General features: G+C 57.6%; 53 protein-coding genes and 3 tRNA genes (1 of these 56 only partly in view). 25 read left to right on the plus strand and 31 right to left on the minus strand.

Annotated features, from left to right (window positions below; all coding sequences use genetic code 11):
* Positions 1–236: 236 nt before the first annotated feature.
* Both KW403_RS00005 and KW403_RS00010 read right to left on the minus strand, forming a co-directional pair.
* Positions 237–310, minus strand: a tRNA-Gly gene (locus KW403_RS00005).
* Between the two features lie 30 nt (positions 311–340).
* Positions 341–425, minus strand: a tRNA-Tyr gene (locus KW403_RS00010).
* A gap of 185 nt (positions 426–610) precedes the next feature.
* On the opposite strand from KW403_RS00010, the gene KW403_RS00015 reads away from it, so the two are divergent.
* Together KW403_RS00015 and KW403_RS00020 are read left to right on the plus strand one after the other, a co-directional pair.
* On the plus strand, positions 611–1,477 hold the full coding sequence (locus KW403_RS00015) for a TrmH family RNA methyltransferase (RefSeq protein ID WP_223020771.1): 867 nt from the start codon (positions 611–613) through the stop codon (positions 1,475–1,477).
* 93 nt (positions 1,478–1,570) lie between these two features.
* Positions 1,571–1,984, plus strand: a complete 414-nt coding sequence (locus KW403_RS00020) for a DUF4440 domain-containing protein (RefSeq protein ID WP_223020772.1) — start codon at positions 1,571–1,573, stop codon at positions 1,982–1,984.
* Between the two features lie 58 nt (positions 1,985–2,042).
* On the opposite strand, the gene KW403_RS00025 is transcribed toward KW403_RS00020, so the two are convergent.
* Positions 2,043–2,118, minus strand: a tRNA-Thr gene (locus tag KW403_RS00025).
* 160 nt (positions 2,119–2,278) lie between these two features.
* Here KW403_RS00025 and KW403_RS00030 point away from each other — a divergent pair.
* Both KW403_RS00030 and KW403_RS00035 read left to right on the plus strand, forming a co-directional pair.
* A complete protein-coding gene (locus KW403_RS00030) occupies positions 2,279–3,052 on the plus strand; it encodes an NAD kinase (RefSeq protein ID WP_223020773.1) in 774 nt (257 codons plus the stop codon).
* A 164-nt stretch (positions 3,053–3,216) separates the two neighbouring features.
* Entirely contained in the window at positions 3,217–4,620 is a 1,404-nt protein-coding gene (locus KW403_RS00035) for a DEAD/DEAH box helicase (RefSeq protein ID WP_223022362.1), read from the plus strand.
* A gap of 70 nt (positions 4,621–4,690) precedes the next feature.
* Here the strand turns inward: KW403_RS00035 and KW403_RS00040 are convergent, their stop codons facing one another.
* From KW403_RS00040 to KW403_RS00075, 8 genes are all read right to left on the minus strand, one after another.
* The gene (locus KW403_RS00040) at positions 4,691–5,017 is read right to left on the minus strand and encodes a TfoX/Sxy family protein (RefSeq protein ID WP_223020774.1); all 327 of its coding nucleotides are present in this window, start codon (positions 5,015–5,017) and stop codon (positions 4,691–4,693) included.
* 10 nt (positions 5,018–5,027) lie between these two features.
* Entirely contained in the window at positions 5,028–5,408 is a 381-nt protein-coding gene (gene sufA, locus KW403_RS00045) for a Fe-S cluster assembly scaffold SufA (RefSeq protein ID WP_223020775.1), read from the minus strand.
* Positions 5,409–5,501: 93 nt separating this feature from the next.
* Positions 5,502–5,900: an SUF system Fe-S cluster assembly protein gene (locus KW403_RS00050; protein ID WP_223020776.1), complete on the minus strand. Its 399-nt coding sequence runs from the start codon at positions 5,898–5,900 to the stop codon at positions 5,502–5,504.
* A 4-nt stretch (positions 5,901–5,904) separates the two neighbouring features.
* Positions 5,905–7,146, minus strand: coding sequence for a cysteine desulfurase (locus KW403_RS00055; protein WP_223020777.1), 1,242 nt, complete (start codon positions 7,144–7,146; stop codon positions 5,905–5,907).
* Positions 7,147–7,202: 56 nt separating this feature from the next.
* A complete protein-coding gene (gene sufD / locus KW403_RS00060) occupies positions 7,203–8,474 on the minus strand; it encodes a Fe-S cluster assembly protein SufD (RefSeq protein ID WP_223020778.1) in 1,272 nt (423 codons plus the stop codon).
* A gap of 9 nt (positions 8,475–8,483) precedes the next feature.
* The gene (gene sufC / locus KW403_RS00065) at positions 8,484–9,239 is read right to left on the minus strand and encodes a Fe-S cluster assembly ATPase SufC (protein WP_223020779.1); all 756 of its coding nucleotides are present in this window, start codon (positions 9,237–9,239) and stop codon (positions 8,484–8,486) included.
* A 28-nt stretch (positions 9,240–9,267) separates the two neighbouring features.
* Positions 9,268–10,791: a Fe-S cluster assembly protein SufB gene (gene sufB / locus KW403_RS00070; RefSeq protein WP_223020780.1), complete on the minus strand. Its 1,524-nt coding sequence runs from the start codon at positions 10,789–10,791 to the stop codon at positions 9,268–9,270.
* A 182-nt stretch (positions 10,792–10,973) separates the two neighbouring features.
* Positions 10,974–12,137 (minus strand): cysteine desulfurase family protein, encoded by a 1,164-nt coding sequence (locus KW403_RS00075; protein ID WP_223020781.1) that lies wholly within the window; start codon positions 12,135–12,137, stop codon positions 10,974–10,976.
* Positions 12,138–12,398: 261 nt separating this feature from the next.
* On the opposite strand from KW403_RS00075, the gene KW403_RS00080 reads away from it, so the two are divergent.
* Both KW403_RS00080 and tyrS read left to right on the plus strand, forming a co-directional pair.
* Positions 12,399–13,073, plus strand: a complete 675-nt coding sequence (locus KW403_RS00080) for an alpha/beta hydrolase (protein ID WP_223020782.1) — start codon at positions 12,399–12,401, stop codon at positions 13,071–13,073.
* A 64-nt stretch (positions 13,074–13,137) separates the two neighbouring features.
* A complete protein-coding gene (gene tyrS / locus KW403_RS00085) occupies positions 13,138–14,391 on the plus strand; it encodes a tyrosine--tRNA ligase (protein ID WP_223020783.1) in 1,254 nt (417 codons plus the stop codon).
* 57 nt (positions 14,392–14,448) lie between these two features.
* Here the strand turns inward: tyrS and KW403_RS00090 are convergent, their stop codons facing one another.
* Positions 14,449–17,820 (minus strand): YhdP family protein, encoded by a 3,372-nt coding sequence (locus tag KW403_RS00090; protein WP_223020784.1) that lies wholly within the window; start codon positions 17,818–17,820, stop codon positions 14,449–14,451.
* Between the two features lie 94 nt (positions 17,821–17,914).
* Here KW403_RS00090 and KW403_RS00095 point away from each other — a divergent pair, with 94 nt between their 5' ends.
* Positions 17,915–18,397, plus strand: coding sequence for a peroxiredoxin (locus KW403_RS00095; RefSeq protein ID WP_223020785.1), 483 nt, complete (start codon positions 17,915–17,917; stop codon positions 18,395–18,397).
* 176 nt (positions 18,398–18,573) lie between these two features.
* Entirely contained in the window at positions 18,574–19,878 is a 1,305-nt protein-coding gene (locus KW403_RS00100; RefSeq protein WP_223020786.1) for a M23 family metallopeptidase, read from the plus strand.
* Between the two features lie 59 nt (positions 19,879–19,937).
* On the opposite strand, the gene prfB is transcribed toward KW403_RS00100, so the two are convergent.
* The 3 genes from prfB to KW403_RS00115 all read right to left on the minus strand — a co-directional run bounded on the left by prfB (position 19,938) and on the right by KW403_RS00115 (position 25,189).
* Positions 19,938–21,069 (minus strand): peptide chain release factor 2 gene (gene prfB / locus KW403_RS00105; protein WP_223020787.1). Its coding sequence is split into 2 segments (ribosomal slippage): positions 19,938–20,999 and positions 21,001–21,069, totalling 1,131 coding nucleotides; the frame shifts between segments, so codons are not numbered across the junction.
* 115 nt (positions 21,070–21,184) lie between these two features.
* On the minus strand, positions 21,185–23,641 hold the full coding sequence (locus tag KW403_RS00110; protein ID WP_223020788.1) for a penicillin-binding protein 1A: 2,457 nt from the start codon (positions 23,639–23,641) through the stop codon (positions 21,185–21,187).
* A 324-nt stretch (positions 23,642–23,965) separates the two neighbouring features.
* On the minus strand, positions 23,966–25,189 hold the full coding sequence (locus KW403_RS00115; RefSeq protein WP_223020789.1) for an N-acetylmuramoyl-L-alanine amidase: 1,224 nt from the start codon (positions 25,187–25,189) through the stop codon (positions 23,966–23,968).
* A 632-nt stretch (positions 25,190–25,821) separates the two neighbouring features.
* Between KW403_RS00115 and KW403_RS00120 the strand changes: the two genes are divergently transcribed.
* The 7 genes from KW403_RS00120 to aat all read left to right on the plus strand — a co-directional run bounded on the left by KW403_RS00120 (position 25,822) and on the right by aat (position 34,115).
* Positions 25,822–28,563, plus strand: coding sequence for a ribonuclease E/G (locus KW403_RS00120; RefSeq protein WP_223020790.1), 2,742 nt, complete (start codon positions 25,822–25,824; stop codon positions 28,561–28,563).
* A gap of 263 nt (positions 28,564–28,826) precedes the next feature.
* Positions 28,827–30,188, plus strand: a complete 1,362-nt coding sequence (locus KW403_RS00125; RefSeq protein ID WP_223022363.1) for a M48 family metalloprotease — start codon at positions 28,827–28,829, stop codon at positions 30,186–30,188.
* Positions 30,189–30,270: 82 nt separating this feature from the next.
* A complete protein-coding gene (locus KW403_RS00130; RefSeq protein WP_223020791.1) occupies positions 30,271–31,038 on the plus strand; it encodes a DsbA family protein in 768 nt (255 codons plus the stop codon).
* 119 nt (positions 31,039–31,157) lie between these two features.
* Positions 31,158–31,601 carry a type II 3-dehydroquinate dehydratase gene (gene aroQ, locus KW403_RS00135; RefSeq protein WP_223020792.1) on the plus strand — a complete coding sequence of 148 codons (444 nt, stop codon included), beginning with the start codon at positions 31,158–31,160 and terminating at the stop codon, positions 31,599–31,601.
* Between the two features lie 21 nt (positions 31,602–31,622).
* Positions 31,623–32,087 (plus strand): acetyl-CoA carboxylase biotin carboxyl carrier protein, encoded by a 465-nt coding sequence (gene accB, locus KW403_RS00140; RefSeq protein WP_223020793.1) that lies wholly within the window; start codon positions 31,623–31,625, stop codon positions 32,085–32,087.
* 16 nt (positions 32,088–32,103) lie between these two features.
* A complete protein-coding gene (gene accC, locus KW403_RS00145; RefSeq protein ID WP_223020794.1) occupies positions 32,104–33,447 on the plus strand; it encodes an acetyl-CoA carboxylase biotin carboxylase subunit in 1,344 nt (447 codons plus the stop codon).
* Between the two features lie 47 nt (positions 33,448–33,494).
* Positions 33,495–34,115 (plus strand): leucyl/phenylalanyl-tRNA--protein transferase, encoded by a 621-nt coding sequence (aat, locus tag KW403_RS00150; RefSeq protein WP_223020795.1) that lies wholly within the window; start codon positions 33,495–33,497, stop codon positions 34,113–34,115.
* 12 nt (positions 34,116–34,127) lie between these two features.
* Here the strand turns inward: aat and KW403_RS00155 are convergent, their stop codons facing one another.
* The 5 genes from KW403_RS00155 to gatB form a co-directional block, all read right to left on the minus strand.
* Complete coding sequence (locus KW403_RS00155; RefSeq protein ID WP_246637983.1) at positions 34,128–34,508, minus strand: DUF2155 domain-containing protein; 381 nt, start codon at positions 34,506–34,508, stop codon at positions 34,128–34,130.
* Between the two features lie 257 nt (positions 34,509–34,765).
* Positions 34,766–35,164: an NADH:ubiquinone oxidoreductase subunit NDUFA12 gene (locus KW403_RS00160; RefSeq protein WP_223020797.1), complete on the minus strand. Its 399-nt coding sequence runs from the start codon at positions 35,162–35,164 to the stop codon at positions 34,766–34,768.
* 99 nt (positions 35,165–35,263) lie between these two features.
* Positions 35,264–35,749: a GNAT family N-acetyltransferase gene (locus KW403_RS00165; protein ID WP_223020798.1), complete on the minus strand. Its 486-nt coding sequence runs from the start codon at positions 35,747–35,749 to the stop codon at positions 35,264–35,266.
* Entirely contained in the window at positions 35,749–36,243 is a 495-nt protein-coding gene (locus tag KW403_RS00170) for a GNAT family N-acetyltransferase (protein ID WP_246637831.1), read from the minus strand. Before KW403_RS00170 ends, KW403_RS00165 begins: the two co-directional genes overlap by 1 nt.
* A 7-nt stretch (positions 36,244–36,250) precedes the next feature.
* The gene (gene gatB, locus KW403_RS00175) at positions 36,251–37,753 is read right to left on the minus strand and encodes an Asp-tRNA(Asn)/Glu-tRNA(Gln) amidotransferase subunit GatB (protein WP_223020800.1); all 1,503 of its coding nucleotides are present in this window, start codon (positions 37,751–37,753) and stop codon (positions 36,251–36,253) included.
* 288 nt (positions 37,754–38,041) lie between these two features.
* Between gatB and KW403_RS00180 the strand changes: the two genes are divergently transcribed.
* Positions 38,042–38,299 (plus strand): YjhX family toxin, encoded by a 258-nt coding sequence (locus KW403_RS00180; RefSeq protein ID WP_223020801.1) that lies wholly within the window; start codon positions 38,042–38,044, stop codon positions 38,297–38,299.
* A 36-nt stretch (positions 38,300–38,335) separates the two neighbouring features.
* Here KW403_RS00180 and KW403_RS00185 read toward each other — a convergent pair whose 3' ends face one another.
* On the minus strand, positions 38,336–38,767 hold the full coding sequence (locus KW403_RS00185; RefSeq protein ID WP_223020802.1) for a CBS domain-containing protein: 432 nt from the start codon (positions 38,765–38,767) through the stop codon (positions 38,336–38,338).
* 97 nt (positions 38,768–38,864) lie between these two features.
* Positions 38,865–39,614, minus strand: coding sequence for a rhomboid family intramembrane serine protease (locus tag KW403_RS00190; protein ID WP_223020803.1), 750 nt, complete (start codon positions 39,612–39,614; stop codon positions 38,865–38,867).
* Positions 39,615–39,950: 336 nt separating this feature from the next.
* On the opposite strand from KW403_RS00190, the gene KW403_RS00195 reads away from it, so the two are divergent.
* From KW403_RS00195 to KW403_RS00205, 3 genes are all read left to right on the plus strand, one after another.
* Positions 39,951–40,589, plus strand: coding sequence for a PAS domain-containing protein (locus KW403_RS00195; protein WP_223020804.1), 639 nt, complete (start codon positions 39,951–39,953; stop codon positions 40,587–40,589).
* A gap of 92 nt (positions 40,590–40,681) precedes the next feature.
* On the plus strand, positions 40,682–41,299 hold the full coding sequence (locus tag KW403_RS00200; RefSeq protein ID WP_223020805.1) for a PilZ domain-containing protein: 618 nt from the start codon (positions 40,682–40,684) through the stop codon (positions 41,297–41,299).
* 508 nt (positions 41,300–41,807) lie between these two features.
* A complete protein-coding gene (locus KW403_RS00205) occupies positions 41,808–42,422 on the plus strand; it encodes a transglutaminase-like cysteine peptidase (RefSeq protein ID WP_223020806.1) in 615 nt (204 codons plus the stop codon).
* Positions 42,423–42,620: 198 nt separating this feature from the next.
* On the opposite strand, the gene KW403_RS00210 is transcribed toward KW403_RS00205, so the two are convergent.
* Complete coding sequence (locus KW403_RS00210) at positions 42,621–43,148, minus strand: gamma carbonic anhydrase family protein (RefSeq protein WP_223020807.1); 528 nt, start codon at positions 43,146–43,148, stop codon at positions 42,621–42,623.
* Positions 43,149–43,312: 164 nt separating this feature from the next.
* Here KW403_RS00210 and KW403_RS00215 point away from each other — a divergent pair, with 164 nt between their 5' ends.
* Entirely contained in the window at positions 43,313–44,098 is a 786-nt protein-coding gene (locus KW403_RS00215; RefSeq protein WP_223020808.1) for a hypothetical protein, read from the plus strand.
* A 90-nt stretch (positions 44,099–44,188) separates the two neighbouring features.
* Here the strand turns inward: KW403_RS00215 and KW403_RS00220 are convergent, their stop codons facing one another.
* Complete coding sequence (locus KW403_RS00220) at positions 44,189–44,395, minus strand: DUF3126 family protein (RefSeq protein ID WP_007008028.1); 207 nt, start codon at positions 44,393–44,395, stop codon at positions 44,189–44,191.
* Positions 44,396–44,689: 294 nt separating this feature from the next.
* Entirely contained in the window at positions 44,690–45,526 is an 837-nt protein-coding gene (gene cysE / locus KW403_RS00225; RefSeq protein WP_223020809.1) for a serine O-acetyltransferase, read from the minus strand.
* A 210-nt stretch (positions 45,527–45,736) separates the two neighbouring features.
* Between cysE and KW403_RS00230 the strand changes: the two genes are divergently transcribed.
* Entirely contained in the window at positions 45,737–46,537 is an 801-nt protein-coding gene (locus KW403_RS00230) for an enoyl-CoA hydratase/isomerase family protein (protein ID WP_223020810.1), read from the plus strand.
* A gap of 4 nt (positions 46,538–46,541) precedes the next feature.
* Here KW403_RS00230 and KW403_RS00235 read toward each other — a convergent pair whose 3' ends face one another.
* Genes KW403_RS00235 through KW403_RS00250 form a run of 4 tightly spaced genes read right to left on the minus strand, consistent with a single transcriptional unit; the run spans position 46,542 to position 49,322 of the window.
* Entirely contained in the window at positions 46,542–47,411 is an 870-nt protein-coding gene (locus KW403_RS00235) for an alpha/beta fold hydrolase (RefSeq protein WP_223020811.1), read from the minus strand.
* Entirely contained in the window at positions 47,398–48,162 is a 765-nt protein-coding gene (locus tag KW403_RS00240; RefSeq protein ID WP_223020812.1) for an alpha/beta fold hydrolase, read from the minus strand. Before KW403_RS00240 ends, KW403_RS00235 begins: the two co-directional genes overlap by 14 nt.
* A gap of 23 nt (positions 48,163–48,185) precedes the next feature.
* Positions 48,186–48,692: a DUF192 domain-containing protein gene (locus KW403_RS00245; RefSeq protein ID WP_343224041.1), complete on the minus strand. Its 507-nt coding sequence runs from the start codon at positions 48,690–48,692 to the stop codon at positions 48,186–48,188.
* Between the two features lie 33 nt (positions 48,693–48,725).
* Positions 48,726–49,322, minus strand: coding sequence for a cold-shock protein (locus KW403_RS00250; RefSeq protein WP_246637832.1), 597 nt, complete (start codon positions 49,320–49,322; stop codon positions 48,726–48,728).
* A gap of 226 nt (positions 49,323–49,548) precedes the next feature.
* On the opposite strand from KW403_RS00250, the gene gloA reads away from it, so the two are divergent.
* Together gloA and KW403_RS00260 are read left to right on the plus strand one after the other, a co-directional pair.
* Positions 49,549–49,989, plus strand: a complete 441-nt coding sequence (gene gloA / locus KW403_RS00255) for a lactoylglutathione lyase (protein WP_223020813.1) — start codon at positions 49,549–49,551, stop codon at positions 49,987–49,989.
* Positions 49,990–50,099: 110 nt separating this feature from the next.
* Positions 50,100–51,632: an acyl-CoA carboxylase subunit beta gene (locus tag KW403_RS00260; protein WP_223020814.1), complete on the plus strand. Its 1,533-nt coding sequence runs from the start codon at positions 50,100–50,102 to the stop codon at positions 51,630–51,632.
* A 35-nt stretch (positions 51,633–51,667) separates the two neighbouring features.
* Here the strand turns inward: KW403_RS00260 and KW403_RS00265 are convergent, their stop codons facing one another.
* On the minus strand, positions 51,668–51,952 hold the full coding sequence (locus tag KW403_RS00265) for a hypothetical protein (RefSeq protein WP_223022366.1): 285 nt from the start codon (positions 51,950–51,952) through the stop codon (positions 51,668–51,670).
* A 298-nt stretch (positions 51,953–52,250) separates the two neighbouring features.
* On the opposite strand from KW403_RS00265, the gene pncB reads away from it, so the two are divergent.
* Positions 52,251–53,555: a nicotinate phosphoribosyltransferase gene (pncB, locus tag KW403_RS00270; protein ID WP_223020815.1), complete on the plus strand. Its 1,305-nt coding sequence runs from the start codon at positions 52,251–52,253 to the stop codon at positions 53,553–53,555.
* Positions 53,556–53,605: 50 nt separating this feature from the next.
* On the opposite strand, the gene cckA is transcribed toward pncB, so the two are convergent.
* Positions 53,606–56,188, minus strand: a complete 2,583-nt coding sequence (gene cckA, locus KW403_RS00275) for a cell cycle histidine kinase CckA (RefSeq protein ID WP_223020816.1) — start codon at positions 56,186–56,188, stop codon at positions 53,606–53,608.
* A 241-nt stretch (positions 56,189–56,429) separates the two neighbouring features.
* On the opposite strand from cckA, the gene KW403_RS00280 reads away from it, so the two are divergent.
* Positions 56,430–57,177, plus strand: the 5' portion of a protein-coding gene (locus KW403_RS00280) for a flagellar biosynthetic protein FliO (RefSeq protein WP_223020817.1). 92 nt of this gene lie beyond the right edge of the window; 748 of the gene's 840 nt are visible here — the first part of the coding sequence; the start codon lies at positions 56,430–56,432; its stop codon lies beyond the right edge, outside the window.

Below are 57,177 nucleotides of genomic sequence, written 5' to 3' on the forward strand. Positions count from 1 at the left end.
TGCAACTTCCTTTGGCGCCGTGGATGCGTTAGGGTTTTAGATGCGGGGCGATTACCGATAAAGACGAAAAATTACAAGCCCCTTTACCATCTCGAGGGCCAACGCCCGCCTTTTGGCTCTGCAAACGCGGCTTCGCCGGCTCCGCGAACGAACAACACCGCGAAACACACACGCCGTCGCAGCCTCGAAACAGGCAAAGCGAAAACCTTCATGAAAAGGAACGACAGGGAGAAAGCTGGAGCGGGTAGCGGGAATCGAACCCGCATATTCAGCTTGGAAGGCTGCTGCTCTACCATTGAGCTATACCCGCCGGGTTCGTTTCGCTGGCTCTGATCAACGGTGGTGGAGGGGGCTGGATTCGAACCAGCGTACGCATAGCGAACGGATTTACAGTCCGTCTCCTTTAACCACTCGGACACCCCTCCGTTACCGTCGGAGCCTCAGCGATGTGCCGGATCGAAAGAAGAGCAAATCGCCCTACTCCGTTCCGCGATGCGCCTTATGACGAGGCCGAACTTCGGTGTCAACAGCCTGTCGCAAATCTTCGCGGAAAAACTTCAATCCTGCGAATCCGGTTTTCAGAATGCAGCCACAAGACTATAGAGACCTCATGAGCGACGATCAGAATTCCAGAACCCCGAAAGACAGCCATTACGCCCGCCTGCGCCGCGCGCACAGAGAGCGCGCGGCGCAGAAGCGAGGTGGCAAAACGTCTGTCCACTCCGATGCCAATGTCGATGCCAACGCCAATGATGGTATCGTTCGTCTCTACGGGCTCCACACCGTCCGCGCAGCCCTGGACAATCCACAGCGTCGAATCAGGCGTCTCCGCATCACCAGAAACGCTTCCGCGCGCCTCGATTTGAATGATTTGACCGGCCTGTCCTTCCCGGTCGAGACCGTCGAGCCGCGCGAGATTGACCGCCTTGTTGGACCGGACGCAGTCCACCAGGGTGTGCTCTTGGAAGCAGAGCCCCTCAGGCCCAAACCACTCCGCGATCTCGATGGCGCAGCCCTCGTCCTCGTGCTCGATCAGGTGACCGATCCGCACAATGTCGGTGCCATCATGCGTTCTGCTGTTGCTTTCGGTGTCAACGCCCTGGTGACGACTGCGCGCCACAGCCCGTCTGAATCCGGTGTTCTGGCGAAAGCGGCCTCCGGTGCGCTCGAACATATCGACCATCTGACGGTACGCAATCTCGCCGAGGCGCTCGAGGAGCTTTCACAGGCCGGATTTCAAACGATCGGTCTCGATTCTGAAGGTGCTGAACGCCTGGAAAACACCTTTGAGGCGGATCGGATCGCTCTGGTTCTGGGCGCTGAAGGAAAAGGGCTTCGCCAAAAAACCCGTGAAACTGTCTCCGCCCTCGCCCGGCTCGATATGCCCGGCGCAATAAAGTCGCTCAATGTATCGAACGCGGCCGCAGTCTCTCTCTACGCTGCCTGCCGGCACCTGAATACCAATTCAGCTGCATGAAAACCTGGCAGCGGTGCGGGATTTCCGTATCGCTTCGTTGCCGTTACAATGCCAGTGTCGATAGAAGACGATCGCATGCAATTGGAGTTTCCAATGAGGCTGCACCGCATATTGCTGGTCATTGCCGCCATAGCCTTGACCGTGTCCCAATCCCTGGCTCAGCAGGACAAGGTACTCGCACAGTGGTTTGACGCCCTGCGCACAGCCGACCGGCAGACACTCTCGGAACTGTTGTCCGATGATGCGCGGATCATTCTCAACGACATCGGGATCGAACAGACAAAGGAAGAATTTCTCGACTCGATGGACACGTGGAAGGAAACCACGGGCAGCGGCACCGACATCCGATATCGCGTGGACAATAAAAGCGACAACGAAACAATCGTGACGGTCTGCTATGATTTCCCGAACAATTCCGTTCTCACCCAGGAACGCTTTCTGATCGGGGAAGCAGGGATCGAAGAAAGCAATCAGTCCCAGATTGCCGAAAGCTGCGCCGATTTCTAAGCAACCGCCGCTTTCGGCGTCGCGTTCGGTGGACCGAAAGTCCTGTATTGGGAGAAGATGGTGCCCCCGGACGGACTCGAACCGCCGACCCCCTGATTACAAATCAGGTGCTCTACCAACTGAGCTACAAGGGCATCCGGCGCTCCGTTAGCATAAACTGCGCGAGAGTAAAATCAAAACTGGCAACAGCCGTGGACGATGCCCACATGAATACGCGTCCGTTTGCCTTTGCAGGCAAACTTCCACGTGTTAACCGATAGCAGCCCTCCGCTAATCCAAGGCAGTCTGATCGCCATGCCCCAACAACCAATGGCCCTCGCCTTCGTTTCCGCCGACACCGAAAATGCCCAGGAAGCGGCGCAACGGTTGTCAGCCCTGTATGGTCAGGAACGACCTGAGAATGCCGACGTCATTGTGGCGCTCGGCGGTGATGGCTTCATGCTGCAGACGCTCCGAGAAACGATGGGCGCAGGAAAGCGCATCTACGGAATGAATCGGGGCTCGATCGGTTTTCTGATGAACGAATACCGTGAGGACGGCTTGCGCGACCGTGTCGCCGCAGCAATCCCTGAAACCGTGCGCCCACTTCAGATGGAAGCGATCGACGCGGATGGCAACCGGGTCAGGGCAGTTGCCGTCAACGAAGTCTCGCTCCTGCGTCAATCCTACCAGGCAGCCAAGATACGGATTGCGATTGATGACAAGGTCCGCCTCGAAGAGTTGATCTGTGACGGCGTCATGGTGGCCACACCCGCCGGCTCCACGGCCTATAACTTGTCCGCGCATGGGCCAATTCTTCCGCTCGACGCGCCGCTTCTCGCACTCACGCCGGTCAGTCCGTTTCGTCCACGCCGCTGGCGCGGCGCCCTGCTCTCCAATCAGGCGACGGTGCGGTTTGATATTCTCGAGCCCGAAAAGCGGCCGGTGAATGCGGTCGCTGACCACACCGAAATCAAATCCGTCGTGTCGGTTGTGGTTCGCGAATCACACGAGGAAACCGTCACCGTCCTCTTCGACGAGAGCCACTCCTGGAACGAACGCATCCTTTCGGAGCAGTTTCGTTACTGAACAATAGCTGACTTTACGGTAAGTGATCTGTTGACATCGAACGCGTCAAGCCGTACCCCGTCGAGGGATTCGGGTCTCCACGACCTCACAAGGCGGTATTGCGCCGCAAACACAAAGACAGCCGAAACGTGCCAGCAGAAGAACAAGACACCGCTCAGGAAGCGTTGACATTTTCCGATCTGGGCCTGTCCCAAAAGGTCCTCTCCGCCGTGGCCGATGCGGGCTACACGCAGCCCACCCCGATCCAGGCAGGCGCCATACCGCATGCTCTGAACGGCAAGGACGTGCTGGGCATCGCCCAGACAGGGACGGGGAAAACCGCCTCTTTCGTCCTGCCCATGCTGACGCGCCTGGAGCGTGGTCGCGCCAGGGCGCGCATGCCGCGCACTCTCATCCTGGAGCCGACGCGCGAACTCGCAGCGCAGGTTGAGGAGAATTTTGTCAAATACGGCAAAAACCACCGTATCAACATCGCGTTGCTGATTGGCGGTGTGTCGTTTGACGAGCAGGAAAAGAAGCTCGAGCGCGGCGCCGATGTGTTGATTGCAACACCAGGGCGACTGCTTGATCATTTCGAGCGCGGAAAACTTCTCCTCACCGGTGTTGAAATTCTCGTGATCGACGAGGCGGACCGCATGCTCGACATGGGTTTCATCCCGGACATTGAGCGTATCTGCAAACTCATTCCGTTCACGCGGCAGACCTTGTTCTTCTCGGCCACCATGCCTCCGGAGATCACCAAGCTCACCGAGCAGTTTCTGCAGGGGCCCGTCCGCGTCGAGGTCTCCCGTCCGGCAACAACGTCAACGAACATCACCCAGCGCTTTGTCAAAAGCGGCGCCAAGCCCTGGGAGAAGCGCGAGCGTCTGCGTTCACTGATCGACGCTCAAGGCGACACGCTGAAAAACGCCATCATATTCTGCAATCGCAAGAGCGAAGTGGCGACACTGTTCCGCTCTCTCGTCCGTCACGAATATGACGCAGGTGCGCTTCACGGCGACATGGATCAACGCGCGCGCATGACGATGCTGGAGAATTTCCGCAAGGGCAATCTGAAGCTGCTTGTCGCGTCTGACGTTGCCGCCCGCGGGCTCGACATTCCCGATGTCAGCCACGTGTTCAATTTCGATATTCCCACCCACGCGGATGACTATGTGCACCGGATCGGCCGCACCGGTCGGGCAGGCCGCAAGGGTGCTGCGTTCACGCTGATCACCAAGGCCGATCGCAAATACATGGATTCGATCGAAAAGCTGATAGGCCAGGATGTTGAATGGCTGGATGGCGACCTGTCCACGCTTCAAGCAGATGAAGGCGCCGATGACGACAACAAGCGTGGGCGCGGAACAAGGCGCGGAGGCAAAACCTCTGCGGCGGCTGAAGAGAAAAGCCCTTCCGGCAAGAAGCCGCGCAAGAACGACATCAGATCCGAAAATGCCGAGCGCAAGGCGAAACAGGACAAGCCGGAGCAGCCCAAAGAGCCGCGCCGCCATCAACGTGAAGACGACACCACGGTCGGTTTCGGAGAGGACGTGCCCGCTTTCATGAAGATTGCCGTAAAGACCTGACGCAACACGGGTCTATTAAATCGTCCAAGCCGCTGCGGGTGTATTCTGGCAGCGGCTTTTTAGCGGATATCTAGCTTTTCCTGCTTCGCAAGCCTGCCCCAAAAGCACGGCGAGCCCACAGCGTCATTTCATCAGGATCATCCATCGCGCTCTCGGGGATGGACCAGTAAGGCATAGCTACAGGTCCTCGCCCCTTGTGCCCTTGATAGACCCATTGGCGGCAACCGGCCTCGATAAAATTAGCAACGCTTTCTGCATCTGCCTTCAGAAGAAGGTCGCCGTTGACCTCCAGAGCAAAGATGGCGCCATCGTGATAGATGCCCTTCCCGCCGAACATGCGCCGAATGGTTACAGGTCCCAGCCCTGAAAAGAGATCGCGTATGGCGTCGTCGTCCACGGCCAGCCTGTCAGGCAGTACCGCGCGCTTCGGCGAGCGCCTTGAGATCTGCTGGCTTCAGCTCAATGGATTCGCCGCAACCACAAGCCGACGTCTGGTTGGGATTGTTGAAGGTAAAGCCGGTCCGCAGCTTGGTGACTTCGAAATCGAGCTGGGTGCCAAGAAGAAAGAGAGCCGCTTCAGGCGCGACATAGACATGCGCGCCATCATGCTCCACATGATCGTCCTTCGGGTCGGCTTCGGTCACAAGATCGACCGTATACTCCATGCCGGCACAGCCACCCTTCTTGATGCCCACGCGCACACCCATGGCGCCATGGCGGGCGCCGACGATCTCACGCACACGGTTTGCGGCCGCGTCGGTCATGGTCATCACTTGAAATCGGCTCATTGAATTCTCCGTTCACGGCGAGTGAAAGGCTCGCGGAATGGTTCTCTCATCAGAATGGGCAAGAAACGCCCCTGTTGCAAGGGGGCCTGCCGATCAGTACCAGCCAACGGCGAATTGGGCTTCTTCGGACATGCGGTCCGGTGTCCATGGAGGATCGAAAACCATCGTGACTTCAACGTCGCTGACGCCTTCGACGGTGCTGACGGCATTCTGAACCCAGCCGGGCATCTCTCCGGCCACGGGACAGCCCGGTGCGGTCAGGGTCATGTCGATCTTGACCGAGCGATCATCCTCGATATCGACCTTGTAGATCAGCCCCAGCTCGTAGATGTCGGCGGGAATTTCCGGATCATAGACCGTCTTGAGCGCACTGACGATGTCGTCGGTCAGGCGGACAAGCTCTTCCTGCGGAATGGAAGACGTCTTGGCTTCCATTTCCTGATGAGCCGTGCGCTCATCCTTCTGTTCCGTGTCCTGCGGTGTATCAGTCATCTTGTCACCCGAAAAAACGCCGCGCTTTCTCAAGCGCTTCAGCGAGGGCGTCGACCTCCTCGCGCGTATTATACATACCGAACGATGCACGGCATGTGGAGGTCACGCCGAAATGTTTCAAGAGCGGCTGCGCGCAATGTGTCCCGGCTCTCACGGCAACACCCGAACGATCGATCACCATGGAAACATCATGCGCATGAACGCCCTCGATCTCGAAAGAGACGATGGCACCCTTGTCGGGAGCATTGCCGAAAATGCGCAGCGTATCGATCTTGCCAAGTTGCTCATGCGCATATCGAACCAGATCGGTTTCATAAGCCGCAATCGCCTCGCGACCAATGCCTTCGATATAGTCCAGCGCCGCACCAAGCCCTATCGCCTGCACAATCGGCGGTGTCCCCGCCTCGAAACGGTGCGGTGGCTCGTTGTAGGTGACGTCGTCGAGCGTCACGTCCTCAATCATCTCGCCGCCGCCCTGGAAGGGCCGCATGGCCGCAAGGCGTTCTTTCTTGCCATAAAGCACGCCAATGCCAGATGGACCGTATAGCTTGTGCCCGGTGCAGACATAAAAATCGCAATCAAGCGCCTGCACGTCGACCGGCAAATGCACAGCGCCCTGACTGCCATCGACGAGAACCGGGATACCGCGTTCGTGGGCGATGCGAATGATCTCCTTCAGCGGCGTGATGGTGCCAAGCACATTCGACATGTGCGTGATGGCAACGAGCCGGGTGCGGTCTGTCAGCGTCTTTTCGAACGCCTCGACGGTAAGCACCCCTTCCTCGTCAACCGGAATCCATGCGAGCTTCGCCCCATGGCGCTCACGGAGGAAGTGCCATGGTACGATGTTGGAGTGATGCTCCATGATCGACAGCGCGATTTCATCGCCCTCGCCGATATTCGGCATCGCATGGCCATAAGCGACCGTGTTGATCGCCTCAGTGGCCGATTTGGTGAAAATGATCTGTTCCGTGCTCTCCGCATTCAGAAAACGTCGAACCGTTTCACGCGCCTTTTCATAGGCATCCGTGGCGGCGTTCGAGAGAAAGTGCAAGCCGCGATGAACATTGGCGTATTCATTGCTGTAGGCATGCGTGATTGCATCGATCACCGCCTGCGGCTTCTGCGCCGACGCGCCATTGTCGAGATAGACAAGCGGCTTGCCATAAACCTCGCGCGCAAGGATCGGAAAATCCCGGCGAACGGCTTCAACGTCATATCGCATGGTGTCGACCTTTTGGTCCATGTCCAGCTCCGCGTGCCCGCCCCTCATCGAGAAAGGCGGGCGTGAGTGGTTTAGGATTAGCCATGCGCGGCGAACCAGTCGACCAGCCTGGCCTCCAGCGCCTCAATCACGATCTCGTCTTCAAGTTCCTCGATGACCTCGGCCACGAAGGCCTTGACCAGAAGACCGCGCGCCGTCTTTTCGTCGATGCCGCGCGCCATCAGGTAGAAGAGATGATCTTCCTCGATATCGGTCACCGTCGCGCCATGGCCGCAGGCTACATCGTCTGCAAAGATCTCGAGTTCAGGCTTCGACGAGAAGCCACCCTCATCCGAGAGCAACAGCGTGTTGCAGGCCATCTTGGCGTCGGTCTTCTGGGCGATCTTCGCAACGCGGATCTGACCCTGGAACACGCCGTTGGCCTTGCCGGTTACAACGTTGCGGAAGGTCTCCGTGGATACCGTGTCAGGTGCCAGATGGTCGAGCACCATGGTCACGTCGCAATGGGCCTCGCCGCCAAGCAGGTTCACACCGCGAAGCTTGAACTCGGAGCCCTCACCGCGTGCGACAACCTTGACTTCCTGTCGAACCAACTTGCCTCCGCTGTTGAGGATGAAGAGCGTGAGGCTCGAATCCTTACCCAACGAAGCTGTAAACTGGCCGAGATAGGTTGCATCGTCCGGCTGTTCCTGAAGCAATATCCAGAAAACATCCGCGCCATCACCGACGTCCAGATGAGTCACGGATGTCGCTAGCGCATCGCCGACACCGGTCTGGCGCTCAATGATGGTCGCCTTTGAACCTGCTGCCGCATTCACTACGAACCGGCCATGAACCTGACCGCCGGCATGAATGTTCTGCAATTCCACCGGGCGCTCGATCTCGGTTCCTTCAGCGATCTCAAGCCAATAACCATCAGAGACAAAAGCCGCATTGATCGCACCCACCGCATCGAAACGGTCAGACGCTGTCAGCCAATTGGCAGAAAGCGCGCCTTCCTGCAGCTTCTCGGCAAGGGTGGCGATGGTTGCGCCCTCGGGCGCCGCCGGGCGCTCATGGGAGGTGCCGTTAAGCACCGGCAAGACCAAAGCATTCTCAATCAGCGGAGCCACCGCTTCGGCGTCGTTGACAGGCTTGAATTCAGGCACGCTGGAAAGAAGGCGGCGCAGATCCGTATAATGCCAGGCTTCGATGCGACGCGTCGGCAGCCCCTTTTTAAGAAGTTCCAGCGCTTCATCGCGGCGAACGGTAACCTCGGCATCACCCGGCAGGTCGGAGAACCGGCTGGAATAGCCATCGACCAGAGCCGTTTCGGCCTCCGTCAACGTGTTTTGAGCATGGAGATTCATCGCATCACCTCAAGCGGCTGCGTCAATGACGCCAGCATAACCGTTCTTCTCCAGCTCAAGCGCTAGATTCTTGTCGCCGGACTTGATGACCTGGCCGCGGTAGAGAACGTGGACCGTGTCCGGAACGATATAGTCGAGAAGACGCTGATAGTGCGTGATCACCAAAACGGCGCGATCCGGTGAACGCAGGGCGTTCACGCCATCCGCAACGATCTTCAGCGCATCGATGTCGAGGCCGGAATCCGTCTCGTCCAGCACGCAGAGTTTGGGCTCGAGAAGCTTCATCTGCAGGATTTCGGCCCGCTTCTTCTCACCGCCGGAAAAGCCGACATTGAGCGGACGCTTGAGCATGTCCATGCTCATCTGCAGTTCTTCAGCGGCGCTGCGAACCCGCTTCAGCATTTCCGGGATTTTCAGCTCTTCTTCGCCCCGCGCCTTGCGCTGCGCGTTAATGGCGGTCTTCAGGAACTCCATCGTCGCAACGCCCGGGATCTCGAGCGGGTACTGAAAGGCGAGGAAGATGCCGGCGGCGGCACGCTCAGCCGGATCCATCTCCAGAATGGACTCGCCATTGTAGAGGATCTCGCCCTCGGTCACCTCATAGTCGTCACGACCGGCAAGGATGTAGGACAGGGTGGACTTACCGGAGCCGTTCGGCCCCATGATCGCAGCCACTTCGCCGGCCTTGACGGTCAGGTTCAGGCCGCGAATGATCTCGGTGCCATCCTCGGCGATGCGGGCGTGCAGGTTTTTGATCTCAAGCATGATTTTTTTCCAAACAAATGCGCCGGCCTCAGCCGACCGAACCTTCAAGCGAAATACCGATGAGCTTCTGAGCCTCGACGGCAAACTCCATTGGCAGTTCTTGGATGACGTCCTTGACGAAGCCATTTACGATGAGAGCGATGGCTTCTTCCTCGGGAATGCCACGCTGCATCACGTAGAACAGCTGATCCTCGGAAATCTTCGAGGTGGTCGCCTCGTGCTCGAACTGCGCGGTGGCATTCTTGGCTTCGATATAAGGCACGGTGTGTGCGCCGCAATCATTGCCAATGAGAAGGCTGTCACATTGGGTGAAATTGCGGGCGTTGGCTGCCTTGCGATGCGCGGACACCTGTCCGCGGTAGGTGTTCTGCGAGTGGCCGGCGGAGATGCCCTTGGAGATGATACGGCTCGACGTGTTCTTGCCCAGGTGCAGCATCTTGGTTCCAGAATCGATCTGCTGATGGCCGTTGGAAACGGCAATCGAGTAAAACTCACCACGGCTATTGTCGCCACGCAGGATGCAAGACGGATATTTCCACGTGATCGCAGAACCGGTCTCGACCTGGGTCCAGGAGATCTTGGAGTTTTTGCCCCGGCAATCGCCGCGCTTGGTGACGAAGTTGTAGATGCCGCCCTTGCCCTCGGAATCACCCGGATACCAGTTCTGGACCGTGGAGTACTTGATCTCCGCATCGTCCAGCGCGATCAGCTCGACCACGGCGGCGTGCAGCTGGTTCTCGTCGCGTTGCGGTGCCGTGCAGCCCTCCAGATAGGACACGTAAGCGCCCTCTTCCGCGATGATCAGCGTGCGCTCAAACTGCCCTGTATTCTTCTCGTTGATACGGAAATAGGTGGACAATTCCATGGGGCAGCGCACGCCCTTCGGCACGTAGACGAAGGAGCCGTCGGTAAACACAGCCGAGTTCAGCGCAGCGTAATAATTGTCCGATACCGGCACAACGGAACCGAGATATTTTTGCACCAGTTCTGGGTGCTCACGGATGGCTTCGGAGATAGAGCAGAAAATAACACCGGCCTTGGCGAGCTCTTCCTTGAAAGTTGTGACCACCGAGACGGAATCAAACACCGCATCGACCGCAACACGCCCGGAGCTGTAGACATTGTCGCTGGGGTTCTCTTCCAGCTCACTCGGCTCGCCCTGCTTGCGAACACCCGCAAGAATTTCCTGCTCCCTCAAGGGGATACCAAGTTTCTCGTAGGTTCTGAGCAATTCCGGATCGACCTCGTCGAGCGACTTCGGACCGGTCTGGTTCTTCGGCGCTGCATAGTAATGCAGGTCCTGAAAATCGATCTTGGGATAACTGACGCGCGCCCAGCTCGGCTCTTCCATAGCCTGCCAGCGCTTGTAGGCGTTTAATCGCCACTGCGTCATCCACTCCGGCTCTTCCTTCTTGGCTGAAATGAAACGGATGATGTCTTCATTCAGACCCTTTGGCGCCAGATCGCTTTCGATAAGCGTCTCAAAACCATATTTGTACTGGTCCACATCGATCATGCGGACCTGATCAATCGTTTCCTGCACGGCAGGCATATGCGTTCTCCATCCATGCCGGGGTCAAGGCCCGGCCGTCTTCAAATTGAGCACACCGTGATCACCTTTCGGCAGACCTCATGTAGTGCGTCGGAGCAAAGGTTTCATCCGGTCACATATTAAATATGTGTCTTTTTCTCCATTTTAATTCGCTTCACCCTCGATTTTATCTTTTCGCCGCTTCACGCAGCTTGCGCGGAGCTCTTCCTCCGCGTTGCGAGTTTGGACAACACACTCTCGAACAGGGCCAGATCCTCTTCACTGGTCGTATGTCCAATGGAGACCCGCAGGGCACTGGCCTCATCCCCCAGCCCCATGGCTTCGAGGACATGGCTCGGTCCCACCCTCCCGGATGAGCAGGCAGACCCGGCAGAAAGCGCCACACCGCCCAGGTCAAAGGCAATCTGCGCGGTCTCAGCTTTCATACCAGGAATGGAGAAGAAGCTTGTATTTGCAACGCGATGCACTTCCCGGCCGTGAATGACGGCATCCGGAACATGTTGCAGAACAGCGCTCTCAAAGCGGCCCCGCATCCTGGCTATGAGATCGACACGGTCCAGATTTTCAAGAGCTTCTGTAGCGGCAGCGCCAAAGCCGGCAAGCGCGGCGAGATTCTCCGTGCCCGCCCGATGCCCTTTTTCTTGACCGCCGCCGTCGATCAACGCCCGCGGCATCATCAGGTTGGCATTTCCGACCACGGCTCCCGCCCCCTTGGGACCGCCAATCTTGTGCGACGACAATATAAAGTAATCAGCGTAACCGGCTGAAATATCCAACGGAATACGGCCTGCGGCCTGAACGGTATCGAAGATCGTGGTGGCGCCATGCGCCTTGGCCAGACATCCGATTTCGTCGATTGGCTGAATGACGCCCGTTTCATTGTTCACCGCGTGCACGGCAACCAAAGGAAGACCTGCATTCTGATCGTGCTCTGCCAACAGCGCCTTCAGCGCATCAAGGTCTATCAACCCATTAGATTGGACCGGTATAATATTGATTTGATTGTGGGAAAACCGGCCACCTTTCAAAACGCAGGGATGATCGGCCGCGCTGACATAGAGTTTGGAAAACCTCAGTGGCGCGCGCCCCATTGTCCAGTGGGGTGTGAGAAGCATCGCTGCCGCCTCGGTCGCGCCAGAGGTAAAGACAACATCCTCCCCACGGCCTCCCACAAGACGCGACACGTGCTTGCGAGCCTGTTCAAGAACGCGCCTGGCTTCCCGGCCCTCCGTGTGAACGGACGACGGATTTCCTGGCATCGAAAGGGCGTCAAGCATCGCCTCCCTTGCCTTTTCGACAAGCGGTGCACTGGCATTGAAATCAAGATATGCCCGAGTCGCCGACATTGACCTTCCGCTTTTCTCCGCGAATCCGCTGTCTGCCTCACGTCATCAAGGCCAAACTTGGCCACCTTGACGTAATTTCCTTGAATTTTCAGGGCGAGCCGTCCTATTTACCCGGCTTGCCGATATGATGGTTGCTCGCGCACCATCAATTTTGAACAATTCTAAACTAGCTTCTATGGAGGCGTCGGCGTCGCGTCAAGGGTCAAGGGGCATCGATCCCCGTGGAACCTGTAATGCTGCGACGCCCAATGTGGAGTACTCATGCCTGAGGTCATTTTTGCCGGGCCTGCCGGACGTCTGGAAGGACGATATCAGCCTTCAAAGGAAAAGAACGCTCCGATCGCGCTCATCCTGCATCCGCATCCGCACTTCGGCGGCACGATGAACAACAAGATCGTCTACGATCTTTTCTACATGTTCCAAAGCCGGGGTTTCACCACACTGCGTTTCAACTTCCGCGGCATCGGCCGCAGCCAGGGTGCGTTTGATCACGGCACCGGGGAACTCTCCGATGCAGCCGCTGCGCTCGACTGGGTTCAGTCGCTGCATCCCGATTCCAAAAACTGCTGGATCGCGGGTTACTCCTTCGGCGCCTGGATCGGCATGCAGCTTCTGATGCGCCGGCCAGAGATCGAAGGGTTCATGTCCATCTCGCCGCAGCCGAACCTGTATGATTTCTCGTTCCTCGCCCCGTGTCCGTCCTCGGGTCTGATCATTCACGGCGATGCCGACAAGGTTGCGCCGCCCGCCGACGTTCAGGGCCTCGTTGACAAACTGCAGTCTCAGAAGGGTATCACGATTACCCAAAAGACCATGCCCGGCGTGAACCATTTCTACTCCGACCATGTCGATGAACTGATCGGTGAATGTTCGGATTACCTTGATCGCCGTCTGCGCGGTGAGCTTTCCGAACCGCGCCCCAAACGCCTGAAATAAACCGTTCTGCGGATGCCGCATTCTGTGTCGCAGCGTCCGCAAATATCAAAGAGCCTGAAAGACCATGACCGCCTTCAAATCCGACTTTCTGCGCACGCTCAGCGAACGCGGGTTCATTCACCAGACGTCCGACGACGCTGGTCTTGATGAACTCTTCCGGAGTGAGACGGTAACGGCCTATATCGGCTTCGATCCCACGGCACCAAGCCTCCATGCAGGCGGGCTCATTCAGATCATGATGCTGCACTGGCTGCAGCAGACAGGCCATCGCCCGATCACTCTGATGGGCGGCGGCACCGGGATGATCGGCGACCCGTCCTTCAAGGACGAAGCGCGCAAGCTGATGACGCCGGAAACAATCGCTAAGAACATCGCCGGGATCAAAAAGGTGTTTTCCAACTACCTCACTTTCGGCGAAGGACCGCAGGACGCGCTGATGGTCAACAACGCCGACTGGCTTCTGGGCATCAACTATGTCGAGTTCCTGCGCGACGTGGGCCGCCATTTCTCTGTCAATCGAATGCTCTCATTCGATTCCGTGAAACTGCGCCTAGACCGCGAGCAGTCCCTCTCCTTCCTGGAATTCAATTACATGATCCTCCAGGCCTATGACTATGTGGAGTTGAACAAACGGCTTGGCTGCCGCCTGCAGATGGGTGGTTCGGACCAGTGGGGCAACATCGTCAACGGCATCGATCTGGGGCACCGTATGGGCACGCCGCAGCTCTACGCCCTGACCTCCCCCCTGCTCACAACATCATCGGGTGCGAAGATGGGCAAGAGCGCCGAGGGAGCGATCTGGCTTAACCCCGATATGCTCGGCGCCTACGACTTCTGGCAATACTGGCGCAACACAGAGGATGCGGATGTCGAGCGCTTCCTGAAACTTTACACCACCATGCCGTTGGACGAGATTGCGCGGCTCGGCGCGCTGCAGGGTGCCGAGCTCAACGAAGCCAAGAAGATCCTGGCCACCGAAGTGACTGCCATGCTTCATGGCCGCGATGCTGCTGAGGAAGCGGCAGAGACGGCGCGCAAAACATTCGAGGAAGGGTCACTGGCGCAAACGCTTCCTACAATAGAAGTCGAACGCTCCGCTCTTGAGGATGGTATTGGTGTGCTTTCGCTCTTTGTGACAGCAGGATTGGCCGCATCCAACGGCGAAGCGCGCAGGCATGTGAAGGGGGGAGCCGTTCGTCTGAACGACCAGCCCGTCAACGATGACCGACAAGCTGTAACCCTCGAGAATCTTACTGAGGAAGGCGTGGTGAAACTCTCCCTCGGGAAGAAAAAGCACGTGCTCCTGCGCCCGGTTTGAACCGCTGGCATTCAACGCCAAGACATATTAGGTGCGCCCCGTCCGGGCGCCCTTTTTTTATCGAAACTCGAAAATCTGCCGGAAAATCCCTGGGGCGATGGCCGAAATGGGATTCACTTCCATCTGAGGCTCAGCGAGCTTGCCATAAAGCCGGTAGGTGATTCCGATCAGCCCGCGGTCGCGCCCGTTTCCAAGGATCTCACCGAACACCGGGATTTCACCGAAAATGCGGTTCAGACCATAAAGCGGCATGAAGGTCCCGGTGATCGCGATATTGTCATTCGCGTCAAAGAGGGTTCCCTGAAATGTCGTGCCGATCAGTGGCCCGCGCAGGACACCGTCTCTCAGGTCCAGCCGACCGGGACCCTTCAGAACCTTGGCATAGCCGCGTTCGAAGCCAATTCTGTTGGCATCTACCTCGCCATTGTTCTCGGTTGCGGACACGAGTGAACGCAGACGCGGCTCGTCGACAATGAAAAAATTTTCAGCCGATACGCGACCGCTCAATACACCGCCCTTGCCCTCATCCAAAGATAAGGCCAGCTGTCCACCTTCCATGTTCTCGTAGAAATCGACGAAGCGCATCACCGCTCCGGCGTCCGATGAATTGGCGACGATACCGCCGGGGCTGCGTGTCAGGGTCACTTTACCGCCGGACCTTGTCGTTGCGGAGATGTCGAGGCGGCCGGCGCTTTCCGCAGCAGACGCATAGTTTAGGGCAACGTCCCGCAAAACAGTACCGCCAAAACCCGTTACCCGAGCGAGTTTCGCGTCGAGCGCAACTCCCGCGCTGCCGCCCGCCCCACTTCCGTCGTCGGCATCGCTCTGTCCGGTTGCCAGATAGTGCTTGATCAGCGCACGCCCATCCAATGACGCACCGCGGACGGATACCTTGTAGCTTCGGCCCGACCGATCGACGGAGACGGAAAAATCGTCCCCCCGGTTCAATCTTGCCTTGTCGAACCGAGCACTGGCGAGCTCGCCGCCGGCGATCGTGAGCCGCCCTTGCGCCGAGAACGTTTCGCCGGCCAGTTTGAAGTCGGTCAGCTCCATCGACGAGGGTGTCTCGTCGAGAATGAAAGACGCCTGCGCCGGAATCCCGGTCCCCTTGCTCCAATTGATCCATGGTAGCGTCAGGCGTGCCTTATCGAGCTTCACGGTGAGCGCCTTGCGCCCATCCGTCAGCTCGGAATAATCCACCGTTATCGGACCGGAAAGAATGCTGTCCAGTCCGGGAACCACCTTGTTACGTAGCTTGTCATCAAGCGTGAGCTCGATCTTGCGTGACCGCTTCAGTTCAGACTCACCGAAAGGCTCGACCAGTTCCAGACGTGCCGGCACGCCATTCAACATCGCGGAAGCGGAAATGTCCGCCCTGCCCGGCTCAACAATCAGCACGCCGTTGGCATCTGCGACCATCTGCCCGTCAAAGGATTTGGAGATCGATAGATTTTTGTATTCGAGCGTCGCCTGCCAACCGAGATCTTCGCGCGGTATCCCATCGCTCAAAGGGATATCGGCAGTCACATGACCGGTCACATCACCCGTCACGTCTTGAGGCGAAATGTCGATCTTGTCGGACACGTCGATAGGTTCATATGAAGCCAGTTCGACAATGGCCGGAGCTTTGCCTGCCACGTCTATCTCAAGTTTGCCGATGCGTGGCTTTACATGGGCATTGCGCACCGTGAGCGATCCCTTGCTGGCGGCCACTTTCCGCCCACTCGGCATAAAGACCGTGCCGGTATCGATCGCAATGTCGATATCTGCCCCTTGAAACGCAATGCGACCCACCGCGTCTCGCACAGGCGGTATCCGACCAGCTATGTCGAACCGCGCGTCTGCAACCTCGAAGGCCCCGCTGACTTCTTCGTTATTCAGCGGTTTGCCATTGCCGAAACGCCCCGGCGGCACGCGCAGACGAAGATTGCCTTCGACAACCCGACCACCAAAGAGGTTGCCCAGAACCCATTCCCGCGCGCCCGAGGCGGCGAACCATGGCCAGAACTGCTTCACCTCATGGGTCGGCATGCCTTCGGTATAGACGGCAAGCGAAAGCCCTGGCGTCTTGCCCGCCTGAAGGGTAACAGCGGCGCTCGCGGTGATCACGCCGGATGTCGTTGCGATGCGTATCGTATCTCCAACAATACGCCCTTTTCCGGTGTCGATACGTCCCGATACACCAGCAACGAAGGGGACGGCAGCCTCAGGTGAATCGATCGGCGCGATAGACGATTTTCCGCTGGCAAGGTCAAAGCGATAAACCGCGGTCCCGGCGCCGGAGTTCTCGACCGGAACGATCCGCCCCGTGAAATTGAACGCAGACCGTCCGACAACCATGTTTGCCTGATTGATGATGACCGTACCCTCATCGTCCCCGACCTCGGCGCGGATGCGGCCTGTCGCGCTCAACACTCCATCATCTCCAAGGTCAAAGGGAGCGTTTTCCAGCTCCAATTCGAGTTTCAGCCGGCCATCCCCGATTTTGCCTTCGCCGCCGCTCAGAGTCAGGCGAACCGCCTCCAAAAGACCGGTGGGACGCTCGTGATGACCGGACACGGAACGCGCGGTTTCCAACAGTGAGGGCTTCGGCGCCGAAATTTCGACATCCAGTGACTGGATCGGTCCATTGCGCACAGGCCGCAAGGCGGTTCCAGTAATCTCGAAACCACGGTCTTCAAGGGAAACATTGCTCTTGAAGTCGAGCTTTCCTGACGGCGCCATCGACGCATTAATATCGATGGCCATGCTACGCTTGGAGGCGTCATCGAGGATGACCTCCACATCGCGCAGGCGCAGATGCCGCGTTCCCATGCGTTCGGTAAGCGCATAAACACGTCGGAGACCGTGAAAAACATCCTTCTCGACAAGACTGGGATCGACCGGTTTTTTCCATCTCGCGACGGCGGCCACCTCCTCGGAACGCGATGAGAGCTCCGCTAGCTGGACGCGCGCACCGGAGATTTCCGCGCTCCCAACCTTTATCTGCCCTCTGAGCAGCGGCAGCAGCCTGAAGCCGAACCGAAGTGTGTCGGCATCGAACAGCGTTTCACCGGTTTCAACCTTGGTTAGATGCACGTCCTGTATCTCAAGGGCTATCAGACTGCGGTCGCTCGGGACCAGCCTCAAAGAACCCATGGTTGTCGCGACATTATACCCCGTAAGCGAAGTGAGCGCTCTTTGCGCGGCTGATCGCAACCGTTCCTGGCCAAAGGACCCCATTCCGACGAACTGGAGTGCAAGACCAAGGGCAACGAGGAGTGTGATCGCAACGGCAAACCCGGTTATGCCGCGCTTCAACCACCGCCAGAAGACAGAACGCCGCAGCACCCGGCGCGCCCTGTCATGGGTAGAGGGGTAAGTTTCCAGAGCCGCAATCTCGCCGCGCTTGAACCTGACCTTTCTGTGTGAAGCACCTTGCTGATCCAAAACCGTTCCCGTCGACACTCGCAGCCATGGACGAATCCATCGACATGATTATATCTCTCCCTTTCATCGCCTATCCACAAACAGGGGAAAGAAAATGACAGGACCCGTCAAAGGAAGCGAAGCGCCGGATTTTGCGTTGCCCGCAGATGGGGGCAGCGAAATCAAATTGTCGGACTTCCGCGGGAAAAATGTCGTTCTCTTCTTCTACCCTAAAAACGACACCAGCGGCTGCACTGCGGAAGCCATCGACTTTACGGCACTCAAGCCCGAATTCGACGCCGTGGACACGATCCTTCTCGGAATGTCTCCAGACAGCCCGAAAAGCCACGACAAGTTCAAGAACAAACATGCACTTACGGTGTCTCTTGTTTCCGACCAAGAGAAGGAGACCCTTCAATCCTATGGGGTATGGGTCGAGAAAAGCATGTATGGGCGCAAATATATGGGGGTCGAGCGCTCCACCTACCTGATCGACCGGGAGGGCCGCATTGCAGAAACATGGCGCAAAGTGAAAGTGCCAGGTCATGCGCAGTCTGTTCTCGACGCTGTCAGAGCGCTTGAAGTGGATGCCCGCTAGGCCCGTTTAGCGGGCCAATTCACTGCAATGACCCCAACCTGTATTCTCACAGCAATCAATTCCCACAAGCTGTTGCGCCCTGTTGAGGGGCGCGGCCGCTACACGAAAAGCTTTGTTAACCCTAATCAAGTGTAATCGACATCGAACAAGGTCCCTGAATACAAGTTCGATTCTCGATGCGCCCACAGCAATCTGCGGTTTTTGGTAAACGTAAGGAACCCCACACGATCATCATCGCGCGGGGTGACAGGATCCGGCATTTCACGGTGCGGCCGTGGATCGCAGCTCTGGTCGGCTCTGCGGTTGGAGCGCTTGCTATAGGCTATCTTCTTGCCACCTCGTATCTGGTATTTCGTGACGATTTGATCGGTGCCACAGTTGCACGCCAGGCGCGGCTTCAACAGGCCTATGAAGATCGGATTTCCGCCCTGCGTGCGCAGCTTGATCGCGTGACAAGTCGGCAGCTTCTTGATCAGCAATTTATGCAGGAGAGGGTTGGTGAGCTGCTTGAACGGCAGGATCAGCTAACCAAGCGTCAGAGCCGGCTCGATCCGGTGCTCAACCGCGCAGGGGCGGAACTGCTCCCCGAGAACCCGCCCGTGCCCGAGCCAAGACCGAAAATCAAGGCCGAGAGCAAGCCCCTGCTTGATCCAACGACCACCGGCAGCATTGCAGTTGCTTCCTTCGCTCCTTCTCAGACAGGTTCGGTCCCCTGGCCACTCCGATCACGTTCCTCGCAGAAGCGTGAGCAATTGTCCGCCGCCGACAAAGCTGACTACCTTTTTGTGAAACTTAATCGCGCGCTGGAGACCATCGAAACAGATCAAATTGACAGTGTCAGAATGCTTGCTGACGGTGCCTATCAGACTGCCGATGCGATCGCCGGCACACTGGAGGATGTCGGCTTGACAATTGCCAGCGACCACCGGGAACAGAATGTCGGCGGCCCACTCCTGGCATCCACCTCCGCGTTGGTTTTTGAAGACCAGGTGCGTGAACTGGATGAAGCACTGTCCCATCTGAACCAAGTCAAGGCCAAAGCAAGGCGACTGCCTTTGGCGAGCCCGGCGCCCGGGGCCCAGATCTCAAGCCGATTCGGCGCACGCAAGGATCCCTTTCTCGGACGCCTTGCCCACCATTCAGGTATCGATTTCCGGGCAAAGCGTGGAGCCTCTATTCATGCAACCGGCGCAGGTACAGTGGTCAAGGCAGGCTGGAACGGTGGCTACGGGCGGATGGTGGAGGTCGATCACGGAAACGGTCTCACGACCCGGTATGCGCATATGAGCAAGATTCTCGTAAAGACCGGCGACAAGGTGGATGTGGGAACCAAGGTCGGAAAGGTCGGTTCCAGTGGCCGTTCGACAGGACCGCATCTCCATTATGAAGTGCGCAGATCCGGCACAGCCCTGAATCCCGCCCGCTTCATCACGGCAGGGCGCAAGATCGCCAAATATCTCAAAAACGAATCCGGAAAATAAAAATGGGCGAACGCCAAGCGTCCGCCCATATGAGAAAATGAGATAAGGCGATTTACCGCCTATGTCAGGTCCTCTACCTCCGCGCCGTCACTGCCGTGAACACGCTGTGACAGGGCAGCTTCCATAAATGTGTCCAGCTTGCCGTCGAGAACATCCTGAGGGCTGGTGCTTTCAACGCCGGTACGCAGGTCTTTCACCAATTGATAAGGCTGGAGAACATAGGAGCGGATCTGATGCCCCCAGCCGATATCCGTCTTGGACGCCTCCGTCACACTCGCTGCATCTTCACGCTTTTTGAGCTCTTCTTCGTAGAGGCGCGCGCGCAACATATCCCATGCGGTAGCGCGATTTTTGTGCTGTGAGCGTTCTTTTTGACACTGCACCACGATACCACTGGGAATATGCGTTATGCGGACAGCCGAATCGGTCGTGTTCACGTGCTGACCGCCTGCCCCCGACGCCCGGTATGTGTCGATGCGAACTTCAGACTCCGGAATATCGATCTCGATCGTGTCATCAATAACCGGATAAACCCAGGCACTGGCAAAAGATGTGTGGCGCCGTGCATTGCTGTCATAGGGGGAAATACGAACCAGGCGGTGTACGCCAGACTCCGTCTTCAGCCACCCATAGGCGTTCCGCCCCTTGATCAACAGCGTCGCCGACTTGATACCTGCCTCTTCACCGTCGTGGACTTCCATCACGTCGACTTTCATCCCGCGGCGCTCTGCCCAACGCGAATACATCCGTAGAAGCATCTGCGCCCAGTCCTGGCTCTCGGTCCCGCCAGCACCGGCATGGATTTCCAGATAGGTGTCGTTTCCGTCAGCCTCTCCGGAAAGCAGGGACTCCACCTGTCGGGCGGCAATCTCTTCATTCAGACCTTTGAGAGCAGCTTCGGCTTCCGAGATCACGGAAGCATCGCCCTCTTCCTCACCGAGTTCGATGAGACCGACATTGTCCTCCAGGGCCTGCGACAGGTTGCGGACACCGGTTATGTTTTCTTCGAGCATCTGACGCTCGCGCATCAGCTTCTGGGCCTCTTGTGGATCATTCCACAGATCGGCTTCTTCAGCGCGAGAATTGAGATAATCGAGCCTTTTTACCGCCGCATCCCAGTCAAAGATGCCTCCTCAGCAGGCTTATGGCCTGCTTGATTTCGTCGACAAGATTTTCGGTTTCTGCGCGCATTGCAGATCAACACCTCGGTTTTGTTGGATTTTTCAGAAACGGAACTCTGAGTCGCGTCGGACCATATGGAGCGCGCCCGCTTCTGTAAAGCGGACACGCCCCTCCGGCAACAATATCAGTAGAGGCCGCCAGCGCCCGAGTTTACGGCACGATTGGCCTGCGGAGAAATGACACGGGGGCCCCCTGCTCCCTCCAGATCTTCCATACCAATGACCCAGTAGCTGTCGGCAGGCCCTGTCCCGGGCTTGAAGGCTTCCATGATCACACCGGGCTGTCCCGCCTGGGCGCGCATTCCCGTCTTGCGATCAATGGGAATGATGTTCATGCCTTCCGGCACCTGAAAATCAACAGGACGCATATCCTTCAATGCATTTGTCATGAAGTCCTTGAAGATCGGCGCGGCGAGGCCACCGCCGGTGGAGCCACGCCCCATCGGACGCGGGGTGTCGTAGCCCATGAACACTCCAACGACGAGATCGGGTGTGTAGCCCACGAACCATGCGTCTTTCTCGTCGTTTGTCGTTCCTGTCTTGCCGGCAATCGGCCGCCCCAGCTCGGAGACGGTTACCGCCGTGCCACGCGAGACAACGCCCTGCATCATCGAGGTGATCTGGTAAGCGGTCATGGGGTCGAGGACCTGATCACGATCATTGATGATCTCTGGCTCCTCCTGCCCTTTCCACTCGCTTGCGACACATCCCGCGCATTCACGGCGATCGTGCTTATAGACCGTTTTTCCGTAGCGGTCCTGAATGCGGTCGATCAACGACGGAACGATTTGCTTTCCGCCATTTGCCATCACAGCATAAGCCGACACCATGCGCATGACCGTCGTCTCCCCTGAACCAAGGGACATGGCCAGCACCGGAAGCATCTTGTCGTAGATACCGAAATGCTCAGCATAGTCGGCCACCAGTTGCATGCCCATGTCCTTGGCCAGGCGCACAGTCATCAGATTGCGCGAGCGTTCGATGCCAGCACGCAATGTCGAGGGACCGGCTGATTTCCCGCCGTAATTCTTCGGCTCCCAAACCTCATTACCAACCTGGATCGAGATCGGCGCATCAAGCACGACCGAAGCCGGCGTGTAGCCATTGTCGAGTGCGGCCGCGTAAACGATGGGTTTGAAGGCAGAGCCCGGCTGACGATAGGCCTGTGTCGCCCGATTGAACTGGGAATCAGCATAGGAAAAGCCACCGACCATTGCCAAGACGCGTCCCGTATGGGGATCCATGGCAACCAGAGCGCCTTCAATCTCCGGCACCTGACGCAACTGCCAGGCCCGCTCCGTATCCTTTTTCTTTTCGACCAGAATCACATCGCCGGGCTTCAGAACGTCCGATTGCTTGTTGGCCTTGAGACGTTCGCCATTGACGACGTGCCGCATGGCCCATTTCATGTCCTCGAGCGCGATGGTACCTGTTTCACGTTCTTCCGAGAGCGCACCGGAAACCGTACGCTCCGGCTTGATGCCTATGGAAATCTTGTCATCTTCGGTTCCCAGAACGACAGCAAGCTTCCATTCGGGCACATCGCTCAACGCGTCTATCTCGCCGAGCGGCACGCCCCAATCTCCTGAAGCGTCGATCTGCGTGACCGGCCCGCGGTAACCGCGCAGCGTATCGTAGCGAATGAGACCGTTCTGCAGCGCCTTGCGGGCATAAAGCTGCAGTTTCGGATCGAGCGTCGTGCGGACGGACAGTCCGCCTTCATACAGCGCGTCTTCGCCATAGCGCGAAATGATGTCGCGACGAACCTCTTCCGTGAAGTACTCGCCTGCGAAAAGATATGTTCCGCGACGCCGGGGAGAGACATTCAAGCCAGTCGCCTTGGCTTTCTCGCCTTCCTCCGCAGTCGCATAACCATTCTCAACCATTTGATCGATCACCCAATTGCGGCGTTCGACTGCACGCTCCGTATACCGGAAAGGGTGATAATTGGATGGGCCCTTTGGCAGGGCGGCCAGATAGGCAGCTTCGGCCAGTGTCAGTTCATTGACAGACTTGTCGAAATAGGTCAGCGCCGCTCCGGCGATGCCGTAGGAGCCAAGGCCGAAAAAAATCTCGTTCAGGTAGAGCTCAAGAATACGATCCTTGGAATAGGCCTGTTCGATGCGGAAGGAGAGCACCATCTCCTTGATCTTGCGCTGCATGGTCTGGTCGGACGTCAGCAGAAAGTTCTTTGCTACCTGCTGCGTAATGGTCGATGCGCCGACGGGGCGGCGACCCGAACCGAAATTCTGGAGATTGGTGATCACCGCGCGCGCGAGGCCTGTCACATCCACACCAGGATGCTTGTAGAAATTCTTGTCTTCGGCAGAGAGGAAGGCGGCCTTGACCCGGTCAGGCACGGCCTGAATGGGAAGGTAAAGTCTACGTTCCCGTGCGAACTCCGCCATGAGCGCGCCGTCAGCAGCATGTACACGGGTGGTCACCGGTGGTTCATACTTCGCAAGAACCTCATAGTCAGGGAGATCTTTTGTAAGATCGCCGACGTATAGCGCGATGCCCGCTGCCACCAGCAACGCCAGCACGATGCCAACGCCAAAGAAATACCCGATGAGACGTACCATGCCCGCTCCAATTCATACTCTGGCGTCGCCGTTTGCTGTAAAAGCCACTAACCGCCAGAGCCGTCTTTCAAATTCCAGCCGCATCACGAAGGCTAACGACGAAATCGAATCTCGCCATTGCCGAACAGTCGCCCTTTTTCGCCGCCAGCGATTCTATAATACCACTTTTTGTCATGATCTTCCGCCCGGAGCACCGGTGTTTCCGGAAAATCTTATGTGGGCTCTTACTGCCTCAGCGTTGTGGGCAAAATACGGCGACACGACCGACGGAAACTCCGGCTGCATTAATCATCGCAAGCGTTGCAGACTTGCAACGTCCTTGCGTCATCCGCCCGCCCCGCCATTGGCCTTCGCAAAATATCCGACAGCTTCCACGATGGCGTCCATCGTCTCGGCGCGCCACTTTGGGTCCCGTAGCTGCGCTTCGTCTTCCGGGTTCGACAGGTAGCCTAGTTCCAGAAGCACCGAAGGGATATCAGGGGCACGAAGGACCCTGAAACCCGCATAGCGATGCGGATTCTTCACCAATTGAACCGTATCCGACAATCTGCCGATGAGGGTGCGCGCAAAACGGATGGAAAACGCATGCGTTTCGCGCCGGATAAGATCAACGAGAATGTCCTCGACTTCATCCTGCTCCTCTTCGGGCACTTTGCCGGCGATCTCATCCGATAGGTTTTCGCGTGCGGCTGTCGCCGCTGCCTCGGCATCCGATGCCTTGTCTGAGACCGTATACACAGTTGCACCGCGCACGCTGCGGATCGCGATCGCGTCGGCATGCACCGAGACAAATAGATCCGCGCCCTTTTCGCGGGCAATCCGAACCCGCTCGTCGAGACGCAGGAAACGATCATCTTCCCGTGTCAGAACGACCCGATAGCGGCCGGTTTCCTCCAGCTTCCCAGCCAGTTCAAGCGCAAACAGCAACGTGATCTGCTTTTCGATCGTGCCGTTGATGCCACGTGCGCCGCCATCCGCACCGCCATGTCCCGGATCAAGCGCAACGGTAAAGCGATCCTGGATCCCGGTCGCCCCTCCCCCCGGCCCCTCAGCCTTTGGTTTGAGCATGGCAGCACGAAGCGCCGCGTCGAAATCATCAGCCGAGCTGGCGCGGATCTCTATGATCAGGCGAAACCCGTCCGAGGTTTCATTTTTCATCACCTCGGCTTTTTCCACGGAGAACGGACCCACGGCGCGGAAAAGCAGACGCGCGCGCGCCGCGTCCACAGCGCCGTACTGGACAGCCGCAACCAGACCACGCGGGCGCAGTTCCAGAGGATCGAATGAAAACTCCGTCAGCGGGAGGTCGATGACCAGGCGGTTGGGATCCCGCAATAGAAACCATTGGAATTCGGGCTTCTCGTCAAAATGTATGACGATGCGCGTGTACTGAGCGTCGCCAGCCATCTTGTAGTCATGCGCCTTAAGCGCAGGCTCTCCGCCAAAAGCACCGTTGAAAGCAAGAGTGATCGCTGCAAAAAAAGCCCAAATGAATAGCGTTGGTCTGTGCAAAACCACCTCGTTGCGATGCGTTGTGCGAATCTTCATCGAATCAACATCCATTCCCTATGAGAAAAATGGCGTTTTTCTTTCGAATCGTTGGAAAACACGTGTTTTTTATGCGCTCTCCGCAACCGTGGGGCAATTGAAGACTAGATTGCCCCTCAGCCACCGGCGTAGCCCGCCAATGGAAATCAGGGTTGCCAATACAACTGTCAAATCATAAAAGCATCTATGAATCATCGCGATAAGCGTCCTTGGTTTGAGTCCCTGCTGACAAACGGCGATGAGCATTGGGGCAAACCTTTTCCGCCGCCGCAAACCTGAACGCGCGGTGATTCAGAAGGAATTTTTCAGGGCCTTCTCCAGATATGAGAGCTCTGACGTAGGAAACGGCCGGACCTTAAGAAACGTCCGTGCCGGCTCGCTATGAGCAAAAGCTGGCCCGTAAAACCGGGCTTTGGTTGAAACGGTTCTGCCGGGCGATGGAATGGCTTCAGGCGCGATTGGAAATAGATCCGGATTAAAGCGCACCGCGAAATCGGTGCTCCGGCCCAATTTCGCGCGGCCTTCAACGCCGACGAACCTCAAATTATCCGGCACAGATTGTCACACTGGCTTGCGGCGACACACGTGGAGCCCGGCCCGACAATCGCACCCTGCCGGGGAGACAAGAATTTATGCCGAACAAAATGCTTATAGATGCCTCCCATCCGGAGGAAACAAGGGTTGTCGTCCTTCGCGGTAATCGCATCGAAGAATTCGATTTCGAATCTCAGGATAAGAAACAGCTTCGCGGAAACATCTATCTGGCGCGTGTAACACGTGTCGAACCTTCACTTCAGGCTGCCTTCGTCGAATATGGTGGAAACAGGCACGGCTTTCTCGCCTTCAGCGAAATTCATCCCGATTACTATCAAATCCCCGTAGCGGACCGCCAAGCGCTCATTGAAGCCGAGGCAGCAGAAGCCAAGGCGGATGAAGACGAGGACGAAGGCGAACCGCGTCAGTCCCAGAAAGGCGGGCGGAAACGTCGCCGCGCCAACACGCGCAAGAAATCTGCGAAGCAGGACGACGCTGTAGCCGACGAAGAGAAGATCGATGCGTCTGGAGAAGACGACGCGAGCGAGGATGAAGGTGACGACAAGCCCACAACGATGGCTGCGGAGGCGACGGGAGACGTTGTTTCCGAGGAACCGCGCGCCAAACGCTCCCGCCGCGGTCGCTCCAAAGACGATGGCGACCTCGATGAAGGCAATGGCGACGACGAGGAAGAGAACGTTGACACCGTAGGCGCTGATGATGCTCTGGAAGAAGCGCAACCATCGCGTCGTGCCGCTCGTAAAAACTACAAGATCCAGGAAGTCATCAAACGCCGCCAGATATTGCTTGTTCAGGTGGTCAAGGAAGAACGCGGCAATAAGGGCGCGGCGCTCACCACCTACCTGTCGCTTGCCGGCCGTTATTCTGTCCTGATGCCGAACACTGCGCGTGGTGGCGGCATCTCGCGAAAGATCACCAACGTTCAAGACCGCAAACGCCTCAAGGATGTCGTGAAACAGCTTGATGTCCCCCAGGGCATGGGCGTCATCCTTCGCACGGCCGGCGCCAACCGGACAAAAGCTGAAGTCAAGCGCGATTACGATTATCTCATGCGTTTGTGGGAGAAGGTGCGCACCCTTACGCTCGAATCAACGGCCCCTGCCCTGGTTTATGAGGAAGGCAGTCTGATCAAGCGCTCTGTGCGCGATCTTTACAACAAGGACATCGGCGAAGTTCTGGTGGCTGGCGAGGAAGGTTATCGCGAAGCCAAGGATTTCATGCGGATGCTCATGCCGAGCCACGCAAAGGTTGTGCAACCTTATCGTGAGGTCACGCCGATTTTCGCAGGCAATGGCATCGAAGCGCAGCTGGATCGGATGCTGCAGCCCCAGGTGACACTGAAGTCAGGCGGCTACATTATCATCAACCAGACGGAAGCGCTGGTCGCGATCGATGTCAATTCCGGTCGTTCCACAAAGGAACACTCCATCGAGGACACCGCCCTCCAGACCAATCTGGAAGCCGCGGAAGAGGTAGCGCGACAGCTGCGCCTGCGGGATATGGCGGGGCTGATTGTCATCGACTTCATCGACATGGAGGAAAACCGGAACAACCGTGCGGTCGAGAAACGTCTCAAGGATTGCCTGAAAAACGATCGCGCACGCATCCAAGTGGGCCGGATCTCGCATTTCGGGCTTCTGGAAATGTCCCGTCAGCGCATTCGTGCAAGCGTTCTTGAGAGCACGATGCAGCCCTGCCCCCATTGCGGCGGCACGGGGCATATCCGCTCGGATTCTTCTGTGGCATTGTTCGTGGTTCGCTCCATAGAGGAATATCTTCTCAAGGATGCCCGCAACAATATCGCTGTAAGGACACCCACGCCGACAGCGCTCTATCTCCTCAATCATAAACGCGCCAACCTCGTGGAGATGGAGAACCGCTTTGGTGTGAGCATCACAGTGGAAGCGGATGATGAAGTCGGGGCGCAGCATTTTGCGATCACAAAACAGCAACCGGCAGACAAGTCCGGCATGGAGCAGCCCGTTCCGACTGCTGCCATAGAGGTTGCGGAACCGGAAGAAGCCGCCGCTCCATCGCATGAAGCCACCAATGGCGAGGATGGGGAACCCCGCAAACGTCGGCGCAAGCGCAAACGGCGCGGTGGCCGCAATCGCAACAACAATGGCGAGGCTGCGACCGAGCAGACCCAGAACGACAGCACCGAACACGCTACGGTTGATGAAAATGCCTCCCACGGGAATGCAGGTGACGAAACTGCTGCGGCCGAAGAGGTGAGCGAGACCGTAACCGCCGACGGCGTCGAAGGTGAACGCAAAAAGCGTCATCGCGGCAAACGTGGCGGGCGCAAGAACCGCAGGGAGAGCCAGCCGCAGGATGTGGCTGAGGACGCCGAAAATGTCGCTTCTGAAACGGTGCAGGCCGACACTTCGGACCACACCGAAGCAGCATCGGCAGAGGAGGCTCAAAAAGAGACACCCGCCGACTCCCAGCAGGAAGCTGCAACAGCTGAGAAGCCGGCCAAGAAACCGCGCCGCCGTGCACGCAAGACGTCTTCTCCTGCAGCCGAAGGCAACACACCCGACGATACGAGCAATGGCGCAACACCCACCGCAGAGGAAAAGGCTTCCGAGGAAGTCTCCACCGACACCGCTGCTTCTGAAACGGATGTGACCCCGGCTCCGAAAAAACGTCGGACCTCGACGCGCCGAACGTCCACGAAAGCCAAAGCAGAAAACAACGAAACCCCAACCAAGGATAGTGTCGCGGCGGAAGCCGAACCCGTGGTGTCGTCGTCTGAGACTTCGGAATCTGATCGGCCGCGCAAAACCGGCTGGTGGCAACGCAAGAGTTTCTTCTAGGCCGCGGACCTGGAAGAGCCATCGCCCGACGGCCAACTTATGATCAAGGACTAAAGAAAACCGGAATCCGCTTACAGCTTTCGGTGATGCATCGTAAAAAGCCGGCGCCCTGCGCCGGCTTTTTACGTTTGACCGGCTTCTTACGTTTGAAACGTAGCGACGCCATGGATCACAACTCCATGATCACATGCGGTTCTGCCTTCCCATTGCCCTCATGCTCGTCTACCACTTCGGCGATGCTTGAGAGAAAACCCATGGTTTACATGACTGTCACTCGAACGATTGCATTCCTCCTTGCTGCCGCTTATCTGACCGTGGTCTGGGCTCCTGCCGCACTTGCGCAGTCCCGGGTGACCGTTGTCCGCGACGCGGAAATCGAAGCCCTGGTTTCCGAATACGCCCGTCCTATTCTTAAAGCGGCGGGGCTTTCGAGGTCCGGTATCGATATCGTCCTCGTCAACAACCGCAGTTTCAATGCGTTCGTCGATGGGCGCCGCATCTTCATTCATACTGGAGCTTTGACGGACGCGGAGACCCCCAACGAGGTCATCGGCGTGATAGCCCACGAGGCCGGCCATATCGCGGGCGGCCATCAGGAGCGTTTGCGCCAACAGTTGAAACGGGCCCAGACCATGGCGATCGTTTCGGCTCTGATCGGCATCGGAGCGGGCGTAGCCGGCGCGGCCTCCGACTCGCGCGGACTGGCCTCCGCCGGCGTCGGCATGGCGGCTGGAGGCGCCGAGATGGCGCGCCGCAGCCTGCTCGGTTATCAGCGATCTGAAGAAGTCACCGCGGACAGGACCGCGATTGAGTATCTGAATCGCACCGGGCAATCGGCCAAGGGTATGCTCAAGACATTCGAACGTTTGGCCGGTGGCATGGCTCTCGCCGGTGTCAATGTCGACCCTTACCAGATCAGCCATCCAATGCCGCGCGAACGCATTGCCAATCTGGAGGAACTTGCACGCAAGAGCAGCCACTTCGAGCGTAAGGATCCCCCGGAGCTGCAACTGCGTCATGACATGATGCGCGCCAAGATCGCTGCCTATATGGAGGGCGGTCAGGCCGTGCAACGTCTCTTCCGCAGCGATCCCCACGGTATCCCTGCGCGCTATGGCGATGCGATCTCCACATATCTCACCGGCAACCCGCGTACCGCTTTGCAAAAGGTCGATGCGCTGATTTCCCAGATGCCCCGCAACCCGTATCTCCAGGAATTGCGCGGAGATGTTCTCATAAAGGCCAACCGGCCCGAAGAAGCAGCTAACGCCTATGCGCGGGCGCTGTCACTTGCTCCTGGAACTCCGGGCCTGCTGCAGGTGGGCTATGGGCAGGCCCTTCTTGCCACTGGCAAGCCGGATCTGGTCAGAAAGGCCGCTTCGGAGCTGCAGACGGGTCTTTCGCGCGAACCGGAATATGCCAATGGCTATCGCTTCCTCGCTCAGGCTTACGGACAAATCGGGGAAATCGCCGCTGCCGAACTGGCAACGGCGGAAGGCTATTTCCATCTCGGCCAATATCAGGACGCAAAAATCTTTGCGACCAGAGCGCAAAAGCGGATGAAACGCGGCACGCCCGGCTGGCTGCGTGCCCAGGATATCATTCAATACAAGAAACCGGGTTAGAATGAACCTTTGCGGCCTCATTCACACCCATGAGTGATGCATTATTGCACCCGCTCACCAAACAGATGAATCGGAACGAGACATGATCTTCACGAGAAAAACATCGATGCTGGCAGCCACGGCAGCTGTGCTCGCGCCCCTCGCATTGTTCAACTCCATTGCGCAGGCCGAGACTGCAGCGCCTCTTGGCAAACCGGAAGTGGAGCAGATTGTCCGGGACTACCTGCTCAACAATCCCGAAATCCTGCTGGAGGTGCAGGATGCACTCGAGGCAAAGCAGCGTGAAGAGCAAAAAATAGCCCAGCAAGCGGTCATGGAAGAGAAAAAGGACGAGCTTTTCAACAGTCCCTATGATGGTGTGGTCGGCAATCCGGACGCAGCCATCACGGTCGTTGAATTCTTCGATTACAATTGCGGCTATTGCAAACGCGCCATGGCCGACATGCAGGCCCTGGTCGACGAAAACGACGACGTTCGCTTCGTTTTGAAGGAATTCCCCATCCTCTCCGCCCAATCGCGCGAAGCTCATGTGGTGTCGATGGCTGTGCATGCCATTGCGCCAGAAAAATACGCGGAATTTCATCAGCAGCTTTTGGGTGCTGAAACACGAGCCGATGGCGATATGGCCATGAAGATCGCCGTCCAGACGGGGATCGAGGAGGCGACGCTGCGCAAGGAAATGGAAAATCCCGCAATTCAGAAAATCTTTGCCGAAACTTATGAACTGGCGAATCAGCTTGCAGTCACCGGAACGCCCGCTTATGTCATCGGCGGCGAGGTGGTGTTCGGTGCCCTTGGCAAGGATGTTCTTGCCGAGAAGATCGACCAGGCACGCTCGCAAAGCAATTGATCGGCGCGTTGAGCGCTCTGTGGACAGACAAAGAAGCCCCTTGCCATCTTTGCGGCACGGTCTAAGCCCTCTATAGAGGAGCATACGGAGCGTGTTGCAAAGGGCCAGGGGACAATTTCATGGCGAAAACAGTCTTCATATTGAACGGGCCCAATCTAAATGCGCTCGGCAAACGTGAACCTGGCATTTATGGTGGCGATACCTTGGCAGGGATCGAGGCATCTTGCCGGAACAAGGCCTCGACCCTTGGAATGCAGGTCGAGTTTCGCCAGTCCAACCACGAAGGCGACCTCGTTGACTGGATTCATGAAGCAGATGAGAGCGCAATTGGGATCATCATCAATCCCGGTGCCTATGGGCACACATCCATTGCTCTTCATGATGCAATCCGCGCCATCAGCCCGCTTCCGGTGATCGAGGTGCATATCTCCAACATTCATGCGCGCGAGGCCTTTCGCCACGTTTCCATGATTGCCCCGGCAGCAAAAGGCATGATTTGCGGTTTGGGCACAATCGGTTATGTACTCGCGCTGGATGCGTTGGCCGCAAGCCAGCCCGATTGAGAACAAGGCAGGAATAAGAATATGTCGACAAAAAAGACGGGGGTCGATCAGCAACTCATTCGCGAGCTTGCGACGATCTTGAACGACACAAATCTGACTGAAATCGAGATCGAGCAGGACGATCTGCGGATTCGCGTGGCCAAACAGGCCGCTGCGGCGGTGCAGACTTATGCAGCGCCAGCCCCTGCTCCTGCTCCTGCTGCACCGGTGGCTTCACCCAAGGAAGAACCCTCCGCAAACCCGGCCGATTCCAAGAATGCCGTGCCCTCCCCGATGGTCGGCACGGCCTATGCGGCGCCTGCGCCAGGGGCAAGCCCCTTCGTCCAGGTCGGTCAATCCGTGAAGGAAGGCCAGACGCTTCTTATCATCGAAGCTATGAAAACCATGAACCAGATCCCTGCTCCCCGCTCCGGCACCGTGACGGCGATCCTCTTCGAGGATGCCCAGCCGGTCGAGTTCGGCGAGCCGCTGGTTGTGATCGAGTAGTCCGGGGCAGGCGCGCATGTTTCATAAAATCCTCATCGCCAATCGCGGCGAAATCGCCCTGCGCGTTCTGCGCGCCGCCAAGGAGCTCGGCATCCAGACCGTCGCCGTCCATTCCACGGCCGACGCGGATGCGATGCATGTGCGCCTTGCCGACGAGAGCGTATGCATCGGGCCACCGCCTTCGCGTGACAGCTATCTGAACATTCATCAAATTCTGGCAGCGTGCGAGATCACTGGCGCTGATGCTGTCCATCCAGGCTATGGCTTTCTCTCCGAGAACGCCAAGTTCTCCGAGATTCTGGCAGCGCACAACCTCACCTTTATCGGGCCGTCCGCGGAACACATCCGCATTATGGGCGACAAGATCACCGCCAAGAAAACGGTAAAGGCGCTCGGCATCCCAGTCGTACCCGGCTCCGATGGCGCCGTGACGGATGACGTAGAAGCCAAGCGGATTGCCGCTGACATCGGGTACCCGGTGCTGATCAAGGCCTCTGCCGGCGGCGGCGGCCGCGGCATGAAGGTCGCGCGCACCGAGGCCGATCTTGCCGAAGCGCTTTCCACCGCGCGCTCGGAAGCCGGCGCAGCTTTCGGCGACGACGCGGTTTATATTGAGAAATACCTCGAAAAGCCTCGGCACATCGAAGTGCAGGTGATGGGCGATGGTGCTGGCAAGGCCATCCATCTGGGCGAACGCGACTGCTCACTCCAGCGCCGTCATCAAAAAGTCTGGGAAGAGGCCAATTCGCCCGCGCTCAATGTGGAACAGCGCAACCGCATCGGCGAGGTCGTCTCAAAGGCGATTGCCGATCTCGGCTATTCGGGTGCTGGGACAATCGAATTCCTCTACGAGAACGGTGAGTTTTACTTCATCGAGATGAACACCCGTCTGCAGGTGGAGCATCCGGTGACCGAGGCCATCACCGGTATCGATCTCGTGCACGAGCAGATTCGCGTCGCCTCTGGCGGCGGTCTATCCTGCACTCAGGATGAAGTTCGCTTCGAGGGCCACGCCATCGAATGCCGCATCAATGCCGAAGACCCGCGCACCTTCACGCCCTCACCCGGCACCATTTCGCACTTCCACACGCCGGGCGGTCTGGGAATTCGCGTGGATTCAGGCGTTTATTCGGGTTACCGCATTCCACCTTACTACGACAGTCTGATCGGCAAGCTGATCGTGCACGGGCGCAATCGCGTTGAGTGCATGATGCGTCTGCGCCGAGCGCTGGACGAATTTGTGGTGGATGGCATCAAGACCACACTGCCGCTGTTCCAGGATCTGGTCGGCAATCCTGACATCGCCAATGGCGACTACGACATCCACTGGCTGGAGAATTACCTGGCAAAGACGAGCTGAAGCTTGTCGCTCGCTGCGATTCTCCGGCAACCCGCCGGTTGGACACGATGGCTCGACCTTTCGCACCAGGATTTCAGATTCCTCCGGATCTTCTTCTCCGCGCCTACGCCACCGGGGTCTTCCCGATGGCCGAAAGCGCGGATGATCCGGAGGTTTTCTGGGTGCGGCCAGAGACCCGTGGCATCATCCCACTGGATGCATTTCACGTTCCCAAAAGTCTCGCAAAGCGCTTGCGCCGCCATCCTTTTCGCATTGCGTTCGACACGGACTTTGACGGCGTCATTGAAGGCTGCGCGGAAGCCCGGCGTGACAGCGATGAAACGTGGATCAATGCTCCGATCCGCGAAGCTTACGGCCTGTTGTTCGAAAACGGGCATTGCCACACCGTGGAAGCATGGACGGATGAGGGGTTGGTCGGCGGCCTTTACGGCGTAACGCTGGGGCGCGCATTCTTTGGCGAGAGCATGTTCTCGCGCTGCACCGACGCGTCAAAGATATGCCTAGCTCATCTTGTGGAGCGCCTGCGCGCGCAGGGCTTCATGCTCCTCGACACGCAATTCACCACACCGCATCTGAAACAGTTTGGTGCGATTGATGTGCCCAGAGCCCGCTACGAGCAGCTCTTGCAGGAGGCCCTGCAGAGTGGTGAAGCCCGGTTCAATCCGTAACGGAAGGCCAAATTAGTTGGTTTCTGGCGGAGGGACGTCAGTGTCTTCCTTGCAGCCCTTGAGCCAGACGTCATAGACCGCATGCTCGACAGCGTTCAGTCCAGGGCTCTCGGCAAGCATCCAGCCTGTGAAGATGCGTCGAATCTCCCGGTCCAGGGTGATTTCATCCACTTCCACAAACGCGTCCGTGCGTGGCTCTTCGGTTTCCTCGGAAGTGTAACAAACCCGTGGTGTGACCTGCAGGGCGCCGAACTGAACCGTCTCGTCCATGTAAACGTCAAAAGAGATGATTCGCCCGGTGATCTTGTCGATGCCGGTAAATTCGGCAACCGGATGCTTGATCCGGGCGGCCTGAACTGGCGCAGTCGCCAACATCGCCAGACCCAATGCCATAAGCAGCCCGAAACCGGCGTTCTTCTTCTGGCCTGACTTCATATGGCTCTACACCCGTCTTGTTCGCTTGTAAGCTCTCGCGACCGGGCGGAATCGCCCAGTACCCTGTAAAGCTTACGACTAGAGCATCGAACCGAAAAGTAGAATCCGGTCCTCGGATCGTTCCGATGCTCCATCAATGGTTTAGATCTTCCTTGTACGTCCGGATGGACGCAAGGCAATCTAGTGCGCAATTGTGGCGAGATCAGCGACCAGCTTCAGCCGCCCGGCGTCCATGCATCATAATCGCCAGTCACGCGCGGGCGATCCGCCGCAGTGGCGATCGAGCCTTTCGGACGGTAGGCCGCGGGAGACCCGGTCAGATTGGGTAGATGCGGTTTTTGCCATTCGCGCGGCGTGTAATTCTCATCGACCGGCGCGACATCAACACGATGGTGCAGCCAGCCGTGCCAGCCGGGAGGAACGAGCGAAGCATCGGAAATGCCATTATAGATCACCCAGCGACGCGTGCGCCCCTCGGAATCCTTCCCGCCTTCATAATACGTATTGCCGAACTCATCTTCACCGACACGCGTGCCCTTGCGCCACGTGTGGAAGCGCGTGCCCAGCGTCTGGCCGTTCCACCAGGTAAAAAACTGAAGCAGAAACTTCTTCATGGTGTCCTCAAGTCGCTCGCTGTCGTCACGGATGGCTCGTGGTAGGCGTTATGGCGTCCGCTGCGCTGGAAGGCAAGACCTCCAGTCCATGCTTCAGAGTCATTTCAGCTTCATCTTGAAGCCGACATGGCTTTTGGCAAAGCCGAGCCGCTCGTAAAAGCCATGGGCGCGTTCGCGCACCGCATTGGACATAAGCTGTACCAGCCGCGTATCGGCCGTCTTCGCAGCTTCAATGGCGTGGTTGATCATCAACGCACCTATTCCTCGACCGCGCATGTCTTTCCGCGTCTGCACGGCCTCGATCTGAAAGCTCGTGCCACCGCGTCCCGGAATGCCCGGAATGAGCGTTGTCTGAAAAGTCCCAACCACAGCCCCGTCGAGTTCGGCCACGTAGAGCGTGTCATTCGGGCTATCGCTAATGCGCTCGAATGCCGCGAGATAGGCCTCTGCAGCATCGGGGTCGGTTGTGTCACCGTGACCACCCACTGCATCCGCAGCAAAGAGTGCAACGATGGCCTCCACATCACGCCTTTCGGCGATACGAATCAACAGCCCTTCGGTACCCGCATCGATGCCTGTCACCATCAAAGCCCCCGGCGATAGATGAGCGCCGGCAACTCGAAGCCTGCGCCGCCGCAATCACTGCTTCGCTCAGCCGTCTCAAACCCCAGACGCGCATAAAAGGCTCTTGCCTTGCTGTTCGCCTCTTCAACCTCGAGCGTGATTTCACGCGCTTCCGGGAAGCATTGAGCAATCTCGGTGAAAAGCGCCATTCCGATGCCTTTCCCCTGGCACTCAGGATGCACATAGAGTTGATAGAGACGGATTTCCTTGCCGTCATTCCCGGCCACTGCAAACGCCATCCCACCGATCCGCCGGCCACTGTCTGCCACAACGAATTCCGAGTGAGGGCGTTTCAGACGCGCGCTTAGTGCATCGAGAGAGTGCCAGCTGTCGGTGATCTCCACGACACGCTCGCGCCCATAGATGGGATCATAGGTGTCATGCCACGTCTCCACGAGAAGCGCACGCACGGCTGGCAAGTCGCGCTCCCCTGCCGTTCGCACGAAAAAATCCATGCCGCTATCAGGCATCGATCCCGAGCTTCTCCTTGACGAGTGCATTGACGGCCTGCGGATTGGCCTTGCCGCCCGTGGCCTTCATCACCTGCCCGACGAACCAGCCGGCAAGCGTCGGCTTGGCCTTGGCCTGTTCGACCTTGTCGGGATTAGCGGCGATGACATCATCCACGGCCTTTTCGATCGCGCCGGTATCAGTCACCTGTTTCATGCCACGTTCTTCAACGATGACACGCGGATCGCCGCCCTCAGTGAAAACGATCTCAAACAGGTCCTTGGCAATCTTGCCGGAAATCGTGCCGTCCTTGATCAGGTCGATGATGGCGCCAAGCTGGTCGGGTGTAACGCGTGTGTCCTCGATCCCCTGCCCGGCCTTGTTCAACGCACCCAGAAGATCATTGATGACCCAGTTGGCTGCAGCCTTGCCGTCGCGGCCTTCGGCAACCTTCTCAAAAAAGTCCGCCGTGGCCTTTTCTGCAATGAGCACGGATGCGTCATATTCCGAAAGGCCAAATGTCTCGATGAATCGTGCCTTCTTTTCATCGGGAAGTTCCGTGAGATCGGCAGCCAGCGCATCCACGTAAGCCTGATCGAACTCCAAGGGTACCAGATCCGGATCAGGGAAATAGCGATAGTCATGCGCCTCTTCCTTGGAACGCATGGAACGGGTCTCGCCCTTGGCGGGATCGAATAGACGCGTCTCCTGATCAATGGTGCCGCCATCTTCAAGAATGGCGATCTGGCGCCGTGCCTCCGATTCGATGGCCTGCCCCACGAAACGCACCGAATTCACGTTCTTGATCTCACAACGCGTGCCAAACTCGCCCCCCGGACGTCGTACGGAGACATTCACGTCGGCACGCATGGAACCTTCGTCCATGTTCCCGTCACAGGTGCCCAGATAGCGCAGGATGGTGCGCAACTTGGTCAGGAATGCTTTGGCCTCGTCCGCTGAGCGTATGTCGGGCTTGGAGACAATTTCCATGAGCGCAACACCGGAGCGGTTGAGGTCCACATAGGACATGGTTGGATGCTGGTCATGCATCGACTTGCCGGCGTCCTGTTCCAGATGGAGACGCTCAATACCGACCTCTATTTCCTCGAACGAGCCATCCTTGGCCGGGCCGACGGAAACCGTTACCTTCCCCTCGCCGACGATTGGCTGCTTGAACTGTGAGATCTGGTAGCCCTGAGGCAGGTCCGGGTAAAAATAGTTCTTGCGGTCGAATACCGAACGCAGGTTGATCTGCGCCTTGAGACCCAAGCCGGTGCGGACTGCCTGCTTCACGCACACTTCGTTGATCACCGGAAGCATGCCGGGCATGGCCGCATCAACGAGGGAAACATTGGCATTGGGTTCAGCGCCGAAAGCGGTGGACGCGCCGGAGAAGAGCTTTGCTTCAGAGGTAACCTGCGCATGGATTTCCATGCCGACGATGATTTCCCAGTCGCCAGTGGCTCCGGAGATAAATCGCTTGGGGTCGGGCGTGCGCGTATCGATGATTGTCATGGGTTCACGGTGCCGTGCGGTCGGATGGTTCTATGTTGGATGCGCATTCGCTAGACCAAACACTCCCGCGTGGCAAGCCAACCGCTTTATTCCTGCCAAAGTTTGCAGTATGAAAGCCGTGAACCAACGGAGTTTTTATGTCCATCAGCCTTGAGGCCCGGTGAGGCCCCGAACCTGAACAAACACAGGATCGGGGCGAGAAAACCTTGAAACCCCGTGTCATCGCGAGATGGCGCGACGTTGTTTTGTGGCCAGTTGGCCACTGGTTTTTTCCCAGGACTTCAAGAGATGGACATTTCCCGCGCAGAACAGCGCATCCTGCATATATTGGCGCAGGGCGGTCGCATAGATATTGAAAAAGATGACCGCGGCCAGATAATTGAACTGAACTGCATCACCCGCGATGGCTGGTACTTCCCCGGCCTCGACGTGGGCATATTCAGAAAAATCAAACGCAAACGGGCAATTCAGTCGCGCAATGGCGGCCCCTACCGCATCACAAGGCGTGGACTGAAGCTGGTTCGCTCACAAGGCGACAATCGCTAAACTGGACGAGGCTGCCGAAAGGCAGCCTCTCTTTCTTCAGGCTGTGGCGATATAGCTGCGGATGTCCTCGGCCTCACGCTCCACATCCTCAATCCGCTTTTTGACCACGTCTCCAATAGAAATGATGCCGGCAATCTTGCCGTTTTCCTCGACTGGCAGGTGCCGGAAACGTCCCGCAGTCATGATCTGCATGACCTCGTTGATGGTGTTCTGTTCATGACAGCGCTGCACCTTCGATGTCATGACTTTTGAGATTGGTTGTTCAAGCGCGCCGGCACCGTCCCTGCCAATGACACGCACAATGTCGCGCTCCGACAATATGCCGGCAATCCGATCATCGGCCTCGGTCACCACAACCGCACCGATGCGGCGATCCGACAGAAGCTTTGCTGCGTCCGCGAGCTTCATGTCCGGGGCGATCGTGACGACATTGCGCCCTTTGGCATCCAGAATGGCCTTCACCGTCATGGCAATCTCCTTCTCCTCGCAACAAGCCAATGTTGCGCCGAGCAAGACCGCTTGGCAAGTGTCGCTATACCGTACAGAGCTCGGCAAGCTGAACGATCTAGTGCCTGGCGATGTGACCTGGTTCGAATGCCCGTATGCCGAAAAACCCCAACAGAAAGCCGCCTATATGGGCCTCCCATGCGATCTGCGGCCCATTGACCGCGGTCCCGCTGAATAGGCCGGTCACGAGATTGGCGGCCATCCAAACACCCAGAAAAACCAGCACCATTCGCGACCTCAAAACCACCGATACTGGCAGAACCGGGCCGGTGAATGCGGGTTTCTGCGCCCGGCGATCAACCCGAAAGGTAAACCGGGCAGCAGCTCCCATCATCGCCGAAATCGATCCGGAAGCTCCGACGAGCGGTACCATCGATGAAGGGTAAAGAGCAAAGTGAAACGCCACCGCGGCCAAAGCCCCCGCTACCCAGAAACACAGAAACCTGAGTGTGCCGATTCGATTGGCAAGTGGGGAGCCGAACGCGGCAAGCCAGACCATGTTCACCAGCAGATGTCCCCAACTCCCATGCAGGAACGAATAGGTAACTGGACTCGTCAGGGCATAGACATCCAGGGCTACGGGCCCCGTGTAGCGGAAGGGAAGGAATGCGAAGTGGAGCATCAGCCAAATCTGCTGATCGAAGTTAAGCCACAACGCTTCCATCGTGTAGATGGCGATGCACAGAAGGCCGAGGCCAGTTACCACGGGCGCCAGATTGAACACCGGTTCGCGTCCGCCATCACTTTGATGCGGCATGGTGTCGTTTCGCGCAGAAAGCTCCGCGCGGTGATCTTCTTCTTTATCCATGATTTTGCCTAACAGACCTGTCTGAAGGAAAAAAGCCGTTCAGGTCAAACAACCTGAACGGCTTTGCCGAGCCCCCCTGCCGGTTCTTATTCTATTCAGATTCCGGTCCTGCCCGTATTTCCCCGTGATGATTCGTCCTTGCTGTCTCCGAAACCCTGCCAGCTTCGGCGAGAGCCTACAAATGAAACTCTTTTTTAACCTTAACAAAACCGTGAGGTGCACAACCCCGACCGCTTTGGCACGCAACCTGCAACCCATCCACATGTCGCTATTGAAAATGCCCGCACCTGTCCGCCTATGAGACAGGCCCGGGCCGAAAGTAAGGAGCCAAGAGGCATGAGACATGATGGTTCGGTAACGTTGTTCCAATATTGGAACAGGTTGCGAGGCAATCGTCCGGCCCCCAGGCGCACGGAAGTTGAACCTGCAGAGATCAAAACCCTGCTGGCTGACACGTTCATTCTTGAAAAGGATGCGCGGGGTGAAGCTGTCTTCCGCCTCGCCGGCACCAGATTGTGTGCCACATTTGGAAAAGAGCTGAAGGGTCTGTCCTTCGCGTCTTTGTGGACCGGCCGGGACCAGACGGTCGTGGGCAAACTCGCCCGCAGTGTCTTCGACATGAAATCCGTCGTCATTCTCACTTTCGACGGGAAAAACAAGGCCGGCGACAGGGCTTCCTTCGAGCTATTGATGCTGCCTTTGGAAGGCGGAATGGAAAGCCCTCGTGCCATGGGGTCCCTTTTGGCCTGCGAAAAACCCTTTTGGCTGGGCGCGGAGGTCCTCATTGACTGCGAAGTGACGTCCCTGCGGCTCATCGACGCCGATCGCGAGCCGGTGCTTCTTAAAAACCGGCCTGCGGTTGAGGTCCCCCCGCTGGTCCCCGAAAAACGCTCCATTACGGACAGCCTGATCGAACCTGGACAGGGAAGACGCTTCCGCCATCTGGTGGTTTTCGACGGGGGTCGCAACGCGTAGTTGCCTCTTACCGCTTGTTAACCGCTTGGGCGTAACATTGCGCTGCTAATTTAGGGCAGCAAGAACCGCCAGAGCGAAGAGCGCATACCACCATGTCAGCGGCGATAAACCGGTCCAATCTGGACGATGAGCGACGCAGTTTTCAGCGCGTGAAAGTGTCGATCTACGGCCGTTTTATGCTGGAGGACCGTAGCGAGCACGCCTGCCGGGTGACCGATATGTCGCCCGGTGACGTCTGCCTTATCGCCCAACGGTCCGGACGTCAGGGCGAGCGCGTCATTGCCTATCTCGATCATGTCGGTCGCATTGAAGGCGAGATCATCCGCGTCAACGGCGACGGGTTCGCCATGACGGTGGTCGCTTCAGAACGCAAACGCGACAAGCTTGCAGCCCAGCTCACATGGCTGGCCAACAAGCACGAGTTGGATCTGCCCGAAGATCGCCGCCACGAGCGCATCGCGCCGCGCAACCCGATCAGCGTCCTGCGTCTGCCGGACGGTCGCGAATACCGTTGCCGGATTATCGACCTTTCGCTCTCCGGCGCGGCCGTTGAGAGCGAAGTTCGCCCCGAGCGCGGAACGCAGGTTCATATTGGCACAATGCGTGGCCAGGTGGTCCGTCATTTCGACGACGGCGTCGCGATCGAATTCGCCAGCATACAAGACCGTCAGGCTCTGGAAGCAGAATTCTCCTTCCCAGCAGACGCCTGATCTTGCGCCGCACCGAAGCGTGCGTTCGCATCTTCGCGCTTCCCGGCGATGATGTCTGAAATCTCGCGTGCAAATGGTATCCCATAAACTTCTCGCAGAGCGAAGTGAGAGCGGTGAAGGCCTCATCTGATCGGAGAAGGTGCGTATCCGACACGGGTTCTGTGCCCACTCCCCGCATCCTGATGAGGCATTGGCGCAAAAGTCATGCGCTCTCACAGCGCGCCGCTCCGAAGATGACCGGAGCCTACTGCGCCATCCGATATCTGCCTACGCCGTAGATGACGCTCGTTCCCAGGGCACCAAACGCTTTCACCGCCTCGCACGTCTCAGCGCAACACGGCAGTCGTTGAACTGATTAAAATTTTAAACAAATTTTCTTCAAATAAAAATCAAAATCTATTCTTATTAGATCCAAATACAAATCGAATTTAGCGCGATTTATACTGTGCAATTTTGCTTGGAATAAATTCCCCTCTGTCATTGTCACCTCAAACGGGGAGACAAGACAATGGGGCTTTCAAAAGGCGCACGGCTCATCGCCGCAGCAGCAATAGCGATCGGAGCGCTTGGCACGAGCGCGTTCGCTGCACCCAGCTTCATGAAAGTTGGCGGACTGACCAGTCAACCGATCGGGCATTATGAATTGTGCCAACGCGAGACGGAGGAGTGCCGCCAGACCACGGCACGTCCGCGTCCGGTGAAACTCACGCGCAAGCTCTGGCAGGCCATGATCGACGTCAACAATGCGGTCAACTCAACGGTCATGCCGCGTACGGACATGGAAATGTGGGGCATAGAAGAATACTGGTCCTATCCGCAAGCTAATGGCGATTGCGAAGATTACGTGCTGGAGAAACGCCGGCGCCTCATCCAGGCCGGTGTTCCAGCCGGCAATCTCCTGATTACGGTTGTGCGTCAGCCCAATGGCGATGGTCATGCGGTGCTCACGGTCGTCACCAGCATGGGGGACTATATTCTGGACAATCTGGAAGCACGTGTTTCCGTCTGGACCGATACGGATTACACTTACCTGAAACGGCAGTCAGCGTCTCATTCCGGCAAATGGGTGACCATCAATGATGGACGATCCATAGCTGTCGGCAGCGTCGCTTCGAGCCGCTGATACATCTTATAATCGTGGGCGCCATGGACGGAACGCGCCCATGACAGGCTGACATCCAACGGACTCTCCTGCATTTGTGACCTCCACGCAGGCGGGTCCGTCTTGGGACACCCGGTCGAGTCCCCACCTCCCCGTCCCCAACGACCGGGTTCAGGAGCCGGCCCACCCCATGGGTCGGCTCCGCCTTTTCTCCTCAGGTCAGGCGGGATTCAGATCTTTCAAGAAGCGCTTTGCATTTTCAACATAATGAGTCGATGACCATTGAAGGCCGCGTATGGCCTCATCATCGAGTTCTCTCACCACTTTCGAAGGCGCCCCCACCACAAGCGAATTGTCCGGGATTTTCTTGTTTTCAGTCACCAGAGCCCCGGCGCCCACCAGACAATTTTTGCCGATTTCCGCTCCGTTCAGGACGATTGCGCCCATCCCGATCAGGCTGTTCTCGCCAATCCTGCAACCGTGCAGTATCGCCCTGTGTCCAATGGTACAGCCACGTCCGATGATGAGCGGAAAACCCATATCCGTATGCAGCACCGAATGCTCCTGGATGTTGGTGTTCTCCCCGATCTCGATGGGCTCGTTGTCACCACGCAGCACCGCACCAAACCATATGCCGGCGTTGCGGCCAAGGCGCACGCGGCCGATGACCGATGCATCCGGTGCGATCCAGTTGGTTTCCCTGTCCTCGAAAATCGGGCTTTCGCCCGCCAATGCGTAAATCGGCATAGTTCACTCCAGTTCAATGAACGAGCACTGTGCAACATCCAACTGCAAATCAGAATACGGTGAGCGGATAAATCCCGTCCTGCAACCCTGAGGGCATCCCGCAAGCTACCGTTACAATCTCTTTACCATGTCCAGCCAAGGCTCCATTGTTGTTCAGAGGTTTGATGCTGATTCTTCCCCGTACGGAAGACACTTTCGAGGGCACGATACTGGCGACCGGCGAAACCACAGGAGATCCCCGCGCGGGGACGGATTCACGCAGGAACCGTTTTGCGTTCCGCGTTTTTCAACTCTGCCTGCTTGTTCTCGCGCTCTCAGTCGGCCTCCTCGCCTTCGGTCACTGGTATGGGGCTTCCCTGTCCGATGCGGGACACACCACGTCGGATCGGCTTCGAGAAATCGTCATCCGAAACAACGTGCTGACAGTTCCCGAAAACGCGATACGCTTCAAAAGCGCGCGCATGGACGGCGTAACCTTGCGTCTTGACCTTTATCTGTCCTGGCCCGAACTCGAAGGTTATACATCCGAACGACGAGACGACTTCAACCATGTCGACGGCACCCGCGTAATCATATTCCTCACTTTCGAGGAGCAGGTCATGTCTCGAGATATGAGCAGTCGATTGGAGCCAGTTTATCGGCAGATCATCGAAGCCCGCTCTGTTGCGGGGCCAAACAATGTCCGCTTCCACCGTTTCAAGAAGGAGTCGGGTTTTGCGGGAGAAGTCCTGGCGATCGCTGAGGCTGAAGATGCCGCTCAGCCCTTCGTGGCCCGATGCTTGACGGGGACCGCCGCAAAAGAGGCTTTGGCACCCTGCGAACGTGATATCGCTATAGGAAACAGTCTTAGCTTGACCTATCGCTTCCCAGCCTCGTTGCTCGGCGAATGGCAGGTTCTGGATCAGGCTGTAAGGCGGAAGGCGTCTCGCCTTCTCAACACGCCCGGCTAAAACCGGAAACTCCCCCTTGATCTCTCGGGCAAGAAAAAGGCCCGCACGCCGGAGCGTACAGACCTGCGTGTTTGAAATCGTGGCCGGATATCACAGATCGATATCAAGAATGGCCATCGAGAAGTTGTAGGAGAGTTCTCCCTCGTCCTCGTCCTTGAAGATGATTCCGAGGAACTCGTCTCCAAGGTAGAGCTCGCAGGAATCGTCCTTGCGCGGACGTGCCTTCACGCTCAAAGCGGGATTGTTGAAGGTGCGTTTGAAATACGCTTCCAGCTTTCTGATTTCCTCGGGATTCAAGAGACATCTCCAGTACAGTGGCGGCGCAGCTAAGAACATCCAGCGAGACGCTCTGATGCGCGGCTTCAAATTTCGTGCAGTGACGCCATCTAACCCGCTGGGCGGGCCGGCGGCAATGCTGCGGTCGCGCGCTTCTGGCATGAGCCCGCCGCCACTGTAAACCCTTAAACCGGAATTTCACCCGGAAACCCCTTGCGGATCAAAGGCGTCCTCCTCAGGAGGAGAGGCAAGCCTCAATCTCCCTCGGCGCTTTATTCAAGATAAAAAAGCTCTCCGGGAGCTTTAGAAAGTCGTTCAGGCCCCACCATGAACGATCTGATCCATGGAGCGGGAAGGTTCGCTGCAGCCGGATTCGCCGACCACTTTGGCAGGGACGCCTGCAACCGTCTTTGCGGAGGGCACCGCATTCAAAACCACGGATCCAGCCGCCACCCGAGCACAATGACCGACTTCGATATTGCCGAGAATTTTCGCGCCGGCACCAATGAGCACGCCACGGCGAATTTTCGGATGCCGGTCACCGGTTTCCTTGCCGGTGCCGCCGAGTGTTACGCCATGCAGAAGAGAAACATCGTCCTCGACCACAGCCGTCTCGCCGATCACGATCCCCGTCGCATGGTCAATGAAAATCCCCTTGCCCATGCGCGCAGCCGGATTGATGTCGGTCTGAAAAGCGGCGGAGGAGCGGCTTTGCAGGTATAGAGCGAAATCACGACGCCCTTCGTGCCACAGCCAATGTGCCAGGCGGTGAGTCTGGATGGCGTGAAAGCCCTTGAAGTACAAAACCGGCATCAGAAACCGGTCGCAGGCCGGATCCCGGTCGTAATACGCCTGAATGTCAACACGCATAGCCGTTCGCCATTCAGGCTGCGCACTCAACATGGCATGGAAGGTTTGACGGATCAGGTCTGCGCCCATATCCGGATGATCGAGCCGCTCTGCCACCCGGTGTATGACAGCGTTCTCAAGGTCATCGTGATTGAGAATCGTCGCATAGAGAAACGCTGCGAGCAGCGGATCGTTGGCAACGGCAGCCTCCGCCTCCTCGCGCACCGCATACCAGATCGGATCAACGGGTTGCGGTGTGCTTTTCCCGGAACTGCGTTGGCGAATGGCGTTGTGTGCGTTCATTGGATTTCTCCACCCGGGGCAACCGACGTCTCTCCCAATCTGTGAAGGACGCTCAATTTCATCATTTCCCACATCAGTGCGGTTTTCACCTGGCAACACTGCCAGAAAACTCACAAAAGACATAAGCTTGCCTTGCACGCCAACATACGTCAGAAGCCGGGGTAGTTGAACCGCAAAAATCCGTGAGCATAGATACAGGAAAATTGATGCATGAGTGTGCTAGCGCATTCCAGTGAGCCGGCCCTGCGTGTTTCCTGCGCAGATGGTGTGGCCACCATCCTCCTCTCCCGACCTGAGAAGATGAATGCGGTTTCTCAGGCAATGTGGCACGATTTGATCAAGGCTATCGAGGAGCTTGAAGCTGAGGCAACGGTACGCGCCGTCATATTTCGGGGCGCTGGCGATAATTTCTGTGCAGGCGCGGACATCGCAGAGTTCGATACCGTACGTCGGAACGCGGAAACGGCGCGAGTCTATGAAGGTTTGAATGCGAAAGCATTCGCCACCATCCGCAACACGCGCCTGCCCACCATCGCGGCGATTTCCGGTGTATGTTTTGGAGGAGGCTTCGGTCTGGCAGCCGCTTGCGACCTGCGCATTTCAACACCCGATGCGCTCTTTGCCGTTCCCGCAGCACGCCTCGGCCTCGCCTATCCGGTCGAGGCCATGGGAGACATTGTTGCAACGACCGGTGCACAGATGGCGCGCTACCTCACATTCACCGGTGCGCGGATCAATGCGGCCAGGGCAAAAGATTGCGGATTTCTGCTTGAAATCGTTCCGACCGACGTCCTCATCAGCAGAGCTGATGACATTGCAGCGATGCTCGCCGACAACGCCCCCTTATCCATTCATGCATCCAAGGCATCGATTGCAGCGGCCCTGACTTGCCGCCCAGAAGAAATGGCACATGCCCAGGAATTGGGTGACATCACCTTCGAAAGCGCGGATTATGCGGAGGGTCGTGCGGCATTTCGCGAACGCCGTCCTGCACGTTTTGAGGGACGTTGAGCGCTCAGGCGGCCTTGTCACGGCCCAGAAACTTCAAAATTTCCGCCGCGAACACGTCATTTCGGTCGCCCGCAACCATGTGCCCGGCATCGCCGACATCCACATAGGATGCTGCTGGAGCGAGACTGACAAACTCCCGGGCGTGAGCTTCCTGCACCAGTTCGGAACGCATCCCACGGACGAGAAGAACGGGAAGATGCAGTTGCGGCAAACCCGCAATGAGCTCCTGCATCAGCGCCTCGGCGCCTGAATTGATGTTCGCCGAACCTTTGATAAAGGCCGGATCCCAATGCCAGCGATAGCGGCCGTCTTCATCTTGCCGCAAGTTCTTGCGCAACCCTGCCAGCGAGCGGCGGGGCGTACGATGCGGAAGATAAGCCGCTATAGCGTCAGCCGCTTCTTCGAGGGATGCAAATCCCTCTTCCATCCGCTCGCCCATGAAACCTTGAATTTTGTTCACGCCAGCCGGATCAAGACGCGGCGTGATATCAACGAGCACCAGCGCATCCAACAGCGGGCCTTCCCGCATTTCGGCCGTCAGCGAGGCGAGCCCTCCGAGCGATGCTCCAACGGCCACAGGCCGCGCGTGAAAGCGCTCTTGAACCTGGCGGAAAATCGCCGCGGCATCCGCACCGTAATGGTGAAAGCCATAATGCCCGCTCTCCACCCAGGCGCTTTCGCCGTGGCCGCGCTGGTCGACAACGATTGCGCGCATTCCACGGCCAGCCACATCCCGCGCCGTGGCATCCCATGCATGACGGGTCTGCCCGCCCCCGTGCAGGAACACGACAGGTTGGCCACCCCCATCCCAGATGTCGCCGGTCAGACGATTGTCTTCCGAACCGAAAAATGAAATCGCCTTACGTTCGATCAAGAGGGTGCTCCTCGAGAAAAGCCAGCGCCCGCGCCTTAAAAGTTCGATCACCCACTGCCAGCATATGGTCCCTTCTCTCAATGGCAAACGCGGTGCCATTCGGCAACAGATCTGCCAGGCCTTCTGGCGAACCCGCTATGTCATCGCGGGTTCCCACGGCAACGAGCGTCGGGGCTGTAATCCTGGCTGCATCCTGAGCAGTCAAAAGCTCGCGCGACGTCGCTATGCACGCAGCCAACGCCTTCCGGTCACTCTTGGTTTGGTCAGCAAACTTGCGGAACATCTGCCCGCGTTCAGACACGATTGTATCGGGATCGCTGACCAACAGCGCCTCAGCAATCTCATCCCACTCGCCGACTCCCTCGATCATCCCCAACCCCAGTCCCCCGAGGATTAAGGTAGCGACCTTCTCGGGGTGTGCCAGAGCCAAGAATGCGGAAATGCGAGCTCCCATCGAGTACCCCATTACGTGGGCCTTCGCGATGTCGAGATGATCAAGCAGTGCCGCTGCATCGCTGGCCATTTTTTGCGGCGTGTAATCACTCCCGTCATGGCTTTTGGACGAGCGCCCATGACCCCGATTGTCGAGTGCGATTACACGAAAACCCGCATCACGCAGGGTTTTCACCCAGCCGGGCGCGACCCAGTTCACATAATGTGTGGAAGCAAAACCGTGTATCAGAAGAATTGGATCGCCCTGCCCTTCATCTATGAAGGAGAGGTCGAACCCGTCATGGTTGAAAGATTGCATGTCCTGGAAAACGCCGTTGCTGACTATTGTGCGCCGGCAGTCTCAATCCGCGGATGTCGCAGACGATCACCGACCTCGATACCCATCTTCTGCGCGGTTCCGGCAAGCAGTTCAAGTACGAATTGGGATTCTACATTGGGTGATATCGATGCGGTGGAGAACGGAGTACCTGGTGCGATCGCCCGGACTTCTCCATCCGCGCTTATGAAAAGAAGATCAAGCGACAACGGCGTGTTCTGCATCCAGAACCCCTGTCTGCTCTCCTCTGGGAAGACAAAAAGCATCCCTCGATCGACCGGCATGGATTGACGGAACATCAAGCCTCGCTGACGCTCCGCCGGCTCATCGGCAATCTCGATATTGAAAGCGACTTCCCCAGCCGATGTCAAAACCACCAAAGGGTCAGGGTCGACTGGCAAGCGCATTGCAGAGGTCTGACCAAAACCGGTGTTGATCGCGATCAGCAGAAACACCGCCATAAGACCGAACGAACGGATGCAAAATTGCAGGCGTGAAAGGAAACTCGGCATTCTCAGCACTCTCCAGGGCGCAGGTTACAAGCGCTAATGCGTGGGAGGAGGTGTGCCGTTATCCGGATAAATTTCGGCGACCATGAGGCCTTTTTCGCCTCGGCCGAAACGGACAATAACCACTTGCCCAGGCCTCAGTTCCGTCAGACCGTAACGGCGAAGCGTCTCCATATGGACAAAAATGTCCTCGGTGCCCTCACCCCGCGTCAGGAAACCGAAACCTTTGGTGCGGTTGAACCATTTGACGAGTGCCCGCTCCAGCCCGCTTTCCGCGACCACCGAAACATGGGTTCGCGGCGCCTGATCCTCGCTGGGATGGATCGCCGTTGAAAGGTCGATGGAGACCACCTTGAATGCCTGAAGGCCCTTGTCGCCCTGGCGAGCAAGGCACTCTATCCTCGCCCCCTCCAGAGCTGTCTGGAACCCATCCTTGCGCAGGCAGGTTACGTGAAGTAGCACATCGCCATGCTCTTCATCGTCAGGGAGGATAAAGCCATAGCCCTTCGCCACGTCGAACCATTTGATGGCGCCGGAAATCTCTACCAGTTCTCCGGCTTCCGCAACGTCATCCGCCTTGGGCGCCGTATCGCCAGCCTCGTACCTCTTGGTTGTCGAGGACTTGTCGTCCATCCCATCAAGCCTTTTTTCAAGTCCGCCCGACTCACTGTGTGTATCAAAGATAGCATTGGCGCTTTGTGGCATAGCAAGACCCAGTTTCTGATTTTCAACAGCAGGTGAAATCAGCCGGATTTGAGAGACTTCAGCGAAACGGCACAACCGGTTAACGTGCAACATTGCCGAATAGCACGGGTAGGACACCCGTACCGTATACGTAAACCAGCAAGCGAGAGACAACATGCGTTATCTGCACACTATGGTCCGTGTAAAAGACATTGATGAATCGCTCGATTTCTACTGCAACAAGCTCGGACTAACCGAAGTTCGCCGCTCGGAGAACGAAAAAGGACGCTATACCCTGGTCTTTCTCGCCGCCCCTGCGGATCAAGGCCGCGCCAAAGAGGAACAGGCCCCGCTTGTCGAGCTTACCTATAACTGGGACCCGGAACGCTACGAAGGCGGCCGGAATTTCGGTCACCTCGCTTATGAGGTCGATGACATTTACGCTCTTTGCGACCGGTTGATGAAGGCCGGTATCACAATAAACCGCCCCCCTCGCGATGGTCGTATGGCGTTTGTCCGTTCCCCAGACGGGATCTCCATCGAGCTTCTTCAGAAGGGCGGTGCCAAGGAACCGGCCGAGCCTTGGGCCTCCATGGAAAACACCGGAAGCTGGTAAAATCTGCAAACGCGCCGTGCGTCATGTGGGGCGCACGGCGTATTTGCCTGTCGTTGACACCGTGCTAACACCACTGACACCGTTGATCGATCGCCTTGGGGGAGACAAGCATGAAAGAGGTTCTTCTCGAGCTGGAACGCCGTCGTGCCGCCGCACGCGAGGGTGGCGGCCAGCGGCGCATTGATGCCCAGCATGCCAAAGGCAAACTGACCGCGCGCGAACGCATCGAGATCTTTCTGGACGAAGGTTCGTTCGAAGAATTCGACATGTTTGTCGAGCATCGATCCACCGATTTCGGCATGGAGAAAACCCGCATTTCTGGCGATGGCGTTGTGACGGGCTGGGGCACGGTCAATGGGCGGACAGTTTTCGTTTTCGCCAAGGATTTCACCGTGTTCGGCGGATCTCTTTCCGAAGCTCACGCCGAAAAGGTGGTGAAGGTCCAGGAGATGGCGCTAAAAAACCGTGCACCTATTATCGGCTTCTACGATGCTGGTGGCGCGCGTATTCAGGAGGGTGTGGCCGCGCTTGGTGGCTACGCCGAAATTTTTCAGCGCAATGTGCTCGCCTCCGGAGTCATTCCCCAGATATCCGTGATCATGGGCCCCTGCGCGGGCGGCGATGTCTACTCCCCCGCCATGACCGACTTCATCTTCATGGTCCGCGACACATCATACATGTTTGTCACCGGTCCGGACGTGGTCAAAACTGTGACCAACGAAACCGTGACAGCGGAAGAACTCGGCGGAGCGTCCGTTCACACCGTCAAGTCTTCGATCGCCGATGGCGCCTATGACAACGACGTTGAAGCACTGCTGCAGATGCGGCGTCTGATAGACTTTCTACCAACCTCTAACACCGCAGACCTGCCGGAGCTCGAGTCCTTCCAGTCTGTGTCCGACCCCGACTATTCTCTTGATCGGCTGGTCCCGGACAACGCCAACAAGCCTTACGACATCCGGGAACTGATCCTGAAAACCTGCGATGAAGCGGACTTCTTTGAAATCCAGGCGTCCTTCGCCAAGAATATCGTCACGGGCTTTGGTCGTGTGGAAGGGCGCACAGTGGGTTTCGTGGCCAACCAACCCATGGTGTTGGCGGGCGTTCTGGATTCGGATGCCTCCAGAAAAGCGGCCCGATTCGTTCGCTTCTGCGATTGTTTCAACATCCCGATCGTAACCTATGTGGATGTGCCCGGTTTCCTGCCGGGCACCGCGCAGGAATATGGTGGTCTGATCAAACATGGTGCAAAACTGCTCTTTGCCTATGCCGAAGCCACCGTCCCGAAGATCACCCTCATAACGCGCAAAGCGTTCGGAGGCGCCTATGACGTGATGGCCTCCAAACATCTTCGCGGAGACATCAACTACGCCTGGCCCTCCGCCCAGATTGCCGTGATGGGCGCCAAGGGAGCGGTGGAAATCATTTTCCGCAAAGATATCGATGACCCCGAAAAGATCGCAGCCCACACGAAAATGTATGAGGACCGCTTCCTTTCCCCGTTCGTCGCAGCAGAGCGCGGTTATGTGGACGAGGTGATCATGCCACATTCCACACGGATGCGCATTGCGCGCGCTTTACGGATGCTGCGCAACAAGGACCTCAAAAACCCTTGGAAAAAGCACGACAACATCCCGCTCTGAGGTTTTTTGCCCTGCACCACCGGGCCCATGATCCGTCAGAAACTGCGCGGCGGCACGAACAGGCAGATGGTGCGGCCATCCTTCTTGCCAGCCACGGAACACCAATGAAACACGCCATCAGGCGAATTGCGCACACGTTTGTCGGTGTAGGGAAGAACTTCGCCGGTCACTTTGACCACGTAGCCCTCAGGCCCCTCCTCGATGGCTGCGTTCGACACCTGCCGGCAATCCTGATCGGAACAACACGCATAGGGATACCGCCACCCGCTCTGCGCCTCATGCGCGACAGCCTCCGTCCAGGATGAAGTTAGAACCCCCATCACGAGAGCACCACTGCAAGCCAGATGAAACTTGGAAAAGCCAGAGTAGATCATACTCATCTCCTCGAGACTCCTCCCGCTATCAGTCTCCCCCTCATCCATTAACGAAACTTTAACCATCCAATTCGCAATTGCCTCAAAGCTGACGGATGACAAAGGCAGCACTTCAATCGCCCGCAGTTCGGTAGGGATTGCGGCAAGTTTGACGTCCCTGGTCGTTGACAATTCAGATCTGCCGGTGTGGTCTGCCGATCAAACGCCGCGAACCGGTGAATGACACACGCAGGAAACGCCTCCCATGCCGAAAACCGATATCGCGCGCCGCGTCTACAATCACGCCTGGAAGCTGGATCCTATCTGCCGCAGCCTTCTGGATACGGACTTCTACAAGCTCTTGATGCTGCAAATGATCTGGGGGCTTTATCCGAATGTGGATGCCACCTTCTCCCTCATCAACCGAAACAAATCTGTCCTGTTGGCGGATGAAATCGATGAAGGGGAACTGCGTGAGCAACTGGATCATGCGCGCGCCATCCGGTTCAGCAAGAAGGAAATGATCTGGCTCGCAGGCAACACGTTCTACGGCCGCAAGCAGATCTTTCAGCCTGAATTCCTCAACTGGTTGGCGGATTTCCGGTTACCTGAATACGAGCTCACAAAACGAGGCGGACAATACGAGCTCCATTTCCACGGCAAGTGGATGGAGACCGCCATGTGGGAGATCCCGGCCCTGGCCATTATCAACGAGTTGCGGTCGCGGGCTGCCATGCGCTCCCTTGGCCCCTTCGCGCTCGACGTGCTCTATGCGCGCGCCAAGGCGAAAGTCTGGGCGAAGGTCGAGCGCCTCAAAATGCTACCCGAGCTCAAGATTTCCGATTTCGGCACAAGGCGGCGACACTCCTTCTTGTGGCAACGCTGGTGTGTGGAAGCTCTCAAGGAAGGAATCGGAGATTCATTCACCGGCACCTCGAATGTGCTTCTTGCCATGGATACCGACCTTGAAGCGCTTGGCACCAATGCGCACGAGCTGCCGATGGTGCTGGCAGCCCTTGCCAAAACCGACGAAGAGCTGCTGCAGGCCCCCTATCGCGTGCTCGAAGATTGGCAGAGCTACTACGGTGGCAATCTGCTGATCGTGCTTCCCGATGCATTCGGCACGGAAACATTTCTGCGCAACGCCCCACCATGGGTGGCAGACTGGACGGGTTTCCGCCCCGACAGCGCTCCCCCCATCGAGGGTGGAGAACGCATCATGGAGTTCTGGCGCAAGCACGGCAAGGATCCCCGCGACAAACTGCTCATCTTCTCGGACGGTCTTGATGTGGAGACGATTGAGAACACCTACCGGCACTTTGAAGGTAAAGTGCGCATGGCTTTCGGTTGGGGCACAAATCTCACGAATGATTTTGAGAATTGCGCGCCGACTGAGGTGGACGGTCTGAAGGCGATTTCGGTCGTCTGCAAAGTCAGCAGCGCAAACGGCAGACCGGCGGTCAAGCTGTCGGACAATCCGGAAAAAGCGACAGGCGATCCCGCAGAGATCGAACGCTACATCAAGCTGTTCGGAGCGCAAAACCGCGTTCGCCGCAAGGTCTCTGTGTGAGATACCATCCAGCCTGACAGCCAAGGCCTGCTATCGCGACCTGAACGGTCTCAGCTTTCCTCGAGCATTTCCTTCACGACAGTCGCGAGCTGTTTCAGAGAGAAAGGCTTGGGAAGGAAGCCAAACTGCGCGTCCTCGGGCAAGTTCTTGGCAAACGCATCCTCCGCATAACCCGAGACGAAGATAAATTTTATGTCGGGTTGCGCTTTGCGCAGTTCGCCCAGAAGCGTAGGGCCATCCATTTCAGGCATCACCACGTCGGACACGACAATGTCGATTTTGCCTTCCAGTTCTTCAAAAATCTCAAGCGCCTCGATGCCCGAACTCGCCTCATGCACTTCGTAGCCGCGCGAAGAAAGAGCGCGCACACTTCCCATTCGCACAGCATCCTCATCCTCGACGAGGAGCACTCGGGCGGAGCCGGAGAGATCCTGCTTCTCCTCTTTGGCTTTTGCCGCGTCACTCCCGCGAACGGCCGCCTCCTCAGCTGACTTCTCAGCTTCGCTGGGAACGTGGCGTGGCAGGAAGATTCGGAACGTGGTGCCTTCACCCAACTCCGAATCGCAGAAGATGTACCCACCGGTCTGTTTTACGATGCCATACACCATGGACAGACCAAGACCGGTTCCCTTGCCGACCTCCTTGGTGGTGAAGAATGGTTCGAAGATCTTCTTGATGGTTTCGGGATCGATCCCGGTACCCGTGTCGCTTACCTCAACAGCCACGTAATCGGCAGCGACCATCTCGCGATAGGGGAATTGGGCGGATTCTTCAGCAGTGATGTTTCGGGTTCGCACCGCCAACTTGCCACCTTCCGGCATGGCATCGCGTGCATTGACCGTCAAATTGACCACCACCTGCTCAAACTGACCGATATCGGCCTTCACTGGCCAGAGATCGCGGCCGTGTTCGATGGAGAGAGAAATTTCGCTGCCGACAAGGCGTGCAAGGAGCATTCTCAGATCCGCAAGCACATCCGTTAGATTGAGCACCTCCGGACGCAGGGTCTGCCGTCGCGAGAACGCTAGAAGTTGCCGCACCAACGAGGCAGCGCGATTGGCATTCTGCTTGATGTTCATGATGTCCGGGAAGGACGGATCCGATGGACGGTGATTGGTCAGTAGCAGGTCCGACGCCATGATGATGGCCGTCAAGACGTTGTTGAAGTCGTGCGCGATGCCACCGGCGAGTTGCCCCACGGCTTGCATTTTCTGGCTCTGCGCCATCTGCGCTTCAAGCGCCTTCTGCTCCGTGGTTTCAACCGCATACACGATCGCGGCTTCCTCAGCACCCTCGCCGCCTTCATGGTCAACCACGGGGTTGACGTAGAAGCGCACATGTCGCTCGGCGTCGTCGGGCAGCATGGTATCGATGGGGGCGATTTCCGCCTGGCGCTGCTTGGCCCTTTCGAGCGCTACCGCAAAAGCCTCGCGATCGTTCTCATGGATGACAGTATCCAGCCTGATATGGCGTTCCACCGAATCGCTGTCGACGACGCGCGAGAAAAGCGAGAGGAAGGGTGCATTCGTCCGCAGAATCCGCCCTTCATGATCCACGGATGCGATCGCCATGGGTGTGGAGTTGAAGAAGCGGGTGAAGCGCACTTCGGAAGCACGAAGATCTGCGGATGCATCTTCACCCAACTGGCGATTCAGAACAATCGTTCGAGTGGCTCCAGGCGTTCCCTCGCGGCTGGCCGTCACGCGATGCATGAACCGCACAGGAAGAACCTCGCCGCCCACAGTCGACAAGTCGAGATCTATCACCGCATTGCGCGCTGTCCCCGGATCGGCCTTCACCGCATTGATCAGCGCCATGCCATCACCCGCAACGATTTGCGGCAGGCGGACCGCGCCGGGCACAAAGTTAGCGAGATCAATGCCCAGCCACTCTGCAAGCGTAGCGTTGATATAGGTCACTCGCCCATCGGGATCGGCAGAGAAAAATCCAGCCGGCGCGTGGTCAAGATGATCAATGGCCTTTTGAAGATCTAGGAAAAAGCGCTCCTGTTCCGCACGTTCTTCCGAAATATCCGCAATTTGCCAAGCCGAGACCGGCTGGCGATAGCCCGGCAGCTTGAAAATCCGCGCCCACGTTCTGTACCAGCGCGCGCCCAAAGCACCACCGGGACGGATCGAGCGCGCAAGGCGGAATTCTCCATCACCTGGGCGTCCGTCACGGAGCCCCCCTGAGAGTTTTTCCACCACCGGTGCGGCTTCCGGATTGTCTGCCAGCAACGCATCGACGGTTTTGACATCCGCCACCGATGTCGCACCCGTCATTTGTGCATAAGCATTGTTGGCGTAAAGGATGCGGCCCTTGGCGTCCGCAACCACGAGGCCCTCCTCCATGGAATCGACAAACGCCCTGGAGAGTTCACTTCCTGCCGAACGGGGGGCGACCTGCACGAACCCGATCGCTGTCGCGAACAGGAAACCCACGCCGATCATCGCCAAAACGCCAAGAAGCCCAAGCAGGAACGGATCCCCGAGGCGTTCGCGGAATACGGAGAAAGCGATCGCGGAAAGCGTCAAAATCACGATGAAAATAATCAGCCGCGTGATGGCACCTGGTCGAGAGCTCTGGTCGACGATCGGTGCTGCGTGGATTTCTCCCCCGGTCTGCTTGGCCATGCGTTTCCCGTCTGTCGCGCCCAATCCCTGCCGGGCTCCACGCGAAGCCGGCCTCACCGGGATATATCAGGGCTCCCCGCATCTGCAAGCGTACACGTGTAATCGAACCGCAAATCGCCATTCTTTGCGCGAATTTTGCTGCTGAAAACCGTTCTGGCACGCGATGGCAAGTCTCCCATGGGTTGCCGCGTGGCTACGAGACGCATAATTTGACGGATCTAATTGAAAGCGGAGTGAACGAATGCGCGATTGGCTTGTGGGAATATTTGGAGAGGCTTACGCAACCGCGGCCTTCTGGACGATCATTCTCATTGCCGTGGCCATTGTTCTTCTCGTCTTTGTAAGGGTGAATCGCCGTTTTACTGCTGGCACCTTTATTTCCGGCTCGCGCAACAGGCAGCCACGTCTGGCTGTTACAGACGCCACTCCCGTGGACAACAATAGGCGCCTTGTTCTGGTGCGCCGCGACGAAGTGGAACACCTCATTCTCATAGGCGGGCCGACCGATCTGGTGATTGAAGCCAATATCGGGCAGGCGAATGCTGAAAAGGTGACCCCCAAGGTCCCTACCCGCGAGAAGCAGCCTTCGCAGGATAAGCCGGAGCCGTTGGTGGTCGAAGAACCCAGCAGCGAGAGAGACTTCCCCCGCTCTACTCCCTCTTCCGGAAGACCGGAAATGCCAGAATTCGGCCACAGGCCCGCAACGCCGGACCGAGAGATTCAGATAGCCAGCCGTTCGACGGCAACTCCTGCCCCGCGACGTTACCCGGCCGAGGCAACGCAGGCTGCCCGTGATTCCGTTACATCGATCTCTTCGCGGCCCGCCGTTGCAGCGACGTCTGCTGGGACTCTCGCCTCGGTGACGACCCCCGCCCCCAAGCGGGAGCCGGATGTCGAGCACGTCAGTGACAAACTGCAAGTGCCGGACGATACGGAAGTGGCCGGCACAATCGACGCCCCTGTTGTCGACCTCGGCGTTTCACGTGCGC

Origin of the sequence: Nitratireductor kimnyeongensis (assembly GCF_019891395.1) — a bacterium.
Classification (GTDB): Bacteria; Pseudomonadota; Alphaproteobacteria; order Rhizobiales; family Rhizobiaceae; genus Nitratireductor; species Nitratireductor kimnyeongensis.

Coding starts and splice junctions, on each gene's coding strand:
- KW403_RS00015 (WP_223020771.1), top strand. CDS start 611: ATGAGCGACGATCAGAATTCCAGAACCCCGAAAGACAGCCATTACGCC.
- KW403_RS00020 (WP_223020772.1), top strand. CDS start 1,571: ATGAGGCTGCACCGCATATTGCTGGTCATTGCCGCCATAGCCTTGACC.
- KW403_RS00030 (WP_223020773.1), top strand. CDS start 2,279: ATGCCCCAACAACCAATGGCCCTCGCCTTCGTTTCCGCCGACACCGAA.
- sufA (WP_223020775.1), bottom strand. CDS start 5,408: ATGAGCCGATTTCAAGTGATGACCATGACCGACGCGGCCGCAAACCGT.
- KW403_RS00050 (WP_223020776.1), bottom strand. CDS start 5,900: ATGACTGATACACCGCAGGACACGGAACAGAAGGATGAGCGCACGGCT.
- KW403_RS00055 (WP_223020777.1), bottom strand. CDS start 7,146: ATGGACCAAAAGGTCGACACCATGCGATATGACGTTGAAGCCGTTCGC.
- sufD (WP_223020778.1), bottom strand. CDS start 8,474: ATGAATCTCCATGCTCAAAACACGTTGACGGAGGCCGAAACGGCTCTG.
- sufC (WP_223020779.1), bottom strand. CDS start 9,239: ATGCTTGAGATCAAAAACCTGCACGCCCGCATCGCCGAGGATGGCACC.
- sufB (WP_223020780.1), bottom strand. CDS start 10,791: ATGCCTGCCGTGCAGGAAACGATTGATCAGGTCCGCATGATCGATGTG.
- KW403_RS00075 (WP_223020781.1), bottom strand. CDS start 12,137: ATGTCGGCGACTCGGGCATATCTTGATTTCAATGCCAGTGCACCGCTT.
- KW403_RS00080 (WP_223020782.1), top strand. CDS start 12,399: ATGCCTGAGGTCATTTTTGCCGGGCCTGCCGGACGTCTGGAAGGACGA.
- tyrS (WP_223020783.1), top strand. CDS start 13,138: ATGACCGCCTTCAAATCCGACTTTCTGCGCACGCTCAGCGAACGCGGG.
- KW403_RS00095 (WP_223020785.1), top strand. CDS start 17,915: ATGACAGGACCCGTCAAAGGAAGCGAAGCGCCGGATTTTGCGTTGCCC.
- KW403_RS00100 (WP_223020786.1), top strand. CDS start 18,574: ATGCGCCCACAGCAATCTGCGGTTTTTGGTAAACGTAAGGAACCCCAC.
- KW403_RS00110 (WP_223020788.1), bottom strand. CDS start 23,641: ATGGTACGTCTCATCGGGTATTTCTTTGGCGTTGGCATCGTGCTGGCG.
- KW403_RS00115 (WP_223020789.1), bottom strand. CDS start 25,189: ATGAAGATTCGCACAACGCATCGCAACGAGGTGGTTTTGCACAGACCA.
- KW403_RS00120 (WP_223020790.1), top strand. CDS start 25,822: ATGCCGAACAAAATGCTTATAGATGCCTCCCATCCGGAGGAAACAAGG.
- KW403_RS00125 (WP_223022363.1), top strand. CDS start 28,827: ATGACTGTCACTCGAACGATTGCATTCCTCCTTGCTGCCGCTTATCTG.
- KW403_RS00130 (WP_223020791.1), top strand. CDS start 30,271: ATGATCTTCACGAGAAAAACATCGATGCTGGCAGCCACGGCAGCTGTG.
- aroQ (WP_223020792.1), top strand. CDS start 31,158: ATGGCGAAAACAGTCTTCATATTGAACGGGCCCAATCTAAATGCGCTC.
- accB (WP_223020793.1), top strand. CDS start 31,623: ATGTCGACAAAAAAGACGGGGGTCGATCAGCAACTCATTCGCGAGCTT.
- accC (WP_223020794.1), top strand. CDS start 32,104: ATGTTTCATAAAATCCTCATCGCCAATCGCGGCGAAATCGCCCTGCGC.
- aat (WP_223020795.1), top strand. CDS start 33,495: ATGGCTCGACCTTTCGCACCAGGATTTCAGATTCCTCCGGATCTTCTT.
- KW403_RS00155 (WP_246637983.1), bottom strand. CDS start 34,508: ATGGCATTGGGTCTGGCGATGTTGGCGACTGCGCCAGTTCAGGCCGCC.
- KW403_RS00160 (WP_223020797.1), bottom strand. CDS start 35,164: ATGAAGAAGTTTCTGCTTCAGTTTTTTACCTGGTGGAACGGCCAGACG.
- KW403_RS00165 (WP_223020798.1), bottom strand. CDS start 35,749: ATGGTGACAGGCATCGATGCGGGTACCGAAGGGCTGTTGATTCGTATC.
- KW403_RS00170 (WP_246637831.1), bottom strand. CDS start 36,243: ATGGATTTTTTCGTGCGAACGGCAGGGGAGCGCGACTTGCCAGCCGTG.
- gatB (WP_223020800.1), bottom strand. CDS start 37,753: ATGACAATCATCGATACGCGCACGCCCGACCCCAAGCGATTTATCTCC.
- KW403_RS00180 (WP_223020801.1), top strand. CDS start 38,042: ATGGACATTTCCCGCGCAGAACAGCGCATCCTGCATATATTGGCGCAG.
- KW403_RS00185 (WP_223020802.1), bottom strand. CDS start 38,767: ATGACGGTGAAGGCCATTCTGGATGCCAAAGGGCGCAATGTCGTCACG.
- KW403_RS00190 (WP_223020803.1), bottom strand. CDS start 39,614: ATGGATAAAGAAGAAGATCACCGCGCGGAGCTTTCTGCGCGAAACGAC.
- KW403_RS00195 (WP_223020804.1), top strand. CDS start 39,951: ATGAGACATGATGGTTCGGTAACGTTGTTCCAATATTGGAACAGGTTG.
- KW403_RS00200 (WP_223020805.1), top strand. CDS start 40,682: ATGTCAGCGGCGATAAACCGGTCCAATCTGGACGATGAGCGACGCAGT.
- KW403_RS00205 (WP_223020806.1), top strand. CDS start 41,808: ATGGGGCTTTCAAAAGGCGCACGGCTCATCGCCGCAGCAGCAATAGCG.
- KW403_RS00210 (WP_223020807.1), bottom strand. CDS start 43,148: ATGCCGATTTACGCATTGGCGGGCGAAAGCCCGATTTTCGAGGACAGG.
- KW403_RS00215 (WP_223020808.1), top strand. CDS start 43,313: ATGCTGATTCTTCCCCGTACGGAAGACACTTTCGAGGGCACGATACTG.
- cysE (WP_223020809.1), bottom strand. CDS start 45,526: ATGAACGCACACAACGCCATTCGCCAACGCAGTTCCGGGAAAAGCACA.
- KW403_RS00230 (WP_223020810.1), top strand. CDS start 45,737: ATGAGTGTGCTAGCGCATTCCAGTGAGCCGGCCCTGCGTGTTTCCTGC.
- KW403_RS00240 (WP_223020812.1), bottom strand. CDS start 48,162: ATGCAATCTTTCAACCATGACGGGTTCGACCTCTCCTTCATAGATGAA.
- KW403_RS00245 (WP_343224041.1), bottom strand. CDS start 48,692: ATGCCGAGTTTCCTTTCACGCCTGCAATTTTGCATCCGTTCGTTCGGT.
- KW403_RS00250 (WP_246637832.1), bottom strand. CDS start 49,322: ATGGACGACAAGTCCTCGACAACCAAGAGGTACGAGGCTGGCGATACG.
- gloA (WP_223020813.1), top strand. CDS start 49,549: ATGCGTTATCTGCACACTATGGTCCGTGTAAAAGACATTGATGAATCG.
- KW403_RS00260 (WP_223020814.1), top strand. CDS start 50,100: ATGAAAGAGGTTCTTCTCGAGCTGGAACGCCGTCGTGCCGCCGCACGC.
- KW403_RS00265 (WP_223022366.1), bottom strand. CDS start 51,952: ATGGGGGTTCTAACTTCATCCTGGACGGAGGCTGTCGCGCATGAGGCG.
- pncB (WP_223020815.1), top strand. CDS start 52,251: ATGCCGAAAACCGATATCGCGCGCCGCGTCTACAATCACGCCTGGAAG.
- cckA (WP_223020816.1), bottom strand. CDS start 56,188: ATGGCCAAGCAGACCGGGGGAGAAATCCACGCAGCACCGATCGTCGAC.